We start from the raw sequence: 57,671 nt of genomic DNA on the forward strand, positions 1-57,671 counted from the left end.
TTGCCAAAATAAGAAGCCATTTAAGAAGGGCTTACGGGGAATATGCACCGAAACAAGAAGAGCGTACCGTACGGGCAGGACGACTTGTCTTATATATGGAGCGGCTTGAATTGCATTGCCGGGAAACGGAAATTCCGCTCCAGAAAAAAGAAAGTACGATTTTGGAATTATTAATGGCCGCTTACCCAAAAGTGGTCACTCGCGAGCAATTGCTCGAAGAATTATGGGATGACCAGGCCTTTGTCGATGAGAACACCTTAAATGTCAATATGGCCCGTGTGCGCAAAAAATTGATAGATTATGGCATCCAAAGCTTTGTTGAAACGGTCCGTGGCGCTGGCTACCGGTTAATCCTTGGCAGGGAGGAGCAATGATGCTGCGTTTGTTTCTGCGTGAACATGCCGCTTTTATCGTCTTTCAACTGCTGCTTGTCGGATTCATTCTCATGCTCTACTGGCTCGACGGCTTCCGCAATACGGATACTGCCGTCTATTCATTCATCATCAGTTTATTGCTGCTCGCGAGCTTTCTCGGTGTGCGCTTTGCGATGCGCTACCGTTATTACGAACGTTTGCTCAGCGACCCACCGAATATGGAGCATGCCCTGCAGCGTGAAGGCCGCTCTGCTGAAACCGTGCAGTCGGAATTGTACATGCAAAAATTGTATCGTCTTTACCAATACGAAGTGCAGTCGCTTTATGCGGGACAAGCGCGCCACCTGCAGTTCATCAATCAATGGGTGCATCAGATGAAGACGCCACTGTCGGTCATGCACTTATTATTGCAAGAGCCCGAAGAATTGGATAAGGCCAGCATCCGCGAAGAAGTGGACCGTTTGCGCGCAGGGCTCGATACGGTTTTGATGAACGCGCGTCTTGACACATTTGAACAGGACATGCAAATCGAACAAGCATCGCTGCGCGGCATGGTGTCAGAAATGGTGACAGAAAACAAGCGCTTGTTTATTTCGCGACGCGTTTATCCTGATATTGACATCGACGAACGCTTTCAAGTAGCGACTGACCGTAAATGGATGAAATTCATCATCGGGCAATTGCTGACAAATGCGGTGAAATATACATTTGAAGAAAACAAGAAGCTGTATATCCAGGCCAGTTGCTCGGAAGGCACCATTACGCTGTCGGTCCGTGATGAAGGCATCGGGATTCCGCCATCGGATTTGCCGCGAGTCACCAAAGCTTTTTTCACCGGGGAGAACGGGCGCCTGAGCGGCGAATCGACGGGAATGGGGCTGTATTTGGCTCAGGAAGTGTGCAACCGGCTCGGCCATGAATTGGAAATTACTTCATCGAAAGGCCAAGGGACAACCGTCTCAATCGTCTTTCCTTATCAGGAACAGAATGTAGGGGGATCAACATGACAGTAGTGAAAATCGATGAAGTGACCAAAGTCTATGAAGGAAAAGTGACGCATCGCGCGCTGAACCAATTGAGTTTCGAAGTAGAAAAAGGAGAATTTCTTGCCGTGATGGGTCCTTCCGGAAGCGGCAAGACAACGCTTTTGAACTTGATTTCAACAATCGATTCTTTGACTTCCGGCAGGGTCCTCATTAATGGCATCAATCCGCATTCTTTGGATAAAGACGAGCTGCCCTTATTCCGGCGTCGCCAACTCGGCTTTGTGTTCCAGGATTTCAATTTGCTGCAAATGCTGACGGTGGAGGAGAATTTGGTGCTGCCATTGACACTCGACGGCATGCCGATCAAAGAAATGGAGAAGCGCGTCCAGGAATTGGCAGGCAGGCTTCATTTACAGCCGTTTCTCCATAAGAAGCCAAATGAAATTTCCGGAGGGGAAGCGCAGCGTACGGCAATCGGCCGCGCGCTCATCCACCGCCCGACGCTCATTCTCGCAGATGAGCCGACTGGCAACCTCGATTCAAAAACTTCTAAAGATGTGCTCGAACTATTGAGCGGTTTGAGCCGCGAGGAAGGGACAACCATCATCATGGTGACGCATGACCCGATTGCTGCAAGTTATTGCGACCGTGTGCTGTTCATTAAAGACGGCGAATTCTTTAACGAAATTTACGGAGATGACCGCCGACAAACTTTCTATCAAAAAATTCTCAACGTGTTATCTCTATTGGGAGGCTCCGTCAATGACCTTTCGCCAACTCGCCTTCCGTAATGTTTTCAGGAATTTGAGAAGCTATGCGGCCTTCTTATTGGCTAGCGTGTTTTCGGTTATGGTGTTTTTCATTTACTCGATGTTCATCTTCCATCCGTTATTCGAAGAAGAAGGATTCCGCGTATTGGCTGTTCGCGGCATGTTCATCGCGGAAATCGTGCTGTATATTTTTACGCTGTTTTTCCTATTCTATTCGTTGAGCGCATTTTTACAGGCACGAACCAAAGAATTCGGCGTCTTGATGCATCTCGGGATGAGTAAGAAGCAGCTCAATAAATTGGTGTTTTTCGAGACGATGATCCTTGGCGGCTTGTCGACCGCTGCCGGGATTGTCTTTGGCTTTGCGTTTACGAAATTCTTTTTCATGATCGGCCGCGAAATCATGCAATTGGAACAATTGCCGCTGTATTTCTCCTGGAAGCCGTTCGTGTTAACCATTGGCGCTTTCGCCAGTTTATTCATCATCATTTCAATCATCAGTGTGTCTTTTATCCGCACAAAACGTGTCGTCGATTTGTTGGTGGGCTTTTGGAAAACGGAAGAGGAAGCGGCGTATTCACCAGCTTTATCGGCATTCGGGCTCGTGCTGCTCGGAGTTGCCTATTTTCTCGCGGCGACTGTGTCTGATCGCACCGTCTACATCATGGTCTTTATCGTTCCTCCGCTTGCAACGATCGGCACGTATTTGTTTTTCACCCATTCGATTCATACGTTTCTTCAATTGTATAAAAAGCGCCGCAGTATTTATTGGCATAAAACACGTCTCGTATCGCTAGCGGAAGCGGCAGTCAAATTAAAAGACAGTGCGCAAATGTTCTTTATCGTGACCATCGTCTCGACCGTAGCCTTCCTGACAGTCGGCACGCTTGCTTCGTTCACGTCCTATACCGCAGAATTTCGCCAAAGCAACCCGCTTGGCTTAATCTATGTGTCATTCGAGGGCAATACACTCGAACAGCAGCAAGTAAATCAATTAAAGCGTGAGCTCGAACAACAGCAGCTGGCTTATACCTTGGTGCCTTTGGAAGTAAAGCGGCAGACGTCGAGCGCAAGCGGCAATGACGTCGACATCATGTCTTTGTCAGAGTTCAACCGCCTTGCCATGGCACTAGGCTATGAAGCGGCAGATCTCCAGGACGGGGAAGCGATGTTCGTGCCGTTTTCACAAGAATCGCTCCGTGAATTGCAAAAAAGCTATGCAGAGACGGAATTGCTCGAAAGTGGGGTGGAGTTGAAGATCGACCGGACTTACCCGCAAGTGCTGTTTCCGGCGCATACTTTGAATGCCAATACGATTATCCTGAACAACGAAGATTTTAGTGAAATTGATGAACCGTTAATGGGCTATCCACAAGATGCATCAGATTTCCGCTATTATGCTTTCCATGTCCCGAAGTGGACGGAGACCGTATCAATCGGCGAAAATGTCCGCTTTCCGATCAGTGAAGCGATGGTCAGCGGCAATTTTGCCGGCATTAATTATTATTTTGAGAATCCGGGATACGAATACCGTTGGTTCAAATCATCTTTCGCGCTATTGTTATTCATCGGTTTAATGGTGGCGGCAGTGTTCTTGCTCGCGGCAGGGAGCTTTATTTACTTCAAATTGTATACAGGGCTCGACCGCGACCGCAGGCAATATCAATTGATGGTGCGTCTTGGCATGACGGAACGGGAACTTGGCAAAATCGTCAACCGCCAGCTTGTTCCGCTATTTTTCCTGCCATGGGCGCTTGCACTGATTCACAGTGCGTTTGCGTTTATCTCGCTTCAGGTTGTCTGGGATGAGTTTGCTGAGCTGTCGATATTATCGGAGATGGCAATCGTTCTCGGTGGTTTCACGCTTATGCAGATCCTTTATTTCTTCTTGATCCGTTGGCGTTATGTTGCTCATTTAAAAGCTTCTTGATCTTTAAAGCCGCCAGGGGAGAATCTGGCGGCTTTTTACTGGGGATTTTTGGTGGGCAGTTGTATTGTCTGAAGATTTATTTTATAATGAAAAAAGTAAATATGAATGAGTATTCATTCAACAGAAAGAGGGATATTCAATGAATTTGGGAGAACGTGTTCACGAAATTGCACAACAGGAAGCTGGCCGAATTGCTTATACGTTCATGGGCAAAGATACAAGTTACGGCGAATTTGACCAATCGGTATCGAAATTCGCCGGGGCCTTGCAGGAACTCGGCGTGGAAAAAGGGGACCACGTCGCATTTCTTTTAAGCAATACCCCACATTTTCTCATTTCTCTATACGCCACTTTGCGTCTCGGGGCGACAGCTGTTCCGGTTAATCCAATCTATACTCCGGATGAAATCGCTTACATCATCAACAATAGTGATGCCAAAGTGGTCGTAGCACTCGATGCCCTATTACCGCTAGTGCAAAAAGCGCATCAGGCCTTGCCAGCAGTGGAAACGTACGTTATTTGCGAGACCGACCCATCGACTGTCGAAAAAATGGCGCAATTGCCTGAAGCAGTCAAAGGAAAAGTCTGTTCATTTACACAGCTCCTGGCAACTTCCAATGCATTCAATAAAACCGCTGAAATTGTCGAGGATGATAATGCGGTCATTCTCTATACATCCGGGACAACCGGCAAACCGAAGGGCGCGATGCTAACCCATGGCAATCTTTACTCTAATGCGCGAGACGTCGCGGAGTATCTCCAAATCACACCGGATGACCGTGTCGTGGCGACGCTGCCGGTGTTTCACGTATTTGCCTTGACGGTCGTCGTTAATGCACCACTTATGCAGGGTGCCACGATTGTTCTCGTGCCACGCTTTACGCCGCAAGAAGTATTCGCCGCGACAAAAGCATCCCAAGCGACCGTTTTTGCGGGAGTTCCGACGATGTTCAATTTTATGTACCAATTGCCGGATGTCGACCCGGCGGACTTTGCTTCTGTTCGCTTGGCCATTTCCGGCGGTTCCGCGATGCCTGTCGCTTTGCTGCATAATTTCGAAGACAAATTCAATGTCCGCATTTCCGAAGGCTACGGTTTATCAGAAGCTTCGCCCGTTACTTGCTTTAATCCGATCGACCGTGAGCGAAAAGCGGGATCGATTGGCACCTCGATTATCAACGTTGAGAACAAGGTCGTTAATGAACTTGGCGATGAAGTACCTGTCGGGGAAGTGGGCGAGCTGATTGTGAGAGGCCCGAACGTCATGAAAGGCTATTACAAAATGCCAGAAGAGACGCAAGCCGCGATCAAAGACGGCTGGCTGTATACAGGGGATTTGGCAAAAATCGACGAAGAAGGCTATTTCTTTATTGTCGATCGTAAAAAAGACATGATCATTGTCGGCGGCTATAATGTCTACCCGCGCGAAGTGGAAGAAGTGCTATTCGCTCACCCGTCAATTGTTGAGGCAGCGGTCGTTGGCTTGCCGGATGCGGACTTTGGCGAGTCGGTCAATGCCTATGTGGTGTTGAAAGATGATGCCGTATCCATCGAAGAGCTGCAGAAATATTGCGCGGAGCATTTAGCGAAATACAAAGTGCCGCGCCATATCGAAGTTCTCGACGAATTGCCGAAAAACACAACTGGCAAGATCTTGCGTCGTTCGCTGAAAGACCAAGCTGTGAAAAAATAATTTTACACCGCTTTCCATTTTTCGGAAAGCGGTTTTTGTATGCAGAAATTTGGCATCCATGTTTTAGGAGAATTTTAATTGAAAAGACAGACAATTATCGATATAGTGAAAAGGCAACTGTTCCGATAATCGAAATAGATATCCAGGAGGCTGAGCATGTGTCAAAACAAGCTGTGAAAATAGAAGATTTACTCGAACTCGTATCCGTGACAGATCCAAAGATTTCACCGGACGGAAAACGGGCTGTATTTGTTCAGACAAAGATGGATGAAAAAGACAATACATACTATTCGCATGTCCACCATATTTCGCTAGAAACCGGAGAGACCACTCCATGGACTTACGGAACAAGCCGTAATAGTCAACCCGCCTGGTCAGCAGATGGCCGTCATATCGCCTTTTTATCTGACCGCAGTGGCAAGAATCAATTGCATGTCTTGCCAGCAAGTGGCGGGGAAGCACGCGCTTTGACGGATTTTGAAAAAAGCGTGAGCAGTTTCCGTTGGTCGCCTTGCAATAAGAAAATCTGGGTCAATGCGCTTGTGCAGGATGGCAAAACATTGATGGATGCAGAATCAAAGGACGAAGGTGAAGAGAAAAAGCCTGAACCGTATCGCACGACGCTCATGAAATACAAAATGGACGGCAATGGATTAGTCAAGCAGGACTATCACCGCCAAATCGGCTCTGTGGATTTGGAAACCGAGAAAGTAGAGCAACTAACGGAAGGCTCTTATCATTTTGGCTTGGAAGCCATTTCCCATGACGGAACGAAATTGGTCTATGGGTCGGCTAAAGAAGAAAACCAAGATTGCGTTTTCCGCCAGTCGCTTTATATGCGCCATTTGGAAACGGGGGAAGACACGGCCATCATCGAACAAGACGGTTATTACGGGGACGCCATATTCTCTTTCGATGATGCACACTTGGCATTTGTCGGCCACTCACGCACTTACGAAAATGCCACGCACACGGAATTGTATGTCTACGAGGCAGCAACTCAAACGACGCAATGCCTGACAGAAGGCATCGATGCCCCGATCGGTGATTATGTGGTGGCGGACCATCAACAAGGCGCGCAGGCGCCCGGCGTCGTCTGGACGCAAGATGACCATTTATATTTCCAGGTGTCGACGGAAGGCGATGTACGCCTGTATTTCGCCTCGCTTGATGGCGCGGTATATCCGGCTTCTCCTGAAGATGAGCATGTCTACGGCTATGATATCGCTAGAGACGGCAGTTTCGCGCTGGCCGCGATCAGTGACCCGGTGTCTCCTGGAGAACTTTACAAACTCGCCATCTCGACAGGAGAGCGCAAAGCACTGACTGCCTGCAATGCAAATTATCTCGAGCAAACGGAAATGATTGCACCGTCTTCCGTCTCGCATACAACGGAAGACGGCTTTAGTGTACATGGCTGGCTCATGAAGCCACGCGGATTCGAAGCAGATAAAAAATATCCGCTCGTCGTCAATATCCACGGCGGGCCGCACGCGATGTATGCAAATACGTTCGTCCATGAAATGCAGCTGCTTGCTGCAAGCGGCTATGGTGTCCTATATGTCAATCCGCGCGGCAGCCACGGCTATGGCCAAAGCTTTGTCGACGCGGTACGCGGCGATTACGGCGGCGGAGATTACCGGGATATCTTGGGGGCGCTTGATAGCGTTATCGAAGGCAATGACTGGGTGGATACAGAGCGGCTCGGCGTAACCGGCGGCAGCTACGGCGGTTTCATGACCAACTGGATCGTCTCGCATACCGACCGTTTTAAAGCGGCTGTCACGCAGCGTTCGATCTGTAACTGGATTTCCTTTTTCGGGGTTTCGGACATCGGCTATTATTTCAGCGAATGGCAGCACGGCGCTGCCATGGACAATGTAGACAAATTGTGGGAGCATTCCCCGCTGAAATATGCGAAAGATATCCAAACGCCACTGCTTATTTTGCATTCGGAAAACGACCACCGCTGCCCGATCGAGCAAGCGGAGCAACTGTTCATCACCTTGAAGAGCATGCATAAGGAAACCGAATTCGTCCGTTTCCCGGAAGCCGACCATAATCTGTCGCGCACCGGCAAACCGAATTTGCGTTTTGCACGCTTGCAGGAAATTACCGGCTGGATGGAGCGGCTCTAATTATAGAAGAAAAGCCAGGCAGAGAGTTTTCTCCGCCTGGCCTTTTTGGGTTAGCGCCCCTTGAATTCCGGTTTGCGTTTCTCGCCGAATGCGAGTAACGCCTCGACACGGTCTTCTGTCGGGATCGTGATTTCGTATGCTTTGCGTTCGATTTGAAGCCCTGTCTGCATATCGGCATTCATGCCGTTTTTGATGGCAAATTTGGCCTGTTGCAATGCAATCGGCCCGTTGGCAAGGATCGAATCCGCAAATTCACCCGTCACTTGCGCCAAGTCCTCACTTTTTGCCATGCGGGTGATGAGCCCATAGTCGAGCGCTTCTGCAGACTTCAAGCGGCGTGCCGTCAAGATTAGCTCCATTGCTTTCGCTTCCCCGATCAATCTTGGCAAACGTTGCGTGCCGCCGGCGCCTGGAATGATTGCAAGACTCGTTTCGGTCAAGCCAAGAAGTGTATCGTCTGTGGCAATGCGGAAATCACAGGCCAAGGCGAGTTCCATCCCACCGCCAAAGGCATAGCCATTGATCATAGCGATGGTCGGCTGCGGCAAGTTCTCGATGGTCGTGAACACTTCGCCAATTTTGTAAATATTACGCTTGACCTGGTCTTGCGTTAAGGTCTTGCGTTCTTTCAAATCAGCCCCGACACTGAACGCCTTGCGGCCAGCGCCAGTGAAGACGACGACACGGATATCCGGATTGATGCGGATTGCTTCTGCCACTTGCCCAAGTTCCGCAAGCATATCGTAATTGAATGCATTCATTGCATCGGGCCGGTTCAACGTAATGAAGGCCAAATTTCCTTTTTGTTCATAATGAATCGTTTCCATATCCATCCCCCTTTGATAATCCATCCGTTAAAAACATACCACTTTTTGGACTAATCTGTCACCAAACTCTATAATGGGAACAACAGGGGGGAGCTCATTCATGAACCAGGTTACATATCTGCGTATTTACCGCATCGTTTCCATGGCGATCCAATTTTATTTGCAAGTGGACTCCAGTTGTCGAACAGCGCTGGAATGAGCTCGTCACCCGCCAGGCCAAACAATACAAGGAATTAGCGCTCAAGCTGGGCGGCTTAATGATTAAATTGGGTCAATTCCTGTCGACCCGGGCAGATATCATGCCGCCGAGCTTTTTGGCGGAGCTCGAGGGATTGACGGACCGTGTGCCATCCGTGCCACGAAAAGATATTATCGACGTGCTCGAGCAGGAATGGAATGTCGAGCATGGTAACTACTTGGACGAATTATCGGACCAGGCCATCGCTTCTGCCTCCATCGGCGAAGTGTTCAAAGGGCGCTTGAAAAATGGGACCGAAGTTGCTGTCAAAGTCCAGCGCCCGGGAACGGATCGCATTATCCGTGCGGATTTCCAAGCGATGCGCATTGTCATCTGGCTCGCCAAGAAATTCACTCCGTTCACGAAGCAAGTTGATTTTGATCAATTATATGTCGAGATGACGGAAACGATTGGCGCTGAATTGAACTTTGTCCGGGAGCTGCAGAATGGTCGCGCTTTTGCCGACCGCTTTGCGGAAATGTCCGGCGTCCACATCCCAGTGTATTACGATGAATACACGACGCGCCGCGTGCTGGTGATGGAATGGATTGAAGGGGCAAGAATTACCGATGTCAGTTTTATCGAAGAGCATGGCCTTGACCGCCATGAAATTTCGGAACGGCTGTTTATCCTGTTTTTAGAGCAAGTGCTTTATGGCGGACAGTTCCATGCCGACCCACACGGCGGCAATATTCTATTGAAGCCAGATGGCACCATCGTGTTGATTGATTTTGGCATGATCGGCACGATCTCTGAGCGCGATTCACAGGCGATTCTGCTGATTGCGGAAGGCATCCTGTTCAAAAACTATGAACAAGTGCTCGATGGTTTGGAAGACTTGCGCTTCCTGCTGCCGAATGCAGACCGCGACTTACTGGCAGATGCGGTCGAGCGGCTAGTCGCTGCATACGAATCAAACGAATTAATGCAGATGGACAGCTTTGTTGTTGAGCGCTTATTGCAAGACATGCAGGATATTGTTCGTACACAGCCAGTGCAACTGCCGGCGGAATTTGCCTTTTTTGGCCGGGCAACCTCGATTTTCGTGGGTGTCTTGCATGTGCTGGATCCTAAAGTTGACCTCTTCGCACTTGCGCGTCCGCGTGTATTGGAGTGGGCGTCGACCAAGAGGGAAGGAAAAGGGATTTTCGGCAAGGAAGACGTCTTTCGCTGGATCCTCAATTCGACAGGGCCAGCACGGGCATTCCCAAAAAAACTCATCAACTTTCTTGATGAGCCGGAACGCATCCGTCATTACTTAGAAAATAAGGAAGGCAGAGAACGGGAACATCAGCGAAATTTACAAAGTCGGATGTTCGCCGGCATCTTCTCGCTGCTATCATTTTCCGGCATTTCACTATCCGTATGGTTCTGGCACGAACCGTTCCTATGGGTTTCGTCAGTCTTTTTCGTCGGGTCGCTATGGGCGTTCCGCGCTATCAGATAAAAAACGCCTTATCGGCATGCAGGTTTCGAACCCGTATGCCGAAAAGGCGTTTTTTAATATGGACATAACAGGCGGCCGGTCCTTCTGACATAGCAAAAAAGCAAATAAAATCGTTCTTTTTTAACTAGCGCCTCTTGCAATTTGAAGATTCCCGAGTAAAATGAAAATAAGAACACTTGTTCCTAATGGTTAGGGGGGTGAGGATATGCCCCTGATTTCAAGGGCGGAAATAGCCGTTTTTGAGAAGCGGGTGCAATTGCCGATGGTACTCCTCATTTTAGAGCGGGATCGCGAATGGGTAAAAAAAAGTCCGTTCAAACTGAAAGCCCCCTATGTGGAATTGCTGGACCGGGCGATCGAGCAGGTTAGGGGGGATCTGGCTGAGATCATCGAATTGATGAGGGCCAATGGCATGAAGGTTAGGCGGGGAAGTAAAGACGACAATTTCTCGGAATATGTGTTTTGCCACGGCGGTTATGAAGACCATCGACGCTATTTAAATATCCGTTTGAAAAATGCCGTTGAAGATCAATTGAGGCTTTATCTGACAACAGCCGCTCAAGCATTTTAATCGAGTGGCTGTTGGCTGCGAGGTGGAAATGCCCGTTTTGTCACATAGTTCATTCGGTGGTTGTGGACGCGCTGTGCTTTTTTGAAATAGCGGCGCAAAGAGCCGGTAAATGAATGCTGGTTTCGAAGCGCAATGGGAGAGATATCAGCAGGAACGACGACGCCATTGCTAAGCGATACCAAACTGCCCCGACCGCTGTCATCCGCGGCAATCAAATCGATGGCATCGAAATTGAACCAGATGGAATCCTTGTTTTTCGGAGAGTGAGTAGGAAAGAAAATCAGCGGGTTGCCGTAATACTCGCCAACGATGATCGGCGGTTTGTGTTTCACGCCAATGGCTTTTTGTGCGTAGAGTGTAGCGCTAGCGAGAGAGCCTCGATAGAAAGAGCATGACTTTGCCACGATTTTATAGACCGATTCCTCCACCAGAAATTCACTGCGGTCTTCAATGACTCGAGTTAAGAGCCGCTGGCCATCCATATACGGGAGCAGCGCATATGTGTTGCTGCAAATTGTATAAGAGATAGGATATTGATTCTTCTTACCCATGAATATTTACCCCCTAAATTTACTTTACATAAATCATTATAATAAAAAATGGAAAATACACAATAAATATTTTTAAAAATAATTATTTTTTCAATCTCGTTGTAATTTTCAAAAAACTCTTGCTTCTTTCTTGTTTCTTCGTGTATACTAATGAAAAGCATTCGGGGTGAAGAAGAATGGAAAACTATTATTCTTATGCTGACTTCATGAAAGCGATGGCTCAAACAAAAAAGATCACGGAAGCGGAAAAGCTATTGAATGAGATTTATTTGGATCTGTTCTTGAAGCATGTACACCGCGAACAACAGGAAACGCAATTGCTTGCACTTATCGATGAAGCCCTGGATCATAATGACCGCAAATCTTTCGACACATATACTGCTCAGCTGCAAGAGCTGAAGCGGGAAGAAGAATAACAAAACCGCCCGGAGATGATTCCGGGCGGTTTTTCTATGCCTTCATCAAGTAAATGGCTACTTGAAAGAACGGAAAATCCGCCAATTCAGCAGGAACCAAACCGAAAATCCTTAGAAAAAACATACGTTCGCTTTTTGTTAGGGGAATTTTAGGGCATATGTTAAAGTAGAAGTAGCGAAAAACACAGGAGGACCTATCCATGAAAAAGGAATTTAACCTGCAAGCTCCTTATGAACCGGCTGGCGACCAACCGGAAGCCATCTCCCAATTGACTCAAGGCATTATTGATGGCAAACGGTTTCAGACTCTCCTTGGTGCGACCGGTACAGGGAAAACGTATACGATGTCGAATGTCATCCAAGAAGTGAAAAAACCGACCTTGGTCATGGCACACAACAAGACCTTGGCTGGACAGCTTTATAGCGAATTCAAGGAATTTTTCCCCGATAATGCTGTGGAATACTTTGTCAGTTATTACGACTATTATCAACCTGAGGCTTATGTGCCGCAGTCGGATACTTTTATAGAAAAAGATGCCAGCATTAATGACGAAATCGACAAATTGCGCCACTCGGCGACCAGTTCTTTATTTGAGCGAGACGATGTCATCGTTATTGCCTCAGTGTCTTGCATTTACGGTCTAGGCTCTCCAAAAGAATACCGGGAACTGGTCGTTTCACTGCGCAAGGGGATGGAAATCGAGCGCAATCAATTGCTGAGAAAATTAGTCGATGTGCAGTATGAACGCAACGACATCAACTTTATCCGCGGAACATTCCGCGTACGTGGCGATGTGGTCGAAATATTCCCGGCTTCACGCGATGAGCGCTGTTTGCGTGTGGAATTTTTCGGTGACGAAATCGACCGCATACGGGAAGTCGATGCTTTGACTGGGGAAATCATTGGCGACCGCGAACACGTTGCGATTTTCCCGGCTTCTCACTTTGTGACGCGGGAAGACAAGATGGTCAGAGCAATCGAAAATATCGAAGCAGAGCTCGAAGAACGCCTGAAAGAAATGAGAGCGGAAGATAAATTACTCGAAGCGCAGCGCCTCGAACAGCGCACGCGTTATGATTTGGAAATGATGCGTGAGATGGGCTTCTGCTCCGGTATCGAAAATTACTCACGCCATTTGACCTTGCGTCCAGCAGGCGCCCAACCCTACACCTTGATTGACTATTTCCCGGATGATTTCTTGTTAGTGGTCGATGAAAGCCATGTTACGTTACCGCAAGTCCGCGGCATGTTCAATGGTGACCAAGCGCGTAAAAAAGTGCTAGTCGACCATGGTTTCCGCCTGCCGTCGGCTATGGATAATCGTCCATTGACATTCGATGAATTCGAGGAACATATTGACCAGGCGGTATTCGTTTCTGCAACGCCCGGCCCTTATGAACTCGAACATACTCCGGAAATGGTAGAGCAGATCATCCGGCCGACAGGCTTGCTGGACCCAGAAATCGAAATTCGACCTATTGAAGGACAAATTGATGATCTCATGGATGAAATTCAGCAGCGCAAAGAACGTGGTGAACGCGTCTTGGTCACGACTTTGACGAAAAAAATGTCGGAAGACTTAACGAATTACCTGAAGGAAGCAGGCGTCAAAGTCAATTACCTGCATTCGGAGATCAAGACACTCGAGCGGATTGAAATCATTCGCGAATTGCGGATGGGTGTCTACGATGTGCTGGTCGGCATTAACTTGCTTCGTGAAGGGCTTGATATTCCTGAAGTGTCATTGGTGACTATACTCGATGCAGATAAAGAAGGATTCCTGCGTTCAGAACGTTCCTTGATTCAAACGATGGGGCGCGCTGCCAGGAACGAAAACGGCCATGTCATCATGTATGCGGACCGCGTGACGGATTCCATGCAAAAAGCAATGGATGAGACGACACGCCGCCGGACCATCCAAGCAGCCTATAATGAAGAACATGGCATCACGCCAGTAACGATAAAGAAAAAAATCCGCGACGTCATTCGTGCAACAGAAGCAGCGGAAGAAGCGGAAGAGTACGTCAGCAAAGCGGTCGAAGGAAAGAAACTCAAAAAAGAAGATCGCGTGAAGCTCATCACTTTGCTCGAGAAAGAGATGAAAGAAGCGGCAAAAGCGCTCGATTTCGAACGGGCTGCAGAGCTTCGTGATACAGTGTTGGAATTGAAAGCGGAAGGATGATAGGACTTGAAAAACCAAGAGATACGCATACAAGGCGCGCGTGCCCATAATTTAAAAAACATCGACGTGAAGATTCCCCGTGACAAACTCGTCGTCATGACCGGTTTATCCGGTTCCGGAAAATCATCACTGGCGTTTGATACGATCTATGCAGAAGGCCAGCGCCGCTACGTCGAGTCCTTGTCGTCTTATGCACGGCAATTTCTCGGTCAAATGGACAAACCGGACGTCGATTTGATTGAAGGTTTGTCTCCAGCGATTTCGATCGACCAGAAGACGACCAGCAAAAACCCGCGGTCAACCGTAGCGACGGTTACAGAAATTTACGATTATATCCGGCTTATGTATGCGCGGATTGGCAAGCCAATCTGTCCAAACCACGGCATTGAAATTTCGTCGCAAACAGTCGAGCAAATGGTCGACCGTTTAGTCGAATACCCGGAGCGGACACGTATGCAAGTGCTGGCACCACTCGTATCAGGGCGCAAGGGCACACATGTGAAACTGCTAGAAGACATCAAAAAGCAAGGCTATGTAAGGGTTCGTGTCAATGGCGAACTGATCGATTTAGATGACAACATATCGCTTGATAAAAATAAAAAACATTCCATTGAAGTGGTCATTGACCGCGTCATCATGAAAGAGGGAATCGCCCCGCGCTTGAGCGATTCGTTAGAGTCAGCCTTGCGCCTCGGTGAAGGACGCGTACTAGTAGATGTCATGGATGAAGAAGAGTTGCTGTTTAGCGAACATCATGCTTGCCCCATTTGCGGATTTTCCATCGGTGAATTAGAGCCGCGCATGTTTTCTTTCAACTCGCCATTTGGGGCTTGTCCGGAATGTGACGGGCTCGGGATGAAACTGGAAGTTGATCCGGAACTGGTCATTCCCGATTGGGACGTTAGCCTCGCGGATCATGCCATCGCTCCGTGGCGCCCGACCAGTTCCCAATACTACCCTCAACTGCTTCAAGCGGTATGCAGCCATTTCGGAATTGAAATGGACGTGCCGATGAAAGAATTGCCCGAAGACCAGGTCAACATCATTTTGCACGGGTCCGATCGTGAAAAAATCCGCTTCCGTTATGAAAACGACTACGGCAAAATCCGCGACAGCCATATTTTCTTTGAAGGCGTGCTCGCGAATGTCGACCGCCGCTACCGGGAAACCAGTTCAGATTATATCCGTGACATGATGGAGAAATTTATGGGCCAGCAGCCGTGTCCGACATGCTCAGGTTACCGGTTGAAGCCAGAGTCGCTTGCCGTTAAAGTGAATGACCTGCACATCGGTCAAGTGGTGGAGTATTCGATCACGGAAGCGCAAGCGTTTTTCGATAGCTTGACCTTATCCGAAAAAGACCGCCAAATCGCTAATATGATCCTCCGGGAAATTCAAGAACGTGTCGGTTTCCTCATCAATGTGGGGCTCGATTACCTGACACTGAACCGCGCATCCGGTACTTTGTCAGGTGGGGAAGCCCAGCGGATCCGTCTTGCTACGCAAATCGGATCACGGCTGACAGGCGTCCTCTATATTCTTGACGAACCTTCCATTGGCCTTCATCAGCGTGATAATGACCGATTGATTAACACATTGAAAAACATGCGTGATATCGGCAATACGCTAATTGTCGTAGAACACGATGAAGACACCATGATGGCAGCGGATTATTTGATCGACGTTGGGCCTGGAGCGGGCGTGCACGGAGGCGAAATCATCGCTGCCGGAACTCCGGAAAAAGTGATGAAAAACAAGAAGTCGTTAACCGGACAGTATTTGAGCGGCAAGAAATTCATTCCGTTGCCAGTCGAACGCAGACAGCCGAACGACCGCAAGATTTCCATCCGGGGAGCATCCGAAAACAATTTGAAAAATGTCGATGTCGATATTCCAATCGGTTTGTTTACAGCGGTCACAGGAGTCTCCGGTTCTGGAAAAAGTACATTGATCAATGAGATCCTTTACAAATCGTTAGCTCATAAATTGAACCGTGCACGCGCCAAACCGGGCCGTCATAAATCGGTAGAAGGCATTGGCGAATTGGAAAAAGTCATTGATATTGACCAGTCACCGATTGGGCGCACGCCTCGTTCCAACCCCGCCACCTACACAGGCGTGTTCGATGATATCCGCGATGTTTACGCGACAACCAACGAAGCGAAAGTGCGTGGCTATAAAAAAGGGCGCTTTAGTTTCAACGTGAAAGGCGGTCGCTGTGAAGCCTGCCGCGGCGATGGCATCATCAAAATCGAAATGCATTTCTTGCCGGATGTTTACGTGCCGTGTGAAATTTGCCACGGCAAACGCTATAACCGGGAGACATTGGAAGTGAAATATAAAGATAAAAACATTGCAGACGTATTGGAAATGACGGTGGAAGACGCTTATGGATTCTTCGAGAATATTCCAAAGATCAACCGCAAACTGAAAACCATTGTCGATGTCGGACTTGGTTATGTGACGCTCGGACAACCGGCGACCACGTTATCGGGCGGTGAAGCACAGCGTGTTAAACTGGCTTCGGAGCTTCATAAACGTTCTAATGGGAAATCGTTTTATATTCTGGACGAACCGACGACAGGTCTTCATGCCGATGATATTTCACGTTTGTTGAAAGTGCTTCAACGGCTAGTGGACAATGGCGATACGGTATTGACGATTGAGCACAATCTCGATGTCATCAAAACGGCCGATTACTTAATTGATCTTGGTCCAGAGGGCGGAGACAAAGGCGGTACAATCTTAGCGACTGGTACACCTGAAGACATCGCCAAAGTTGAGGGATCTTATACAGGGATGTACTTGAAGCCGATTCTCGAGCGAGACCGCGCACGCATGGAAGAATTGGTCGGAAAGGCAAGCGCCAAGAAAAGAAAGGCAAAGTGAAACTTTCCGCATGGCCAAACGTATCATTAAAGTAGACAGGAATTTCTGCTGAGGCAGGAATCCGAAGAGGAGGCCAAACGATATGCAAAGTGAAAAAGAACGCATTTTGGACATGGTTGAAAATGGCACGATCTCGGCACGTGAAGCAGTTGAGTTATTGAAAGCGGTCGACAGCGGGGAATCAGCCAATACATCGAAAGATTACAGTCGCGAAACCTACCGCAATCCGCGTGGCAAACGTGGATTCTTCCGTCCTGAGGACATGTTCAAGAAGTTTTCCAAAGACTTTTCAAAGGATTTCTCCAAGAACTTTTCCAAAAACATGTCCAAGGATTTCAACGAACTTGGCGACCGAATGATGCATTTCATGCAGACGTCCGCTGATAAGCTGAAAACGATGGAATTTGATTCGCCATTCGGTGAAGCAAGCCGTTTTGAACATACCTTTACGGAAGAAAGTGCAGATTTGCATACCATTATTGCGGATATTGCGAATGGGCAACTAGAAGTATTTCCTTCACAGGACGGGTCAATCCGTGCAGAATGCAGCATTAAGGCATTCCGTTCAGAATCACCAGAGCAAGCTAAACAGGACTTTCTGGAGAAATTCGTTTTCATTGCCGATGAACGCAAATTGCGCATCATCAGCGATATGAAAACAACGCAAGTAAATATTGTCTTGTACGTACCAGCAGCGACATTCGAGCAAATTGTCGTTCGTTTATTCAATGGTGGTTTCACTATGAAACGCATCGACTCCGCATTGATCAAAGTCAAAACCGCCAATGGGAAAATTGACTTGAAAACGATGCAATTTGAAGAAGCTGAGCTTGAAACGGCCAATGGCCCGATTCAGATGATGGAAGTGAAGGGCCGTGAAGTTGAAGCGGAAACTTTGAATGGACGCATTTATATCGATGGAGACATCGAAGACATTGACGCGAAGTCCTTAAACGGCAATGTTGTCGCGACGACGCGCAGCAAAGAAGCGAAGAAACTCGAAGCGAAGACTTTGGCCGGCAATGTGGAAATCTACATTCCGCAGCATTTGGCACTGAGAGGGGAAGTCTCTTCTAATCTTGGTCGTATGGACGTTATGCTGTCGGACATCAATAGCAGCCATGAACAAGGCCAGTTTATGCAGAAAAAAATGCATTTCACGAAAAACGGGGATGTTGAGTCTGCTGCCGGGCCATTGCTCGTTTACGGTGAAACGAAAACCGGATCGATTCTGGTACGTTATTTGACGATCGACTAAACAAAGAAAAAAGCCCAGTGGAGAATTTTCTCCACTGGGCTTTTTAGCGTTCTAGTTCCATGCAAGTGATTGCAAAACTGATGGCGCGTGCACAACGCATGCGGTAATCGGCAGATTGCAGTAGAGCTGCTTCATGACGGTGGGTCATAAACCCGCACTCGACTAAAACAGCCGGCATAACAGTATCTCGCAGCATGGCGAAATCTGCAGTTTTCAGTCCGCGGTCTTTCCGTTGCGTCGAAGCAATTAGCGAGTTTTGGAGTAGCCGACCGAACTTCTGCGTGCGCTGTGGTGCAGTCGGATAAATGAAAGTTTCAATGCCTTGCGCTGGACTATAGTTATTTCCTGAGGCATTTGCATGAATCGATACTAACAGCTCTGCGCCAGAGCTGTTAGCAAAGCGGGTCCGTTCTTTTAACGGGACATCGCGGTCTAATTGGTGGCTAAATAACACGATGTATCCTTCTGCTATCAGCCGCTTTTTGACTTCTTCCGCAACCGCGCTGTTAAAATGAAACTCACGCATCCTGCCATCTGGTGTCCGTTTGCCGAATGTCCCTGGCCCGTGTCCTGCATCAATGATAATCTTCATCACATATCTCCCCTTTCATTCTTTATATAGAAGGAAAGGGTGAGAAAGGGGACGAAATTCTTCAATTTCTTTTTTTCCATGTTAAAATGAAAACAAACCGACCGCAAAACAGAAGGGCTAATTGGAAGACCGAATTTTGCGCAGCAGGGGGAATGAGGGAAAACTATGGGACAAGTAACAGTGAAACAAGTGATGGAGATGTTCGGCTTGAAACTCATCAGCGGCGAAGAAGGTATTGGGCGGCATATTGCCATCAGCGATATTTCGAGACCGGGATTAGAGATGGCAGGCTATTTTACTCATTATCCAGCAAATCGTATGCAATTGCTTGGGAAAACAGAACTATCATTTTTTGCGATGCTCAAACCTGAGGAACGTCTTGACCGGATGATGAAATTGTGTGCAGAAGATACACCTGCTATCATCGTATCCCACGGCGTCGACGTGCCGGAAGAGTTGGTCATTGCCTCTTCTGAAAAACATGTGCCGGTACTCGGGACGAACATGACCACTACCCGCTTTTCCAGCTTATTAACAAACTTCCTGGAAAGCCAGCTCGCTCCGACGACAGCTGTGCACGGGGTATTGGTCGATATTTACGGAATCGGTGTGCTCATTACCGGAAAAAGTGGCGTCGGTAAGAGTGAAACGGCTTTGGAACTAGTTAAGAAAGGCCATCGCCTTGTAGCGGATGATTGTGTGGAAATTCGTCAAGAGGGCGAAAGCACGCTCGTTGGGCATCCACCAAAGCTAATTGAATATCTGCTGGAGATCCGCGGTGTCGGCATCATTGACATCATGACTTTATTTGGAGCGAGTGCCGTACGTAACTTCAAGCGTATTTCACTTGTCATTGATCTCGAGATTTGGGATCAAGACAAAACTTACGATCGTCTCGGCCTTGAGGAAGAGACCATGAAAATTATTGATACGGATGTGACGAAGTTGACGATTCCTGTACGTCCAGGACGTAACCTTTCTGTCATTATCGAAGTAGCGGCGATGAACTACCGCCTGAAACGGATGGGGGTCAACGCTGCGGAGGAATTCTCCAAGCGACTTGATGATGTCATCTCGCAAGATACAAATTAAGCGAATGGGAAGGTGCACTATATGTATTCAGTTTTAGCAGCGATCGATCCGACTGCATTTTCACTCGGGCCGATCGATGTCCGTTGGTATGGCGTCATTATTGCCACGGGCATCGTCATTGCCTTTCTTGTCGGGCAAAAAGAAATGGTCAAACGTGGGCTTCACCCAGATTACCTCACCGACTTATTGATTTGGGCGGTACCGCTCGCTATTGTCGGCGCCCGTATTTATTATGTTCTGTTCGAATGGGAGAATTACCGGGATCAGCCCGCTCAAATCATCGCCATTTGGAACGGCGGAATCGCGATACACGGCGCGTTGATTGCTTCGGTCATTGTCGCATATGTGTTCACAAAACGACGCAATACGCCATTTTTAAAAGTAGCTGATATACTCGCACCGAGTATTTTAATCGGTCAGGCGATCGGGCGTTGGGGCAATTTTATCAACCAGGAAGCACACGGCGGGGAAGTGTCGCGCCAATTCCTGGAGAATTTATTCCTTCCTGACTGGATCATCAATCATATGTACATAGATGGCGCTTATTACCATCCGACCTTCCTTTATGAATCATTATGGAGCTTGGTTGGAATCATTATTTTGCTGCTGCTGCGAAAAGTCAATTTGGTGCGTGGGGAAATGTTCTTCTTCTATATGATTTGGTATTCGGTTGGGCGTTTCTTCATCGAAGGCATGCGTACCGATAGCTTATACGTCATCGGCGAATTGCGCGCTGCACAGCTTGTGTCGGTCATGGCAATCGTCATCGGGCTCGCGTTCATCATTTACCGGCGAGTGGCCATCAAAAACCCGCCGCGCTATTTGGATAAATAACGAGGAAAGAAGAGATCGAATGTCGACAATGAAAAATGGCTTGAAAGCCGGATTAAAGACTACGTGGTCACTCGGGAAAATCATTTTTCCGATCACTTTGCTTGTCACCATGCTGCAATTCACGCCAGTGCTGCCGTTTATCATCGACTTGGTGGCGCCGGTCATGGGGATTTTTGGACTCAGTGGCGAGGCGGCTGTACCGCTTGTGCTCGGCAATGCACTCAATCTGTATGCAGGAATTGCCGGGATTCTATCGCTCGAACTGACCGTCAAAGAAGTATTCATCCTGGCGGTTATGTTATCGTTCTCGCATAACATCTTTATCGAAACCGGCGTTGCCTTGAAAGTTGGTGTCCGGTTATGGATTGTTCTGGTGGTTCGTTTTGGTTTGGCTGCTTTGTCCGCCTTCTTGATCAATTTATTCTGGTCCGGTGGCGGGGAAGTTGCGCAATACGGATTTACGCCTGAAGCCGCTGCCGCTCCCGAAACCTGGCTAGGTATTTTCTTGCTTGGCTTGGAAAAAGCGAGTTTTGGCGTGCTTCAACTGGCGATGATCGTCATCCCGCTTATGCTGATGATTCAAATACTAAAAGATCGCCAGTATTTACAGAAAATCTCGAATATGATGGGGCCGCTCACCCGGCTGATTGGCGTCGAGAAGAATACTTCTTTGACGCTCGCTTCCGGATTGATTTTCGGTTTAGCGATGGGAGCCGGGGTCATGATCCAGGCGGTCCAGGAAGATGGCGTCAGCCGCAAAGACGCGACGCTCGCTTTTATTTTCCTGGTGGCGTGCCATGCAGTAGTTGAAGATACATTGATCTTCATCCCGCTCGGCATCCCGATCTGGCCATTATTATTAATTCGGGTCATTACCGCTCTCGCCTTAACGATATTCATTTCTTATTTATGGCGGCGGGCTGAAGACAATCGGAAGGAAGTGCTCTCTACATGAACAAAGAAATAAACACATTATTATTTGATTTTGACGGAACGTTGCTGGATACGAATGAATTAATCGTCCAGACCTTCCTAACGGTGCTCGGCGAACATTTTCCTGGTGAATATGGCCGGGAGGATGTTTTGCATTTTATCGGGCCATCACTCGAACAAACTTTTACAAATATTGCCCCGGACAAGGTCAGTGAACTGAGCGATCAATACCGCCGGTTGAACCGGACACTCCATGACGATCTGGTGTCGGAGTATGACGGGGTCACAGAAACTTTGCGTATGCTGAAGTCGAGAGGCTTGAAGATGGCGATCGTTTCCACCAAGCGGGAAGAAACCATTTTACATGGCTTGCGTTTGATGGGCGTTGATGATGTGTTTGATGTGTTGGTAGCATTAGATCATGTGCAAAATCCGAAACCGCATCCAGAACCGCTTGAGTTGGCCTTACGCTTACTGGAAGCGGATCGAGAGGATGCTTTAATGATCGGTGACAATTCACATGATATCGAAGGTGGGAAAAATGCCGGAGTTCGTACAGCTGGCGTTTCTTGGACTGCCAAAGGAGAAGAGTTTTTAGCGAGCTTTGAACCGGACTTCATGCTGCAACATATTTCCGATTTATTGGAACTGACAAAAGAAGGCGTTAAATGAGACGCACCGAGCGTTATCCGGTCGAAGGAGCGAATTCGCTTTGGCACATCTATAAAACAGTGCCGTTCTGGAAAGTAGCAAAGAACTTCCTAGTCATCCAGACCGCTCGCTACACGCCATTTTTGCCATTGAAAAACTGGCTGTATCGGAAGTTTCTTGGCATGACGGTCGGCAAAGAAACTTCGTTTGCGCTCATGGTCATGCCGGATTTGATGTTTCCGGAACGCATACAAGTCGGCGCTAATACCGTAATCGGCTATAATACGACTATACTCGCACATGAATACTTGATCGAAGAATATCGGCTCGGCGACGTCTTGATCGGCGACCGTGTCATGATCGGAGCAAACAGTACGATTTTGCCCGGCATCAAGATTGGAGACGGTGCTATTGTCTCCGCTGCCACGCTCGTCCATAAAGATGTACCGGCTGGAGCTTTTGTCGGCGGCAATCCGATGAAAATCATCTATACAGCCGAAGAAATGGCCGATCGATAAGCAAAATCCTGAAAGCTCAGCGCTTTCAGGATTTTTTCTGTTCTCCTTGCTTGACGGGCCAAAGCGGCTTGCGCTAAAATAAGAATCACTTTAACGATTCATCACTCTAGCGAACTAAAGTGAAATAACCGATAATAGGAAGTGTTCAACGATGACCATCGAAATGTTTGAGAAACCATTAGGTATGCGTGACGATTTTCCTGTAATTGCAAAACAAAAAGCGAATCTGAGAAAACAAGGCACTGAGCTGATTGAGCAAGCAGGCTATGAATTATTGCAGACACCAACTTTGGAATATTACGAAACAATTGGAAGAATTTCTGCTATCTCAGACGATGCTTTGTTCAAACTGCTCGATAGCCAAGGAAAAACGCTCGTCTTGCGACCAGATATGACGTCCCCGATCGCGCGAGTTGCAGCGTCGAAACTATTGCGCGAGAAAATGCCGATTCGTCTCGGCTACTATTCTAATGTATTCCGGGCTCAAAAACGCGAAGGCGGCCGCCCTGCGGAATTCGAGCAAATGGGTGTCGAGTTGATTGGCGACGATTCCTTATACGCGGATGCGGAAGTGATCAGTTTGGCTTGGGATATTCTGAAGCAAGTAGGTGTTGGTTCCGCCCGCATTGTCGTCGGTCACACGAGACTACTTGAACTGATCTTGGCTGATTTCGGGCTGGACAGTGAACAAAGCAGCAAAGTGCGCGAACTTTTTGTCGCCAAAAACGGGGTAGGGGTGGAACAACTTTCGAGAGAACTGCCCATTTCCTCAAACAAATTAGCATCGTTCTTGGCATTGATGCAGGCGACAACAGTAGCCGATTGGAAACAATGGATCAACAATGGAAACGAAGAGCAAATTAAGCTCTATCACGATATGGAGCGTCTCGAAGAGTTATTCAAGCGCAATGGGCTCGGGGATGCAATCACTTTTGATATCTCCTTCAGCAGCCATATGACGTATTATACAGGCTTAGTATTTGAATGTTACGGAGCAGGCAGCGGCTTTCCGCTCGGCAGTGGCGGGCGTTACGACGGCTTGATGGAGCAATTTGGTTTGCAGGTCGGTGCGACCGGGTTTGGTTTGCGGGTTGACCGTCTGCTCGAATCGGTATCACCTGAAAAAATCGAAGAACCACAAACGCTGATTTTATTCGACGAACAAAGCGAGCAGCGTGCATTTGAGAAAGCTCAGCAAATGAGGGCATCAGGAAAACGAGTGACTTTGCAGTATGCACCAGCAGTACAAGCACTCGAGCCGTTTACGGACTTGTTCACCGAAGTCATCAGAGGGGAGGCGCTGGATAATGGATGAATTAACGATTGCCATGCCAAAAGGCAGAATTTTTGAGGAAGCCTATGAACTGTTGGTCGGAGCTGGTTATGATTTGCCAAAAGAGCTCGACGACTCGCGCAAACTGATTGTCGAAGCACCGAATGAGAAATTCCGCTTTATCCTCGCGAAGCCGATGGATGTGCCGACTTATGTCGAGCATGGGGTTGCGGATATCGGAATTGCAGGAAAAGACGTCTTGTTAGAGCATGACCGAGACGTCCACGAATTATTGGACCTCGGCATCAGTGCTTGTTATATCGCGACAGCCGGTTTGCCGAATACCGAAATGGATGAAGTCACGCCGCGTATTGCGACGAAATATCCAGCCGTCGCTTCCCATTATTACCGCAGCAAAGGCGAGCAAGTCGAAATCATTGAACTGAATGGCTCCATCGAATTGGCACCGCTGATCGGTTTGTCCGACCGCATCGTCGATATCGTGTCGACTGGGCGGACTTTAAAAGATAATGGCCTTGTGGAATATGAAAAAATTGCAGACATCACCTCTCGCCTTATCGCAAACCCGGTAAGCTATCGCTTGAAGCAGCAACGCATCACAGAACTAGTCGATAAATTGCGGGAGCAGGTGGAGAAATGAACATCCAAAACCTGACAGGCGAATTGTCGATCCGGCGAAAATTAGCCGACGGCACCCAGCAGCAATTGCAGGCAGTAAAAGAAATCATTGAAGCGGTACGGACCGAAGGCGATAGCGCGTTATTGCGCTTTGCAAAAAAATGGGACCAGGCAGACTTGTCTGCCTTAAAAGTGACCGAAGATGAAATCAAAGAAGCGGTTGAACGCTTCGATCCCCAATTACTTGCTGACCTGACAGAAGCTGCGGACAATATCCGCAACTACCACCTCGGGCAAAAGCAACAGGGCTACCGGCATGACCGTGCGGATGGATCGTATGTTGCACAGCGCGTCACGGCCATCGAATCAGCTGGATTGTATGTTCCAGGGGGCACAGCGGCCTATCCATCATCTGTTTTGATGAATGTTATTCCAGCGCAAGTTGCTGGTGTGGGACGCATTGTTGTGACATCCCCCCCAAATAGCGAAGGTAAACTATCGGACGGTGTGCTCGCAGCCGCCCACATCCTCGGGATTACTGAATTGTACAAAGTCGGTGGGGCGCAGGCGATTGCCGCACTCGCTTACGGCACTGAGTCGATTCAGCCGGTCGATAAAATTACAGGTCCTGGCAATATCTTCGTAGCGCTTGCTAAACGCGAAGTAAACGGGGACGTGGCGATCGATATGATCGCAGGCCCAAGCGAAATTGCGATCATCGCCGATGATAGCGCGTATGCGGATGAAGTGGCGGCAGATCTTTTGTCTCAGGCAGAACACGATCCGTTGGCCAGTGCTGTATTATTGACAGAGAGCCGTGAGCTTGCTGAACAAGTCGCGGCGCAAGTGGCCAGCCAATTAGCCACTTTGCCGCGCGAGGCAATTGCGGTCGCGTCGATTCGTGACCACGGCGCGATTTACGTGGCAAACAACCGGACCGACCTGATCAACGCAGCCAATCAATTGGCTCCGGAACATTTGGAAATCATGACGGAAGATGCGGAAGCGATGGCACAAGAAATCGATCACGCCGGAGCAATTTTTATCGGCCGTTATTCATCGGAACCGGTCGGCGATTATTTTGCCGGCACGAATCATGTCTTGCCAACCAACAGCACAGCGCGCTTTTCCAGTGCCTTGTCTGTCTATGATTTTGTCAAACGGACAAGCATCGTACATTATAGCGAACAGGCATGGCACGAAAATCAAGAGAAAATTGCTAGGCTCGCAAGGCTAGAAGGCCTCGAAGCACATGCTCGTGCAGTCGAATCGCGCGCTTGGAAAAAGGAGAGTCAATCATGAGGAAATCGGACATTACACGTAAAACCAATGAAACGGAAATTGACGTTAGCTTTTCACTCGATGGCAAAGGGCAAGCGGATATCGATACAGGGGTACCGTTTATGGACCATATGCTGGATCTTTTCATCAAGCACGGGCAATTTGACGGGCGGATCCATGCAAATGGCGACACTCACATCGACGACCACCACACGACCGAAGATATCGGCATCGTTCTCGGGCAGGCAGTGCTCGAAGCACTTGGCGATAAAAAAGGGCTGCGCCGTTACGGCAATGCATTTGTGCCAATGGATGATGCACTCGCGCAAGTCGTCATCGATTGCTCAAATAGACCTCATCTTGAATTCCGTGGAGACATCCCGAACGCTAAGGTCGGCTCATTTGATACGGAACTGGTTCATGAATTCTTGTGGAAATTCGCATTGGAATCACGTATGAACGTTCACGTCATTGTCCACTACGGCCGCAATACGCATCACATTATCGAAGCCGTATTCAAGGCACTTGCCCGCGCACTAGACGACGCAACGATGATCGATCCGCGTGTAGAAGGCGTTCCGTCGACAAAGGGGCTGTTGACATGATTGTCGGCATCATCGATTACGGCATGGGCAATTTGTTCAGCGTGGAACAGGCATTGAAAAAACTGGAATGCACCGTCATCACTTCGGACGATGTGGAAGTTTTGGCTGAAGCGGATGCGATTTTGCTTCCAGGCGTCGGGGCATTTCCGGATGCGATGAGACGATTAGACGAAAAGGGTTTAGCCGGATTTATCCGCTCGCTCCCAGAACAAGGCATTCCGCTGCTCGGCATTTGCCTCGGCATGCAATTATTGTATGAAGACAGTGAAGAAGGACGCGCGGTTAAAGGACTTGGCTTACTGAAAGGCCATATCCGGCGTTTTCCATCCGGTACATACCGCATCCCGCATATGGGATGGAACCGGCTGAATTTCATGCAGCAGCCGTATTGGCTAGAAGATATCCATGAGGACACACATGTCTACTTTGTTCACTCATTTTTGGCGACAGAGACAACTGGCGAACAAGTGTTTGCTTCGGCTGAATATGGCGGACTTGAAGTGCCGGGCGTTGTCGGCGGAGGATCGATCACAGGAATGCAGTTCCACCCAGAAAAGTCTGGGGAGTTCGGACATTATTTATTAGCGCAATGGATTGCAAATGTCAGGGGGGATTTACATGAATGAGTTTCAAATTTATCCGGCCATCGATTTAAGAGGCGGAAAATGTGTTCGGTTGTTTCAAGGAGATTATGGCCAGGAGACTGTTTATGCGGATTCGCCTGTTGAAATGGCGAAAAGTTTTGTAGACGCTGGAGCCAAATGGATTCATATGGTCGATTTGGATGGCGCGAAAGACGGCAGCCGCATTAATGATCAAGTGGTTATTGAAGCCGCTAAACTGAATGCCAATATTCAAGTAGGCGGCGGTATCCGCAGTCGTGAAGACATCAGCCATTACTTGTCGAACGGCGTTTCGCGGGTCATTATCGGCAGCTTGGCGGTTCGGGAACCGGAACTTGTCGCGACCTTCATTGAAGAATTCGGCGCAGAACGCATCGTTATCGGCATCGATGCCAAAGATGGCATGGCCGCGACAGAAGGATGGATTGAAACTTCGCATAAGCCAGCAGCTGAAGTAGCCGCTTATTTTGCTTCAAAAGGCGCGAAACATTTCATCTATACCGATATTTCGACAGACGGCACGCTTGCCGGGCCGAATATCGACGCCAACCGGCAATTAGTGGCAGATGATGTCTCGCAAGTCATCGTCTCCGGCGGCATCGGCACACTCGATGACGTGAAGAAAGTCAAACAAGTGGCAGCCGATAGCCCGATAGCCGGATTGATCATCGGCAAAGCTCTGTATGAAAACCGCTTCACGCTCAAGGAGGCGCTATCATGCTGACGAAACGCATCATTCCTTGCCTGGACGTCAAAGAAGGCCGCGTTGTTAAAGGCGTAAGTTTTGTAGAACTTCGGGATGCAGGAGACCCTGTGGAACTGGCTAAGTTCTACGATGAACAAGGCGCGGACGAATTGGTCTTTCTGGACATTTCCGCATCACACGAAGGCAAAGAGACGATGGTGGAAGTGGTGCGCATTGTGGCGACTGAATTATCGATTCCCTTTACTGTAGGCGGAGGGATCCGCACCTTGGACGATATGAAACGCATGCTGCGTGCGGGGGCGGATAAAGTCTCTCTGAATACGGCGGCGCTTGATCGTCCGGAATTGATCAAAGAAGGTGCGGATTTCTTCGGGTCGCAGTGCATCGTCGTTGCTATCGATGCCAAAAGAAATGGCGATAGCTGGGACGTCTACACGCACGGAGGCCGCAACCAAACTGAATGGGATGCGGTCGAATGGGCGAAACATGCGGTCGCTTTAGGTGCTGGGGAATTATTATTGACCAGCATGGATAGCGATGGCCAAAAAGACGGATTTGACGTCGCGCTGACGAAAGCGGTACGTGACGCTGTAGAAGTGCCGGTCATTGCAAGTGGCGGAGCGGGGAACCGCGAACATTTCAATGAAGTATTCGAACAGGCGGATGCGGATGCGGCGCTTGCGGCATCGATTTTCCACTACAAAGAAACGAGCATCAAAGAAGTGAAACAGTATCTGCATCAAGAAGGAGTGAATGTCCGGTGACCAATGTGAAATATGATGAAAATGGATTAGTGCCTGTTATCTTGCAAGATGCATCCACTAAACAAGTATTGACTTTGGCTTATGCCAATGAGGAAGCGGTCAAGCGCACGATCGATACGAAAGAAACCTGGTTATACTCAAGAAGCCGCAAAGAATTGTGGAACAAAGGGGCAACCAGCGGCAACACGCAGCGCGTCCAATCGGTCCAAATCGATTGCGATGGCGATTCTTTAATCTATGAAGTGATTCCAAACGGTCCAGCTTGCCATACGGGAGAGACAAGTTGTTTCCATGAAACCTTGGCTGGTGAACGTTCGTCTTCTGCTTCGGATATGATTACAGAACTGAGCGCTTTGATCAAACAACGCGAAATCGATATGCCAGAAGGTGCGTATACGACGTATCTATTTGAAGAAGGCGTCGATAAAATCTGCAAGAAAGTCGGAGAAGAAGCGGCGGAAGTCATCATTGCAGCGAAAAATCGCGATGCGCGTGAACTGGCAACAGAAAGTGCAGACTTGCTATACCACTTGCTTGTTTTGTTACAAGAGCAAAAAGTGGATTTCAAAAAAGTGACCGGTGTGCTCGAAGAACGCCATGCGGCGAAAAAGGACAAGTAAATAATAGGGAAATATGCTATAATAACAGCACATTTAGGGAAAGGAGCGATTCGGGTCGCTCCTTTTCCTGTTACGGAGGCATATTTTGGAGAAAAACAAAAGAAACAATTTTGACAATGTCGTATCATTCATTCCGACTGGGGAATTTTATTATCAGAAAGCCCTTAAGGAGCTGCAGCGCGAACATTATGATAAAGCGCATAAGTATTTGCAGCGGGCAAAAGAACTAACTCCGGATGACCCGCTCATCCTGATGCATTACGGAGTGGTGCTGATGGAGCGGCAGGAGTTTGAACTGGCGATGGATGAGTTGCGTACTGCCCATGAGCTCGATCCGGAAGAACCGAATATTTTATTTTTTTTAGCGGAAGTCCATGCACATTTGGGCTCGTTTTTTGATGCCCGGAAATATGCTAAGGATTATCTCGAAAAGGATGCCAGTGGAAGCTACGCGGCAGAAGCGATGGAAATCATCGATTTTGCCGAGCAGGAGGACTGGCAGTTGTTTGACAACGATGGGGAGGCTCATAATAGCGAGCATTATTATTTGCAGGAAAAAGCGCGTCGCTTGATGGAGCAAGGGGAATTCCTGGAAGCGATCAAGTTACTAGAAGAAGTTATCGAAGAAAAGTCCGATTTTTGGGGAGCTTATAATAACCTCGCGCTGGCGTATTTCTATATTGGAGAAACGGAAATGGCGAAATCGCTGCTACACGAAGTGCTTCGTAAAAACACCGGCAACCTGCACGCCTTATGCAATTTGGCAGTGTTCCATTACTATGAGAAAAACGATGAATTGGATGACATCTTAGGTTTGCTGAAAAAGATTCAGCCTTATGTTTTCGAGCACCGTTACAAATTGGGTGCGACCTTCGCGTTGGTCGGAAAATACAAAGAAGCCTATCGCTGGCTGAAAAGCCTGCAAAAACGAGGATTTGATGGGGATCCGGCATTTTATTTCTGGTTATCGCATGCTGCGTACCATTCAGGGCATGAGGAAACAGCTAAGCATGCGTGGGAGCAATTAAAACGGATGGACCCCGCGAAAGAAGGCTATGAGCCCTGGGGAGAGCAGGCGGTGATGCCGCATGCAGATGCATTAGAACACGATCGCGATTTTCTGATCGGCAAACTCGACCATACCCATTTAAGCGAGCGGATCTATGGGTTGTTCCTGCTCGGAAAGTCTTCTCATAAACAGGAAATTATTTCGCACCCGAACTGGCTAAAATCCGAGCAGCCTTCAGTCTTGGAAACGTATATGCTTGGCTATGCGCTTGGCCATCCTTTTCGCGAATCCGTCAAAGAGGAAAAAGCCTTCTTGCGCGCGATGGAAACAGCAGAGCGCTTGTATTACCAAAAAGGAATGGTCGACCGTGAAAATGATACGGTCTTTCAATTATGGTTCCTATTGGCGGAACGAGCTTTCGACGCCGGTTATGCGTTCCGCAATCCTGCTGCGCTTGCTGCTGCCGTCAGCTATATGGTGGAATCGGCGGAAAAACAGGAAACCACCAAAAAAGCCGTTGCAGCGAAATTCGGCACGTCTGTTGCGACGATGTCCAAATATATTGACGAGTTAAGCGGATATTTGCCGAATTTTGAAGCCTAGGCATAAAAGTTGAAGCCGGCCGTTTATTGCTTTACGATTTAGCTAGTGATTAAGAGGAGGGCCTACAATGACAGAAACAACGAATATTTATGATGTGTTAATAATCGGTGCGGGGCCTGCCGGCATGACAGCCGCGGTCTATACATCGCGAGCCAATCTTTCGACGCTCATGCTCGAGCGCGGAATTCCAGGCGGCCAGATGGCCAATACCGAAGAAATTGAAAACTACCCAGGGTTCGACCATATCCTTGGTCCTGACCTATCTACAAAAATGTTTGAACATGCGAAAAAATTTGGGGCCGAATATGCTTACGGCGATGTGACTGAAATCATCGATGGCGATGAATTCAAAACCGTCAAAGCTGGCTCGAAAGAATACAAAGCCCGTGCTATTATTTTGACAACCGGAGCCGAGTACAAAAAAATGGGTATCCCGGGTGAAACCGAACTTGGCGGACGCGGTGTCAGCTATTGCGCAGTATGCGATGGCGCATTTTTCAAAGGCAAAGAATTGGTCGTCGTTGGCGGCGGGGATTCGGCAGTTGAAGAAGGGGTTTACTTGACTCGTTTCGCGGATAAAGTAACCATCGTTCACCGCAGAGACGAATTGCGTGCACAGAAAATCCTTCAAGACCGCGCCTTCGCAAATGACAAGATCGACTTTATTTGGAGCCATACTGTAAAAGAAATTCACGATAAAGAAGGCAAAGTCGGAAGCGTTACTTTGGTATCGACCAAAGACGATTCAGAACGGGAATTCGAAGCAGACGGCGTGTTTATTTATATTGGCATGCTGCCACTAACGAAACCATTTGAATCACTGGGCATCTTGAATGACCTTGGTTATATTGAAACGAATGAAGAAATGCAAACGGCAGTGCCGGGAATCTTCGCAGCTGGGGATGTACGGGACAAAACTTTGCGCCAAGTCGTCACGGCGACTGGCGACGGCAGCATCGCCGCGCAAAGCGTCCAGCATTATGTAGAAGAACTGGCAGAAAAAATTGCTTCCAAAGCGCAAGCTTAACGCGTTCTTAATCGCTTTGTAACAGCATTGTCATGCAAAAGAGGTATAGTAAGTAATGTATAACAACCCCCTTTTTATATAGTTATTTTTGACAGGCTGCTTTCCGGATTGTCCGGGGAGTGGCCTCTTTTTTTGTATTTTTTTGCATGACACGCCAGGATAGATGTATAATGAACATAGTTTATATTAGATGCGGAGTGGCAAATGTGCAGCGAATCGCGAATTTATTGCTAGTAGAAAATGGCAAAGTACTATTGATGAAAAAGCCGCGCAGGGATTGGTATGTGGCTCCCGGCGGAAAAATGGAAAGCGGCGAGTCAATTTATGACGCGGCTATCCGAGAGTTCATAGAAGAAACAGGTGCAGAGCCATTCGGCGTTCACTTGAAAGGCGTTTACACCATGATGATTCAGGAAAACAAGGAGACGGTAGATGAATGGATGCTATTTACGTTCCGGGCTACACAGCTCCGGGGAGTGCCTTTTGAAGATACGCGCGAAGGCATTTTGGAGTGGCATCCTGTGGAAAGTTTACGTACCTTGCCAATGGCAGAAGGAGACCGGACAAACTTATTGTTTGCGGCCTATCAGGAAGGCGTTCAATACGGGACCTTTTACTATACGCCGGAATTCGAATTGCTAGAAGAGAACATCCAATCATCGACCGAAGAGGTGAATCGCCAACATGGATAAGCATACAGAAGAAACCGAATTAATCATCATCACCGGCATGTCCGGTGCTGGGAAAACAGTGGCCATCCAAAGCTTTGAAGACCTCGGTTTTTTCACCATCGACAATCTTCCGCCGGCGCTGCTTCCAACATTTATCAAATTGATGAGGGATTCTGGCAAATCAATGAAGCGTGTTGCAGCGGTCATGGACCTTCGTGGAGGCGATTTTTTCGACAGCCTCGTTGATGCCATTGACGATTTATCGAAAGAGCCAGAAGTGGCGATCACCATTCTGTTTCTCGATGCAGAGAACCAAACGCTCGTGAGCCGTTACAAAGAAACTCGCCGTTCGCATCCTTTGTCTCCAGGCGGGCTAGTACTTGGCGGGATTAAAAAAGAACGGGACATGCTGAAAGACTTGCAAGGGCGTGCGCATTATATGTACAATACCTCGGAAATGAGCCCACGCCAGTTAAAGGAGAAAATCACCTCGGATTTTGCTTCAAAAACGAGCAATGTCTTCACGGTCAATTTGATGTCATTCGGCTTTAAGCACGGCATGCCGATTGATGCTGACCTTGTGTTCGATGTTCGCTTTTTGCCGAACCCTTATTATATAGAAGAATTGAACCCACAATCAGGCTTAGACCAGCCGGTGTCCGATTACGTATTAAAATGGCAGGAAACGCAGACACTGGTGCAAAAACTGGAGGAATTATTCGATTTCATGATTCCCCAGTACAAGCAAGAAGGCAAAGCGCAATTGGTCATCGCTTTTGGCTGCACAGGCGGCCAGCATCGATCCGTGACGCTTGCTGAGTATTTCGGGAAATACCTCTCCAAAAACAATAAAGTCAGCATTACACATAGAGATGTAAAAATCAGAAAGGGTTGAGCATATGGAAAAAAGTCTCCAGCAAAAACGAGTCGTAATCATCGGGGGCGGGACCGGTCTGTCCACTTTGCTGAGGGGCTTAAAAACTTTTCCGCTCGATTTGACGGCGATTGTCACGGTAGCAGACGACGGCGGAAGCTCGGGGCGTTTGCGCGATGATTTGGATATTCCGCCGCCTGGTGACATTCGCAACGTCATGGCCGCATTGTCGGATGCCGAACCATTAGTAGCTGAAATGTTCCAATACCGCTTTAAGCATTCGCTTGATTTGGAAGGGCATTCATTGGGGAACTTGATGCTTGCAGCGTTGACCGATTTAACGGGTGATTTCTCGCACGCTGTTCGGGAGATGAGCCGCGTCTTGAACGTCAATGGCACCGTGTTGCCCGCTGCCAATCAATTGGTGACCTTGAATGCCGAACTAGAAGACGGTACCATCATCAAGGGCGAATCCAAGATCCCTGCCTATATGCAGCCTATCAAGCGCGTATTTTTGGAGCCGGCTGGTGTCAAGACATTGCCGGATACGATACAAGCCATCCAATCAGCCGATGTCATCGTAATCGGGCCGGGTTCTTTGTATACAAGCATCTTGCCGAATTTGCTCGTGAAAGATATTAAGAAAGCGCTGCTTGAAGCGAAGGCAAGAAAAATTTATATTTGTAATTTGATGACCCAGGCGGGCGAAACATACGGCTATACCGCCTCGGATCACGTGAAAGCTCTTTACGACCACGTAGGCGTGAACTTCCTCGATGCCATTTTGATCGATAAAGTCCAAATGCCGCAAGGAGTGGCAGAACGTTACAAGAAAGAAAAAGCATGGCCGGTGGAATACGATGAAGAACGCCTGAAGAAAATGGGGCTCGAAGTATACCGCCACGACATCGCGAACATTTTCGGGGAGGCCGTCCGGCACGAACCAATGAAAGTGGCGAATTGGCTTTTTGAATACACCAGCAGCGAAGTGGAAACATCGCAACGCCGGTATTCCTGAAGCTTGAAAGGGGGGGCGTAATTGTCTTTTGCATCAGAAACAAAAAAAGAAATGACACAAATCGAAGTGGATGATTGTTGCGGAAAAGCAGAGCTGTCGGCGATGATTCGCATGAACGGTACTTTGTCCTTTTCGAACCGCCAGCTGAGCCTGGATATCCAAACAGAAAACGCAGCCATTGCGAGAAGAATCTATACATTGCTGAAACGCTTTTACAAAGCGTACCCGGTGGAATTATTGGTCCGCAAAAAGATGAGGCTGAAAAAGAATAATGTTTATATTTGCCGCTTGCGTGATGGCGCGAAACTAGTACTCGAGGATTTACTGATCTTGTCAGAAGGTTTTCAGTTTCAACAAGACATATCTCCCGAACTGATTTCCACTACTTGCTGCAAGCGCTCTTATTTGCGCGGTGCCTTTTTGGCTGGAGGATCGGTAAACAATCCCGAAACCTCCTCTTACCATTTGGAGGTTTACTCTTCCTACAAAGACCATGCGGAAGCGTTGGTCATCCTGATGAACCATTTCCAATTGAACGGAAAAATGATCGAACGGAAAAAAGGCTTTGTTACGTATCTAAAAGAAGCGGAGAAAATTTCCGATTTCCTTAGCCTGACAGGTGCCCACTCAGCATTGTTGAAATTCGAAGATGTCCGGATCCTTCGTGATATGCGCAATAGCGTCAATCGTTTGGTCAATTGCGAAACGGCTAATTTGAATAAAACAATTGATGCAGCTCTTCGGCAAATCGAAAATATCCGTTTTATCGATCAAGTGATCGGAATCGACCAATTGCCCGACCGCCTGAAAGAAATCGCCCGCTTGCGGGTAGAATATCAGGACGTCACATTGAAAGAGCTGGGTGAGATGGTATCGACAGGAAAAGTCAGTAAGTCAGGTGTCAACCACAGGCTCCGGAAAATCGATGAGATTGCCGAGTCATTGAGAAAAGGCGAAACGATCAGCCGGTAACAAGGTTGCTCTTTCCTATAGATTGCGTGAGAGTCGAGTTTTCGGAGGAGGATATACATGGTAGAAAAACAAGTAGAAGTGCAATTGAAATCAGGATTGCAAGCGAGGCAGGCGGCATTATTCGTACAAGAAGCCAACCGCTACAGTTCGGATGTTTATTTGGAAAAAGGCAATAAGAAAGTAAACGCTAAAAGCATCATGGGAATCATGAGTCTCGCTGTCAGCAAAGGCACGAACGTCACGATTTCAGCCGATGGTGCAGACGAAGAGGCAGCAGTTGGCGCGCTGGCCCAATTGATCGATACAGAAGCTTAAAGAATGTAAAAAAAGCTGACCTCCGTGCACATGCGCGGAGGTCAGCTTTTTTGAGCTTATTGTTCTTTTTCGTGATTTTCAGGCAATTTATTGCGTGAGATGATTTGGTCGACTAGGCCGTATTCGAGTGCACGTTCAGCCGTCATGAAATTATCGCGGTCTGTGTCACGTGAAATGACTTCAAGCGGCTGGCCAGTCCGGTCAGATAGAATCTGGTTGAGTTTTTCGCGCAAGAACAAGATGCGTTTTGCGGCGATTTCAATTTCCGTTGCTTGCCCTTGTGCTCCGCCAAGTGGCTGGTGGATCATGACTTCAGCATTTGGCAATGCGTAGCGTTTGCCTTTTGTACCAGCTGCCAAGAGGAATGCTCCCATGGATGCAGCCATGCCGATGCACACGGTTTGGACATCAGGTTTGATGAATTGCATCACATCATAAATCGCCATACCGGCCGTGATGCTTCCGCCTGGGCTGTTGATGTAGATGGAAATATCCTTTTCTGGATCTTCAGCTTCAAGGAATAGCAATTGTGCGACGATGGAGTTGGCGACATTGTCGTCGATTCCGCTGCCGAGCATGATGACACGGTCTTTCAAAAGACGAGAATAGATATCGTATGCGCGTTCGCCTCTGCTTGTTTGTTCGATTACTGTAGGGATTAAATTCATGGATCATTTCCTCCTTCAGGTAAATGTAAGTGTTGCTGAACACTGTTCAGCCGTACATTCATCATACACATCTTGGTCAATGAAGGTCAAATCTAACGAATTGAAAATCGGCGCTTGAAATAACAGGAAAGCTTTTGTATAATAGAAAAGTCGTCAACAATATTTGCCCTCGTAGTGTAAAGGATAACACGTAAGATTCCGGTTCTTGAGATGGGGGTTCGATTCCCTCCGAGGGTGTAAAAATGATAAAACCGCACAGTCTAACAAAGACTGTGCGGTTTTTTTGTTGAATCTTTTCGGCATTTGAAACGTAGAATCCGGTAGAGCGGGTTTCAAGACAAGCTTGGTCAGGGAAGACAGGAAATATTATTGTAAAAGAAAAGGGGAGTGAAAAATGAAAAAAATACTTATACCGTTGCTATTGGTGGTAGGGCTTATTGTCATTGCTGCAGTCGTATTCGGTTCTAGCTACAATAATTTCGTTCAATTGGAAGAGGATGTCAATGAATCTTACGCGCAACTAGATAGCCAGCTTCAGCGCAGGTTAGACTTGATTCCAAACTTAGTCGAGACCGTAAAAGGTTTTGCCGATCAAGAACAAGAAGTTATCGATAGTGTAACAGAAGCCCGCTCAAGCATGGCGGGTGCTGGGTCGGTTGAAGAACAGGCAGCAGCTGACGCTGAATTGAGCGGAGCACTCAGCCGCTTGCTCGTCGTCGTTGAGAACTATCCGGAAGTTCGATCGAGCGAAAATTTCCAGCAATTGTCCGATGAACTGGCTGGAACCGAAAATCGCATCGCCGTCGCCCGCCAGGATTACAATGGCGCGGTAACTGAATTCAATCGCAAAGTCCGTAGTTTTCCTGGCAATATGACAGCGGGCATGTTCGGCTTTGATGAGAAAGAGTATTTCGAAGCAGACGCTGGAGCGGAAGATGCACCGGATGTGGACTTTGGGACTGACGAAGAATGACCCGCAAAATTTTTACTCTGTTAATACTGCTATTGCTGATTCCCGCTATGGTACAAGCGGCGGAATTTCCGGAGTTGGCGGATGATATTTATATCCAGGATATCGCCGGCATTCTGAGCGAGGAACAAGAAACTGAGATCAAGAATCTTGGAGCCGGTTTGGAGGATGCTACTACCGCTCAGATTGCCGTTATGGTGATCGATTCCTTGGATGGTGAGCCGATTGAAAGCTATGCCAATGAAGCGTTGCGTCATTACGGCGTGGGTTCAGCGGAAGAGAATAACGGCGTTTTGGTTGTCTTGTCCATGACGGACCGCGAGATATACATTGAAATCGGCTACGGCCTTGAAGGGGCGCTTCCGGACGGCAAAGTCGGACGCATCCTTGATGATTATGCCGTCCCGTATTTGAGTGAAGACCAACCCGACCAGGCGATCCTCAATACGTATCAAGCACTTTATAACGAGGTCGCTGCGGAATACGATTGGGATGGTGAAGCGGTCAGTCCGCAGCCGCTTAATAAGGTGAACGCTGGCGACGAGGGCGAAGGCGGCATCATGCAGCCGATCGTAACTTTTCTAATTGTTCTGGCTGTCTTGTTCTTCTTTACAGGAGGAGGCGGCGGACGTGGACGTCGCGGTCGCGGGAATACCATGAGGCGCGGCGGGTTTTTCGGCCCGGGTAGTTTTGGCGGCGGCTTCGGGGGCAGTTCCGGAGGAGGCGGTTTCCGCGGAGGCGGAGGCGGTTCTTCAGGAGGCGGCGGAGCAGGAAGAGGCTTCTGATAAGGAGGAATGGCATGTATACACTTTATACAAGGCCCAATTGCGGCCTTTGCGAAGAAGCGAAGGCTGCACTGCGGCTGATGCAGGAAGATTACCCGATACACTTTCGAGAAGTTAATATTGAGGAAGATGAACAATTGCACGAACAATATATGCTGATGATCCCTGTGCTCGCACAACAACAAGATGTGCTGCTCTACGGAAAGTTCGGCTATGGGGAACTACTGGAAGCGTTAATTCTTTAACGCTTCTTTTTATTTGCATAAATCTAATAGCTCGGCTACAATGAATCTAGTGGGACGTAATTATATGTAGTGGGACAAAAAACGTCCAACAAAGGGGTGGGGCGATGGATCCAGTTCTGCAAGCGCAAGTGCATTTATTGCCTGAACTGCCAAGCTTGCTGAAAAAGCGCTATAGTATCCTCGAGCTGATTCAAACCGAACAGCCCGTAGGAAGGCGCACGCTCAGCGAGATGACAGGCGCAGCTGAAAGGGAAATCCGCAAAGAAACCGACTTATTGAGAGACCAAGCATTGATCGAGATAAGCAAGAGCGGCATGAGCCTGACGACACTCGGGAACGATGTCCTCGACCAACTCCGTGATTTGGTGAAGGAACTATCAGGAACAGCTGAACTTGAAGCCGGGCTGAAAGCTAAACTCGGCATCAAGCAAGCAGTCGTCCTCCCGGGTGACAGTGACAGGCTATCATCGGCCAAAGCTGCTATCGGCAGGCAAGCCGCTCGCATCGCGGAAGAAATGTTCGAAAACTGCCGAACGATCGCTGTTACTGGCGGCAGTACGATGGCCGCTGTGGCAGCAGAGATTCGGACGGCGAGAAAAAATCAAGCCATGCAGTTTATCGCTGCACGCGGCGGGCTTGGTGAAGAAATGCTTCACCAGGCGAACACCATCGCTTCATCCTTTGCCGAAAAAACAGGCGGAGCTGTCCGCACGCTTTATCTGCCTGAGCATTTGAGTGCGGAAGCGCTGGAAATGATGATGAGAGAACCCGTCATCAAAGAAATGATGGAGCTGTATGACAGGACGGATTTAGTCATCCATGGAATCGGCGATGCAGAAGAGATGGCCATCAGGCGCCGCTCTTCTGTGAGGGAAGTCGAACAGATCAAAACAGGCGGAGCTATTAGTGAAGCCTTCGGTTATTATTTCGATAAAACCGGAAAAATAGTTTATCGTATCCCAACAGCGGGCATTCAATTAGAGCAGGTCCAAAAAGCACCGCGCATCATGGCGGTTGCTGGAGGACGTACGAAAGCGCGTGCCATTGAATCTTATTTCCAGGCCGCGCCTGAACGCACCATCCTCGTTACAGATGAAGGTGCAGCCAGAGCAATTCTAAAACCAACAACAAAATTGGAGGAATTATAAATGACAATCAAATTAGCAATCAATGGTTTTGGCCGTATCGGCCGTGTAGTTTTCCGCCAAGCACTTTTAAACGACGAAGTGGAAGTAGTAGCAGTTAACGACCTAACGGATGCATCTATGCTTGCGCATCTATTGAAATACGATTCTGTGCACGGCACTTTGGATGCAGACGTTTCAGCTAAAGACGGTTCAATCTTTGTCGATGGCAAAGAAGTAAAAGTATTTGCTGAAAAAGATCCTGCTCAATTGCCATGGAAAGAAAACAACATCGATATCGTAATCGAATCAACAGGAATCTTCACTACAGAAGAAGCTGCTTCAAAACATATCGAAGCTGGCGCTAAAAAAGTCATCGTTTCTGCACCTGGCAAAAGCGGCATGAAGATGCTTGTTATGGGCGTAAACGAAGAAACGTATAACCCTGAAGAGCACCACGTCGTTTCGAACGCATCTTGCACAACAAACGGCTTGGCTGGAATTTCTAAAGTGTTGAACGAAAAATTCGGCATTAAGAAAGCTATGATGACAACGATCCACTCTTACACGAACGACCAAGCTTTGCTTGATGCACCGCACTCTGACTACCGCCGTGCACGTTCAGCAGCAGAGTCAATGATCCCGACAACAACTGGCGCAGCGAAATCCGTATCACAAGTATTGCCTGAACTTGAAGGCAAAATCGATGGGATGGCTATCCGCGTTCCAACGCCAAACGTTTCTTTGATCGACCTTGTCGCTGAACTTGATACAGATGCATCTGTTGAAGAAGTAAACCAAGCGCTTAAAGAAGCGAGCGAAAACGAATTGAAAGGTTACTTGCAATACAGCGAGTTGCCACTCGTATCACGCGACTATAACGGCAACACTGCTTCTGCTACTGTGGATGCACAATCCACAATGGCTCTAGCTGGCAACATGGTAAAAGTTCTTGCTTGGTACGATAACGAATCCGGCTACTCAGGACGTTGCATTGACTTGGCTGTACACATGTCTAAAAAAGGCTTGTAAGCTGAAAATCATAGCTTAATTACCAATGAACCTCTATAATAAAGAGGGTAAAAGGGGTGGGGAATTTACCCCACCCCTTATTTTTTTGAATATAAATAGGAGGTATTTTCATGCTGCAGAAGATGACCATGAAAGACTTGGATTTGAAAGGAAAACGCGTATTTTGCCGTGTAGATTTCAACGTACCGATGGAAGACGGAAAAGTAACCGATGACACGCGCATCCGTGCGGCAATACCGACAATTGAGTATTTGGTCGAACAAGGCGCAAAAGTGATCTTGGCAAGCCATCTCGGGCGTCCAAAAGGCCAAGTTAACGAAGACATGAGACTTGCTGCTGCAGGTGCACGCTTGTCCGAATTACTCGGCAGTGACGTGAAATGCCTAGAGGAATCTGTAGGGGAAACGGTAGAGCAAGAAATCGCTTCTCTGGACCCAGGCAGCATTCTATTGCTAGAAAATGTCCGTTTCCACGCAGGCGAAGAACAGAACGACCCAGAACTTGCCAAACAATTTGCGGCGCTTGCGGATGTGTTCGTCAATGATGCCTTTGGCGCAGCACACAGAGCCCACGCTTCAACGGCCGGAATTGCCGAACACCTTCCTGCAGTCTCAGGCCTATTGCTCGAAAAAGAGCTGGATGTGCTTGGCAAAGCCTTGTCAGAGCCGGACCGCCCGTTTACTGCTATCATCGGCGGCGCGAAAGTGAAAGACAAAATCGGCGTCATCGACCATTTGCTCGATGTGGTTGATAACTTGATCATTGGCGGCGGATTGTCGTATACCTTCCTCAAAGCGCTTGGCCACGAAATTGGCAATTCGCTCGTTGAAGAAGACAAGCTGGATCTTGCCAAATCGTTCATCGACAAAGCGAAAGAAAAAGGCGTGAAGTTTTATTTGCCTATCGATGTGACAATTGCCAACGAGTTTTCGAAAGACGCCGAGACCAATACGGCGAAAGTTGAAGAAATTCCGTCTGATTGGATGGGGCTCGACATCGGGCCAGAAACAGTGAAGCTGTATGCCGATGTTATTAACGAGTCGAAGCTGATTATCTGGAACGGGCCAATGGGTGTATTTGAAATGGAAGCATTCGCAAACGGCACGAAATCGGTTGCCCAAGCAATGGCAGAAACAGCTGGCTACACGGTCATCGGTGGCGGCGATTCCGCAGCGGCTGTTGAGAAATTCCATGTGGCAGATAAGATGGACCATATTTCAACAGGCGGTGGAGCGTCGTTGGAATTCATGGAAGGCAAAGAGTTGCCAGGCGTTACCGCTTTAAGTAATAAATAAAGGGAGTGTTTTTGTGAGAAAACCGATCATTGCAGGAAACTGGAAAATGTATAAAACAGCATCACAAGCAAAAGAATTTGTGGAACAAGTAAACGGCTTGGTCCCAGATGCAGACAAGCTGGATTCTGTTATTTGTGCTCCAGCGCTATACTTGACTCAATTAATCGAAGCTGCTGAAAACAGCGCATTGAAAATTGGTGCACAGACGATGCACGAAAAAGGCGAAGGTGCCTTTACTGGTGAAATCAGCCCTGTGCAGTTAGCTGATATCGGCGCAGATTACGTCATTATCGGACATTCCGAGCGTCGCCAGTATTTCAATGAAACCGATGAAACGGTCAATGCCAAAGTGAAATCAGCATTCTCACATCAATTGACACCAATTCTTTGTGTCGGTGAAACCGACGAACAGCGTGAAGCGGGCCAAATGGAAAGCATCGTGGAAGCGCAAGTCGAAAAAGCGGTAGAAGGCTTGACGGATGCACAAATCGCAGAACTGGTCGTTGCCTATGAGCCAATCTGGGCAATCGGAACTGGCAAAACAGCAACAGCTGAAGATGCCAACGAAGCTTGCGGCATTGTCCGCAAGAAAATCGCTTCTCTTTACAGCGAAGACACGGCTGAAAAAGTGCGCGTCCAGTACGGCGGAAGCGTAAAGCCTGCCAATATCCAGGAATTGCTTTCCATGGAGCATATCGACGGCGCGTTAGTCGGCGGCGCAAGCTTGGAAACGGAATCGTTCGTCAAGCTGTTGGAGGCGGGTTCACATGCGTAAAACGGCCAATCCGGCTGCCTTGATCATCCTTGATGGTTTTGGCTGCCGCGAAGAAACCGCTGGAAATGCAGTTGCCCAAGCAAATAAACCGAATTTCGACAGACTTTGGAACGACTATCCGCATGAATTATTGACGGCTTCAGGCGAAGCGGTCGGTTTACCAGACGGGCAAATGGGCAATTCCGAAGTCGGTCATTTGAACATCGGTGCAGGACGTATCGTTTACCAAAACTTGACGCGTATCCATAAGTCGATTAAAGACGGCGATTTCTTTGAAAATGCCGCGTTTTTGGATGCAGTTATGAACGTGAAAGACAATGGCAAAGCTTTGCATGTTATGGGCTTGTTAAGCGACGGAGGCGTTCATAGTCATTATGAGCACCTCTTCGCGTTACTGCGCCTTGCGAAACAGCAAGGATTGAGCGAAGTGTATGTACACGGATTTTTGGACGGCCGCGATGTGGGTCCGAAAACCGCACTTCGTTATATAGAAGAAACGGAAAAGCATATGCAAGAAATCGGCATCGGGCGTTTTGCTTCGATCAGCGGTCGCTATTATGCGATGGACCGCGATAAGCGCTGGGAACGCGTAGAGCTCGCTTACCGTGCGATGGTTGATGGAACTGGGCCAAGTGCCCGTTCAGCCGCAGCTGGCGTAGAGGCATCGTATGCAGAAGATGTTGTGGATGAATTTGTCGTGCCATTTACGGTGACAAAAGAAGGGGAAGCGCCTGCTGTCATTGAGTCAGGTGACTCTGTCATCTTCTTCAACTTCCGTCCGGACCGTGCCATCCAATTGACTAGCGTATTGACAGGTTCTGATTTCGATCAGTTCCAGCCGAGTTCGAAGCATCCGACAGACTTAGTGTTTATCAGCTTCACGACGTACAGTGAAGAACTAGAGACCCGTATTGCTTATGGCAACGTCAATCTAGTCAATACTATCGGCGAAGTATTATCGGCGAATGGCCTTACGCAATTGCGCATTGCCGAAACCGAAAAATACCCGCATGTGACCTTCTTCATGAGCGGGGGCCGAGAAGAAGTGTTCCCAGGAGAAGACCGTATTCTCGTGTCATCACCAAAAGTCGCGACTTATGATTTGCAGCCTGAAATGAGCGCTTATGAAGTGACGGACCGCCTCGTTGAACAAATCGACGCAGGCGCACACGATGCGATCATTCTAAACTTCGCCAATCCGGATATGGTCGGCCATAGTGGCATGCTGGAGCCGACGATCAAAGCCGTCGAAGTCGTCGACGAATGTCTCGGGCGCATTGTGGAAGCTTTGCACCGTCAAGGCGGTTCGGCGCTGATTACAGCCGACCACGGCAATGCAGACGAAGTGTTGACAGAGGACGGTTCACCAATGACGGCACATACGACCAATCGTGTGCCGGTCATCTTGACGAAACAAGGCGAAACCTTGCGAAGCGGCGGAATTCTAGCGGACCTCGCACCGACCATCCTCAAGTTGCTAGATGTCGAGCAGCCGGAAGAGATGACTGGAAAGCCGTTGTATTAAAAAGTATAAATAGTTAAAGAATGTTTGTAAAAGAGAGTGATGAACTCGTTTCAGGCGGACGCTTTCCGCGGGCACGGCCTCAGCCGCTTCCCTCGCTTACGCTCAGTCCAGGGTCTTCAGCTCGTGCTGTTCCCGCAGGAAACGAATCGTGCCAAGCACGATTCGTTTGCGACGCAGAAGCGCAGCGATGCAGGAGCATATCCTTGCCCTTTGCCGCCTTACACTCTTTCATCTGTCCTATTCAATACAACTGTTTTGTGGAATATCATTTGCATTGAAATAATATGGATAAAACTTTTCATTAACTCATAAAGTTTAAAATCTGCACATTTCGAATAACTTATAAACGAAATTGAACAAACCATTTGAAAAGGGAGCTGTTGACATTGCCAATTATTACACACATCCAAGCACGCGAAGTACTCGATTCCAGAGGGAACCCAACTGTAGAAGTTGAGGTATTCACGGAAAGCGGCGCATTCGGCCGTGCCATCGTGCCATCTGGCGCATCTACTGGCGAACACGAAGCGGTTGAACTTCGCGATGGCGATAAGAGCCGTTACCTTGGGAAAGGCGTCTTAAAAGCGGTTGATCACGTCAACAATGAAATCGCTGACGAGTTGGAAGAAAACTATTCAGTACTTGACCAAGTATCTATCGACCAAGCGTTGATCGAGCTTGACGGAACTGAAAACAAAGGCCGCCTCGGCGCTAACGCGATTCTGGGTGTTTCTATGGCAGTTGCCCATGCAGCCGCAAACTATTTGGACTTGCCATTGTACCAATACCTTGGTGGATTCAATGCCAAGCAATTGCCAGTGCCGATGATGAACATCCTAAATGGCGGTGAGCATGCAGATAACAATGTCGACATTCAGGAATTCATGGTTATGCCAGTCGGCGCTGAGTCGTTCCGTCATGCGCTTCGCATGGGAGCAGAAATCTTCCATAACTTGAAGTCTGTACTGAAAGACAAAGGCTATAACACTTCTGTCGGCGACGAAGGCGGATTTGCACCGAACCTTGGTTCAAACGAAGAAGCACTTGAAACAATCATGATCGCTATTGAAAAAGCCGGCTTCAAGCCAGGCGAAGATGTCTTGTTGGCGATGGACGTTGCCGCATCTGAAATCTACGACAAAGAAAAAGGCGTCTACACATTGGCTGGCGACAACACAGTGAAAACTTCAGCTGAAATGGTTGACTGGTACGAAGAGTTGGCGAACAAATATCCAATCGTCTCTATTGAAGACGGATTGGACGAGAACGACTGGGATGGCTTTAAGCTATTGACAGACCGCATCGGCGAAAAAGTACAATTGGTCGGCGATGACTTGTTCGTTACCAACACGAAGAAATTGGCACAAGGCATTGAGCAAGGAATCGGCAACTCGATCCTGATCAAAGTGAACCAAATCGGTACATTGACTGAAACATTCGATGCAATCGAAATGGCAAAACGTGCAGGCTACACAGCCGTCATCTCCCACCGTTCAGGCGAGTCGGAAGATGTCACAATCGCAGACATCGCAGTCGCGACAAATGCTGGACAAATCAAAACAGGCGCACCGTCACGTACGGACCGCGTAGCGAAATACAACCAACTGCTTCGCATCGAAGATCAATTGCACGATACAGCGAAATACTTGGGCGTTAAAACGTTCTATAACTTGAAGAAATAATAGCGAATAGGTGAGGGGAAGCTGCTGGAGATTTTTTCCGGCAGCTTTTCTGTTAGAATGTGTGAGGAAGAAGAGCTTGCTTGGTGTAAGTTGTCTGAAGCTGATTTATGAATCATTGTAAAAAGCTTACGCTTCAGGGGCATGCTTGGGGCTCGCAGGATGAGAGTCATGCAGCTGAAGCAACAGGACATCGTGTTATCAGCTGCCCGATAGCCGGGGCGGGCGTCGAGCCCTTACGGCTGCGCCATATAAGGTCTCGCCTGTCCCGCGCAATCCCTCCGGCGTCAGCTCTTGCGCTTCAGCTTGGAGAAATTTTTATAAAAACTGAGCTTTGCTCATAGACTTTCTAATAAATATAGTGTGTTAATCAGAACGGAGCAAAATAGCGCAGAACCCCTCACTGCTCCTGCAGCGCTTCGCACTGCATCGCAAAGAATTAGCCTCGTTCACGTCGGCTAGTTCTTGCCTGCGGGAAAGCGAGACAGATGAGACCCTGGACTGAGCGAAGCGAGGGAAGCGGCTCAGCGCTCGCCCGCGGCAAGCGCAGCTATTTTGCGGAGTGAAGTTTAAATGGAATCTTACTTTCCGCTCTACTAGATAAAGCGAATGCTCCTCATCAACCGTTTCCAAAAAGAATGAACAGAAAAAGATGAAATGGTCTAAACTATTTGTATTTTTTAGGGGCTCTATTGCTTGAGGTTTCAATTTTTGGTAAACTAGAGTTTGTTGTGAAGGTTCTTTTCAGGAGGTGGTATTTATGCATACATTGTTAATGACATTACTTCTTATCGTTTCGATCGCTTTGATTGTTGTCGTTCTATTGCAATCAGGGAAAAGTGCAGGCCTTTCAGGAGCCATCTCCGGTGGAGCAGAGCAACTTTTCGGCAAGCAAAAAGCCCGTGGGTTGGATCTTGTCCTTCATCGGGTGACGATCGTTCTTGCTGCCTTATTCTTTATTCTGGCTATCGCCGTAACGAAAGTATAATGTAGAGTACACCGCCTGACCATTTAGTGGTTGGGCGTTTTCTTTTAGGGAAAAATGGGCACAAGCCTATATAATAGTAAGCAAATGTAGTTGGAGGGAAAGTTTATGCGTATTTCACAACCAAAACCATTCTTCTTTGAGCAAGGGCCGCGTGCCGTTCTGCTATTGCACGGCTTTACCGGCAATTCTGCAGACGTCCGGATGCTGGGACGCTTCTTGGAAACGAAAGGTTATACGAGCATCGCGCCTCATTATGCAGGGCATGGCGTGGCGCCTGAGGAATTAGTGGGCACGGGCCCTGAGGATTGGTGGCAAGACGTCGAAGAGGCGTATCAAACATTGATCGATAAGGGCTACCAGGAGATTGCCGTGGCCGGTTTGTCACTGGGCGGCGTATTCAGCTTGAAACTGGGGTATACAAAGCCTATAAAGGGTATCGTGACGATGTGTGCGCCGATGCACATGAAATCGACGGACCTAATGTATCAAGGGGTTTTGGACTATGCCCGGGAATACAAGAAATATGAAGGAAAAGATGATAAGCTTATCGAAGAAGAGATGAAGAAGTTCCAGGAAAAGCCGATGGAAACACTTGCTGCACTGCGTGAATTAATCGGTGAAGTACGGAATAATGTCGATCATGTCTATTCGCCACTTTTCGTCGTCCAAGGCTCACTTGACAAAGTCATTAACCCTGAGTCTGCCAACATCATTCACGACGAAGCGGAATCGACTGATAAGCGCATCAAATGGTACGAAAAATCGGGCCATGTTATTACGCTGGATCAGGAGAAAAAGCAATTGCATGAAGATATATACGAGTTTCTCGAATCGCTCGACTGGAGCGTGTGAGACGGTCTCAAAAGGAGGAGTTAGGATTGGGCAAGAATGAACAGTCATTGGATCAGCGTTTATTGGCCTTTATGCGCGAAGATGCATACAAGCCGTTAACCGTTACAGAAATAGAAGAACAGTTCGGCTTTGAAGACGCCGATGAATTTAAAGAATTGGTAAAAACGCTCGTCAAACTTGAAGAAAAAGGCGAATTGGTGCGTTCACGCTCGAATCGCTACGGTGTGCCGGATCGCATGAACTTGATGCGCGGCAAATTTATCGGCCACGCCAAAGGCTTCGGCTTTTTTGCGCCTGAAGAAGCAGGGCTCGACGATGTCTTTATCCCGCCAAATGAAGTGAACAGTGCGGTAAACGGCGATACGGTCATGATCCGTGTTTCTGAAGGATCATCAGGCGATCGCCGTGAAGGTTCCGTTATCCGCATCCTAGAACGCGGCACAACGAAAGTGGTCGGCACGTTCCAGGCGAATAAAGGCTTCGGCTTTGTCGTCACAGATGATAAAAAAATGAATATGGATATCTTTATCGCAAAAGACGACACACTCGGTGCAGTAGACGGCCATAAAGTCGTCGTCGAAATCACCGGCTGGCCGGAAGGGCGTTTGTCCGCAACGGGCATGGTCACGCAAGTGCTCGGGCATAAAAACGATCCGGGCGTCGATATCTTGTCGATTATCCATAAATACGGCATCGAAGTGGAATTCCCGCAAGATGTGCTGGACCAGGCAAATGCAGTGCCGGATCAAATCGATCCTGAAGATTTGAACGACCGCCGCGATTTGCGCGATGAGCAGATTGTGACGATCGACGGGGCGGATGCGAAAGATTTGGATGATGCCATACAAGTCAAGAAGTTTGAAGATGGCACATATAAACTCGGGGTCCATATTGCAGACGTTAGCCATTATGTGACGGAAGGTTCTGCTATCGACCGTGAGGCTTACGACCGAGCGACTAGTATTTACTTGACGGACCGCGTCATTCCGATGATTCCGCACCGCTTGTCAAACGGCATCTGCTCACTCAATCCGCAAGTCGATCGCTTGACCTTGTCCTGTGAAATGATTTTCAACGACAAAGGGGAAGTGCTGTCGCACGATATTTTCCAGAGTGTCATCAATACGTCGGCACGCATGACCTATACCGACGTCTATGAAATTCTTGAAAAAGACAATCAGGAACTAAAAGAACAATACGCTGAACTGGTTCCGATGTTCGAATTGATGAAAGAACTGTCAGCTGTTTTGCATCAGCGCCGCATGACACGCGGAGCGATCGATTTTGACTTTAAAGAGTCCAAAGTAATCGTCGATGACGAAGGGTACCCGATTGATATCGTGGTTCGTGAGCGCACAGTTGCTGAGCGTTTGATCGAAGAATTTATGCTTGCAGCGAACGAAACCGTCGCGGAACATTTCCATCGCATGGATGTACCGGCCCTATACCGTATTCACGAAGAGCCGAAAGCGGAAAAATTGCAGCGCTTTTTTGAATTCATTACGAATTTTGGTATTACCGTAAAAGGTTCTGGAGATGAAGTTTCTCCGAAAGCTTTGCAGGAAATCATCGAATCCATCGCAGGCAAGCCTGAAGAGCCGGTTGTGTCGACGATGATGTTGCGCTCGATGCAACAGGCGAAATACTCTTCGAATAGCCTTGGCCATTTTGGCTTGTCGACGGAATTCTATACGCATTTCACGTCACCGATCCGCCGCTATCCGGATTTGATCATCCATCGTCTGATTCGCACATATTTGATCGAAAAAGACTTGTCGAAAAAGACCATTCGCCATTGGGAAGCGGAAATGGATGATATCGCCACTCACACATCTGACCGGGAAAGACGGGCAGTGGAAGCGGAGCGCGATACGGATGCACTGAAGAAAACACAGTATATGGCAGATAAAGTCGGGGAAGAATTCGACGGCATCGTGTCATCTGTCACGAACTTCGGCATGTTTATCGAACTGCCGAATACCATCGAAGGATTGGTCCACGTGTCCAATTTAACAGATGATTATTATCAGTTTGATGACCGTCAGATGATCATGATGGGCGAACGTACGAAGCGCCAATTCCGCATCGGCGATGAAGTCAAAGTGCGCGTCATTGGTGTTAAACCGGAAGAATCGTCAATCGATTTCGAAATCGTCGGCATGACCCAAAATACGCGACGCAGCTCGCGCAAGGAAACTCCGAAAGTGATTCGCAGCGGCCGTGGCGGCGACAAGCCGAAAGACGGCAAGAAGCGCGGGCAGGGCAGCGACAAACGCAAGCCGAAGAATGACAAGAAAAAGTTTTATGAAGGGGCTGCAAAGCAACAGCAGCGCCGCAAGAAGAAATAAAAAAAGCGGCCCCGTGCCGCTTTTTCCAACAGTTTGAGGTGAATTAGATATGGCCAAAGGAGAAGGCAAAGTAATTGCCCAGAATAAAAAAGCAGGATTTGATTTCGCGATCGAAGAAACGATCGAAGCGGGGATTGTGCTACTTGGCACAGAGATTAAATCCGCCCGTAACGGCAAAGTGCAGATCAAAGATGCATTTGTCCGCATCAGAGGCGGGGAAGCGTGGATTTCCAATATGCACATTTCGCCGTACGAGCAAGGCAACCAGTTTAACCACGAGCCGCTGCGCTCGCGCAAGCTTTTGCTCCACAAAAAGCAGATCAACGAACTGGTCGGCAAATCGAAAGTCGAAGGCGCGGCGATCGTCCCGCTCAAGATGTACTTGAAGGACGGTTACGCCAAAGTGCTGCTCGGCGTCGGTAAAGGGAAGAAAAAATACGACAAGCGCGAAGACTTGAAGAAGAAAGATGCGAAGCGGGCAATCGACCGGGCGCTTAAAGAGAGAAGCCGTTAAGCTTGAACTCTGACCTGTTTTGTCCTATACTGGTAACAGTACACTGAAGCTCAACCACTTCCGTGTTCTCTTTTAATGAGGGGACGTTACGGATTCGACAGGGATGGTTCGAGCTTGGGTTGCGCGTCGGAGGATCGGCTCCGTCATCAACGTATCTTATAACAACTGGCAAAACTAACAACAACCTAGCATTCGCAGCGTAAGCTCGGATCTGCTTTATGTAACCATCGCCCATGTGGCTGCATAGAGCTCACTATTAGTGGGATACGGCAGTCAGTGCCGTTTGAGCTGACTGCAAGAGATTCTCGAACTAGCCCTCATGACGCCTGCTTGTCGGCAGATTGAGCGGCGAAAATCCAATAGATAAGCTACACGCGTAGATGCTCAAGTAACGGAGTCTCTGGACGCGGGTTCGACTCCCGCCGTCTCCATAGAATTTTATGGAGTTGAAGAAACGCCAAAATCCTTTGATAAGGGTTTTGGCGTTTTTTGTTGTCTTTAAAACGCTGAGTTCCGTTTCGGCGGACGCTTTCCGCGGGCACGGCCTCAGTCGCTTTGTCGCTGCACTCTTGAAGGATCTTCGGCTCATGTCGCTCCGTCACTGATCTCGTATGAGTCGCTGCCTACACTTCACGCAGCTGTTATTGGAAGAGCACAATCTGTATTAAGATTTTCTATCCCCATCTAAAAAAAACCGGCAGCCCCCATTACAGGAGCTGCCGGTTTCGCATATTATTTCTTCGTGTTATCCACAAATGCCCCGTACTGTCTACGCTGATGTTGCACGGACAGCCATTTCAAGGTCGTGAATTCCTCGAGCACCCATTCGCCGTTAAAGCGGCCGAGGCCGGAGTCTTTTTCGCCGCCAAATGGCATATGCGCTTCGTCGTTGACCGATTGGTCGTTGACATGGATCATGCCGGTCTCGATTTGGTGGGCGATGTTCGTGCCGTGTTCGATATTCTCTGAATGCACAGCACCGCTCAAACCGAACGGGTATTTATTGGCCTGTTCGATAACTTCCTCGTCGCTTTCGAACGGAATGAGAATCGCGACAGGTCCGAAGATCTCGTTTTCTGCAAGCGGCATGTCGTTTGTAACGCCGGTCAAGACGGTCGGCTGGAGGACATTGCCGTCTGCTTTGCCGCCGAGGCGGATTTTCGCACCTTGCTCGACGGTCGCATCGATGTCTTTTAGGATGCGGTCGACTTGGTCACGGTTGATGAGCGGCCCGACTTGCGTATCGTCTTCCGCAGGATTACCGTATTTCAAGTTGCCAGCGCGTTCAATGAACTGCTCGGCAAATTCGTCGTAAATATCTTTATGGACAAAGATGCGGTTGATCGACATGCAAATCTGTCCTTGATGATAGAATTTGCCGAATAGGGCAGAGTCGACGGCCTGGTCGATGTCGGCATCTTCAAGGACGATGAAATTATTATTGCCCCCAAGTTCCAAAGCGGTTTTCTTCAATGCGCCACCAGCGAGTTCGCCGATGTGTTTGCCGACAGGCGTCGAGCCTGTGAACGAAATCAAACGCGGTGTTGGATGAGTGACGATGTCATCACCGATTTCAGAACCGCGGCCGACGACAACATTGAGCAATCCTTTAGGCAGACCAGCTGCTTCGAATAGGCTCGCGAACAGGAGCCCGCCAGTGACAGGCGTATCGGTTGCCGGCTTGATGACGACAGCATTGCCAGTGGCAAGTGCCGGTGCAATCGAGCGGATCGCCAGATGGAACGGGAAGTTCCACGGGCTGATGATGCCGATGACGCCAAGCGGGTTGCGGTAGACGCGGTTTTCTTTACCCGGTTGCTGAGAAGGCATGATTTTGCCTTCCATGCGGAATGGGAAAGTTGCCGCTTCTTTCAAGATGTTCGTGGAAGCGCCGAATTCGACGGTCGCTTTGATCTTCGTGCTGCCGGCTTCTTTGATAAGCCATTCGATGATCAATTCTTTGTTTTCTTTCATCACTTCGATGGCTTTTTCCATGACCGCTTGTTTTGCTTGCGGCAATTCCTTCGCCCATTCGAGTTGTGCGGTTTCTGCTGCTTTGTAAGCAGCATCCAAATCGTTCTTATCGGCAGCTTGGGTCGTAACCAGTTCTTCACCGGTGAACGGGTTGGTATTTTTCATTTGGCTGTCGCTGGACCCCGTTGTCCATTCGCCGTCTATATAAATCTTAGAAAAATCGGTGTTCATTTAAATCGTCTCCATTCTTTTTAAGGCTGTTGTCTTGGGCGGATCAGGATTTCGTTGACATCAACATGTGACGGCTGTTCTACAGCATAGCCGATAGCATTTGCGATATCTTCTGCTTGCAGTGGCTCCATGGAATCGGACATGCTCTTGAAGCTGTCGAGTACGTCATCATCCGTGATGGTATTCGTCAATTCGGTTGCGACCGCACCCGGCGATACGATGGTCACGCGGATTTCATGTGATGGGTCGATCTCCTGGCGCAATCCATCTGAGATGGCACGGACTGCGTATTTCGTTCCGCTGTATACTGCGCTGCCTTTCATGACTTGATGGCCTGCAACAGAAGAAACGTTCAGGATATGCCCTGATTTTTGTTCTTCCATGATTGGGAGGACGGCGGCGATTCCGTAAAGAACGCCTTTGATGTTGACGTCGACCATTTGGTCCCATTCATCGAGTTTCAATTTATTCATATACGATAAAGGCATCAATCCGGCATTGTTGACGAGGATGTCAATCTTCCCAGTCTGCTCAATCGCGGCTTGGGCCAAAGCTTTCATTTCTTCCGCTGAAGTCACGTCGGTTACCCGGTAATCCGCTTTCCCGCCTTCAGCTTCTATTTCTTTCTTCAGTTCTACTAGGCGTTCTTCGCGCCGAGCAGCGAGCAGGACGGGGTAGCCTTTTGCTGCCAGTTCCTTTGCAGTAGCCTGACCGATACCACTGCTTGCTCCGGTAATAATTGCGGTATTCTTCTGTGTCATATCTATTCAGCTCCAGTTCTGATTTAGTGTTGGCTAAAATGTCCTGAAATAAAGACATCTTGTTTCTTTACCCCCATTGAGGGGTCATTTAAACAACTGAGAATCATTTAACGAAAAAAGAATGTCACGCAATATGGTGAATAGGGTAGGCACAGTCATCAGAAAATGACAATAAATTGTTTTCAAAAAGCCTAGTAAACTTTTTTTGCTGAAAATCAGCTAGTTTTGTTTGGGCAATTGGTCTTAATTTCCATTGTTTCAGAGCATACATTAGCGGGTATTTGATATTGAACCTAAGCGCTTGATTTGATACATAATTCAGACAGTTGACAAGCGCACCAATGTTCCGTAGCGTTATATCTTGTGAACAAATTAAAAGGAGGAGACTATATGAAGAAAGTAACAAACGTGTTTTGGATCGCGATTGTGCTAATTGCCTTGGCAGTCGGTTACGGTGCGCTTGCTCCAGAACATTTCGCGGAAGTTACCGGCAATATGGAATCATTCCTGACGACTTCGTTCGGTTGGTATTACTTATTAATCGTCTCAGTAATGGTTATCTTTTGCTTGTATTTCCTTGTCAGTCCAATGGGACAAATTAAATTAGGGAAAGACACAGACAAGCCGGAATACTCATTTGCAACATGGATTGCGATGCTGTTCTCAGCGGGCATGGGTATCGGGCTCGTATTCTGGGGTGCGGCAGAGCCGCTATCGCATTTCGCGATCGACCCGGCGACAGCTGAGCCGGGATCTCAGGAAGCGTTCCGGGAATCCATGCGGTTTACATTTTTCCACTGGGGCATCCATGCCTGGTCGATTTATGCAGTAGTTGCGTTATCACTGGCATATTTCCAATTCCGCAAAGGAGAACCTGGACTTATTTCTTCTACACTTCGCCCATTGTTTGGCGATCGCATGAGAGGCCCATGGGGTGTTCTCGTCGACGTTATTGCCGTGTTCGCGACAGCAGTCGGTGTAGCAACAACGCTTGGCTTCGGTGCCATCCAAATTAATGGCGGACTCGCTTATTTGTTTGATGGCATTCCAGGAGACAGCTTGATCACGCAAATTATCATCATCGCGGTCGTTACCGTACTGTTTATGATTTCGTCTTGGTCAGGCATTAGTAAAGGGATCAAATACCTGTCGAATACAAACATGATATTGGCGGTCGCGTTATTGATCTTGGTCATTATTCTTGGACCGACTTTATTGATCTTCAACATGTTTACCGATTCACTCGGAAGCTATTTCCAAAACTTGATCAACATGAGCTTCCGTGCCGCTCCGATCAATGGAGAAAACCGGTCATGGATTGATGGCTGGACCATTTTCTATTGGGCTTGGTGGATTTCATGGTCACCGTTTGTTGGTATTTTCATCGCCCGTGTATCCAAAGGCCGCACAATCCGTGAATTCCTGTTTGGCGTCTTGCTCATCCCGACGTTCATCAGCTTTATCTGGTTCGCAGCCTTTGGTACAACAGCGATCGATGTCCAAAGCAGCGGCGTCGATTTAACTGGATTGTTAACAGAAGAAACCTTGTTTGCTGTATTCAATGAATTGCCGCTTGGCATGTTGTTGTCGATTGTCGCAGTGTTACTCATCTCGACTTTCTTTATCACTTCTGCCGACTCGGCAACATTCGTTCTTGGTATGCAAACGTCCAACGGCTCGCTAGACCCAGCGAACGCTGTCAAGTTGACATGGGGGATTGCGCAATCGACCATTGCAGTCATCTTGCTCTTCGCAGGCGGGCTCGGGTCCTTGCAGACGGCATTAATCATCGCCGCCTTCCCGTTCTCGTTCATCATGCTATTGATGATGGCGTCGTTCTACAAAGCCTTGACTCTTGAATACAAAGCGATCAAACGCAAACGATAAGCAATCTAAAAGGGTGCCGGAAATCCGGCACCCTTTTTCTATGGCGAGTCGCGTATAATGAAGAATGGAAATCGTGTTGAATGGGGGAGTACTTTTTGGAAAAACCACATATTATGCTAATCGACGGAATGGCCGTGTTGTTCCGTTCCTATTTTGCCACAGCAGGTGTCGGGCAATTTTTCCGCACGGAGAGCGGGCTTGCAACAAATGGGGTACAAGGCTTTGCGCGTCACGTGTTGACTGCTAAATCTTTAATGAAACCGACACATATCGCCGTGTGCTGGGATATGGGTGCACATACGTTCCGAACAGAAATGTTCGACGGCTACAAGGCAAACCGGCCCGCGCCGCCTGAAGATATGCTGCATCAATTCGACCAGGCACGCGAAGTATCCGAGTTGCTTGGCTGGAAAAACTACGGTGAAAAAGGCATCGAAGCGGATGATTTTATCGGTTCGTTTACAAAAAAATGGCCGGATGAGGTAGATTATACCATCATTACCGGAGATAAGGACATGCTTCAACTACTGAATCCATCGGTCAAGATCGCCTTCATGAAAAAAGGCTTCCATATCTACGATCTCTATACCGATGCGCGATTCGGCGAAGAATACGGCATCTCACCAGAGCAGTTCGCCGATGTGAAAGCATTTATGGGCGACCCAAGCGATGGATACCCAGGAGTCAAAGGCATCGGGCCGAAGACGGCACTTCAATTGATCCAGCAATACGGCTCGGTTGAGGGTGTGTTGGCTCATCTCGAAGAATTAAAACCAGCACAGAAAAAGAAAATCGAAGAACATCAGGATATGCTCGCATTATCAAAAAAACTGGCGGTCATCAAAGATGACCTCCAGCTAGATGTGGCACTCGAGGAAATTGCAGTGCCGGAATACTCTTCTGATTTGGTGAGGATTTGCGACGAGCGGGAATTCCGCTTGCTCGCAAGGCTCCTGGAAAAATCATTCATTTGATCGTTGCACCGGAGAAATCCGAATAAAACTCAAAACACTTCGGTTCTTCCGGAACGACACCGCCCGTAAATTGCTCGGGCGGTTTTTTTGTCCATTGTCGTGGACATACAGCAGCAAATCGTCCTCGGTTTCTTCATAGCCAATCAACGGCACCCAGTGATAGGCGAAAGTCGTTTGTTGTCGCCAGCGCAATGAGAAATAACGATCGAATTTCACTGCGAGCGGATTGCCGGCATCAAGCTCTTGCTTGACTTGTCCGATGGAGCGCACCCGTTTGATTTCATACCGCGGGCCTAGCCATTTTTTCAGCCGCCGAATAAAGCAAAATGCACTCAAGCCAAGCGAAGTCGTCCCGAGAAATCGATAAAGCTGTCCGATTCCTGGTGTAAGCTCTTTGTGATAGCGGAGGATGGAAGCTGCAGTGATCGGCCCGCAAGCAGAAGCGCGGTAAGAAGCCGGTACCTGGTCAGCATATTGGTTCATGGCTTGAAAAGGAAGCAGCACTTTCATCATCCATCCTCCTTTAACTTATATTAGCGCAGTTTGGCTTCGCGTTCATCGAGCAAAGCTTGCAAGGCGCTGCGGAATGTCGTATACACTTCCAAGTCGACTTGGATGCCAGCATGGACGATTTCACGGACGAAGCGGGGATTGAAGCCCACGTAAATGCCACGCAGCCCCATCAATTTCAATGCGCTATTCAATTGCGTCAATTCCAAAGCGAGCTCATTGAAATCAAACGATTGCACATCTTGCATCGTAACGCCGGTGAAATCGAAAATGACTTGCTCGGTGTCGCGGTTATCTGCTGCGTATTCAAGCACTTTGGTCCGGATTGTTTCGAAACGGTCACGGAAAATATAGCCGGCAATCGGCGCAAGAATAGTATTCGGTACAATCGATGGAATGATTGGTGCTGACATATTGTGAATGACATCTTGGTAATGCGCGACAAGCTCTTTCAATTCTTTGATTTCCTGTTGTGGATCCATTTGTGCACCTCTACTTCATTTACTAGACATAATTTGGGTGGTGGTATTAGGCTTTTTGTTCTTCAAGGAAGTGGATGACAGAAGCCGGAGTTTTGGCGTTGGCGCTATGCAGATGCGCTTGTTTTTCGCCATTTTTGAAAATTAGCAAGCTCGGGATGCCC

Annotated in this window: 56 protein-coding genes, 1 tRNA gene and 1 other RNA gene (2 of these 58 cut by a window edge); 49 read left to right on the forward strand and 9 right to left on the reverse strand. The window is 48.3% G+C overall.

Annotated elements, in window-relative coordinates:
- From AY633_RS14095 to AY633_RS14120, 6 genes are all read left to right on the forward strand, one after another.
- Positions 1-374, forward strand: partial view of a response regulator transcription factor gene (locus AY633_RS14095; protein ID WP_068488893.1) — the 3' portion only. Its footprint begins 331 nt before the window's first position; 374 of the gene's 705 nt are visible here — the last part of the coding sequence; its start codon lies beyond the left edge, outside the window; it ends in the stop codon at positions 372-374.
- The gene (locus AY633_RS14100; RefSeq protein ID WP_068488894.1) at positions 374-1,381 is read left to right on the forward strand and encodes a sensor histidine kinase; all 1,008 of its coding nucleotides are present in this window, start codon (positions 374-376) and stop codon (positions 1,379-1,381) included. The genes AY633_RS14095 and AY633_RS14100 overlap by 1 nt, the downstream gene beginning before the upstream one ends.
- Positions 1,378-2,151: an ABC transporter ATP-binding protein gene (locus tag AY633_RS14105; RefSeq protein ID WP_068488895.1), complete on the forward strand. Its 774-nt coding sequence runs from the start codon at positions 1,378-1,380 to the stop codon at positions 2,149-2,151. Before AY633_RS14100 ends, AY633_RS14105 begins: the two co-directional genes overlap by 4 nt.
- Entirely contained in the window at positions 2,123-4,060 is a 1,938-nt protein-coding gene (locus AY633_RS14110; protein ID WP_068488896.1) for an FtsX-like permease family protein, read from the forward strand. Before AY633_RS14105 ends, AY633_RS14110 begins: the two co-directional genes overlap by 29 nt.
- Positions 4,061-4,199: 139 nt before the next feature.
- Complete coding sequence (locus AY633_RS14115; RefSeq protein WP_068488897.1) at positions 4,200-5,753, forward strand: fatty acid--CoA ligase family protein; 1,554 nt, start codon at positions 4,200-4,202, stop codon at positions 5,751-5,753.
- A gap of 158 nt (positions 5,754-5,911) precedes the next feature.
- Complete coding sequence (locus AY633_RS14120) at positions 5,912-7,891, forward strand: S9 family peptidase (RefSeq protein ID WP_068488898.1); 1,980 nt, start codon at positions 5,912-5,914, stop codon at positions 7,889-7,891.
- Positions 7,892-7,941: 50 nt separating this feature from the next.
- Here AY633_RS14120 and AY633_RS14125 read toward each other — a convergent pair whose 3' ends face one another.
- On the reverse strand, positions 7,942-8,718 hold the full coding sequence (locus AY633_RS14125) for an enoyl-CoA hydratase-related protein (RefSeq protein WP_068488899.1): 777 nt from the start codon (positions 8,716-8,718) through the stop codon (positions 7,942-7,944).
- 257 nt (positions 8,719-8,975) lie between these two features.
- Between AY633_RS14125 and AY633_RS14130 the strand changes: the two genes are divergently transcribed.
- The gene (locus AY633_RS14130) at positions 8,976-10,403 is read left to right on the forward strand and encodes an ABC1 kinase family protein (RefSeq protein WP_260804584.1); all 1,428 of its coding nucleotides are present in this window, start codon (positions 8,976-8,978) and stop codon (positions 10,401-10,403) included.
- 205 nt (positions 10,404-10,608) lie between these two features.
- Positions 10,609-10,974, forward strand: a complete 366-nt coding sequence (locus AY633_RS14135; RefSeq protein WP_068488900.1) for a hypothetical protein — start codon at positions 10,609-10,611, stop codon at positions 10,972-10,974.
- On the opposite strand, the gene AY633_RS14140 is transcribed toward AY633_RS14135, so the two are convergent.
- Positions 10,971-11,525, reverse strand: a complete 555-nt coding sequence (locus AY633_RS14140) for a competence protein ComK (protein ID WP_068461306.1) — start codon at positions 11,523-11,525, stop codon at positions 10,971-10,973. The genes AY633_RS14135 and AY633_RS14140 overlap by 4 nt on opposite strands.
- A 176-nt stretch (positions 11,526-11,701) precedes the next feature.
- Between AY633_RS14140 and AY633_RS14145 the strand changes: the two genes are divergently transcribed.
- From AY633_RS14145 to AY633_RS14160, 4 genes are all read left to right on the forward strand, one after another.
- A complete protein-coding gene (locus AY633_RS14145; RefSeq protein WP_058381274.1) occupies positions 11,702-11,941 on the forward strand; it encodes an IDEAL domain-containing protein in 240 nt (79 codons plus the stop codon).
- Between the two features lie 200 nt (positions 11,942-12,141).
- Complete coding sequence (gene uvrB / locus AY633_RS14150; RefSeq protein WP_068488901.1) at positions 12,142-14,124, forward strand: excinuclease ABC subunit UvrB; 1,983 nt, start codon at positions 12,142-12,144, stop codon at positions 14,122-14,124.
- Between the two features lie 6 nt (positions 14,125-14,130).
- On the forward strand, positions 14,131-17,013 hold the full coding sequence (uvrA, locus tag AY633_RS14155) for an excinuclease ABC subunit UvrA (protein ID WP_068461311.1): 2,883 nt from the start codon (positions 14,131-14,133) through the stop codon (positions 17,011-17,013).
- An 82-nt stretch (positions 17,014-17,095) separates the two neighbouring features.
- Positions 17,096-18,271, forward strand: coding sequence for a DUF4097 family beta strand repeat-containing protein (locus AY633_RS14160; protein WP_068488902.1), 1,176 nt, complete (start codon positions 17,096-17,098; stop codon positions 18,269-18,271).
- Positions 18,272-18,314: 43 nt separating this feature from the next.
- Here AY633_RS14160 and AY633_RS14165 read toward each other — a convergent pair whose 3' ends face one another.
- Positions 18,315-18,863 (reverse strand): N-acetylmuramoyl-L-alanine amidase family protein, encoded by a 549-nt coding sequence (locus AY633_RS14165; protein ID WP_068488903.1) that lies wholly within the window; start codon positions 18,861-18,863, stop codon positions 18,315-18,317.
- Positions 18,864-19,028: 165 nt separating this feature from the next.
- On the opposite strand from AY633_RS14165, the gene hprK reads away from it, so the two are divergent.
- From hprK to AY633_RS14265, 20 genes are all read left to right on the forward strand, one after another.
- Positions 19,029-19,955: an HPr(Ser) kinase/phosphatase gene (gene hprK, locus AY633_RS14170; RefSeq protein ID WP_068461317.1), complete on the forward strand. Its 927-nt coding sequence runs from the start codon at positions 19,029-19,031 to the stop codon at positions 19,953-19,955.
- A 21-nt stretch (positions 19,956-19,976) separates the two neighbouring features.
- A complete protein-coding gene (gene lgt, locus AY633_RS14175; protein ID WP_068488904.1) occupies positions 19,977-20,789 on the forward strand; it encodes a prolipoprotein diacylglyceryl transferase in 813 nt (270 codons plus the stop codon).
- A gap of 19 nt (positions 20,790-20,808) precedes the next feature.
- Positions 20,809-21,744 (forward strand): nucleoside recognition domain-containing protein, encoded by a 936-nt coding sequence (locus AY633_RS14180; protein ID WP_068488905.1) that lies wholly within the window; start codon positions 20,809-20,811, stop codon positions 21,742-21,744.
- The gene (gene ppaX / locus AY633_RS14185) at positions 21,741-22,394 is read left to right on the forward strand and encodes a pyrophosphatase PpaX (RefSeq protein ID WP_068488906.1); all 654 of its coding nucleotides are present in this window, start codon (positions 21,741-21,743) and stop codon (positions 22,392-22,394) included. The genes AY633_RS14180 and ppaX overlap by 4 nt, the downstream gene beginning before the upstream one ends.
- Complete coding sequence (locus AY633_RS14190) at positions 22,391-22,891, forward strand: acyltransferase (RefSeq protein ID WP_068488907.1); 501 nt, start codon at positions 22,391-22,393, stop codon at positions 22,889-22,891. Before ppaX ends, AY633_RS14190 begins: the two co-directional genes overlap by 4 nt.
- A gap of 151 nt (positions 22,892-23,042) precedes the next feature.
- Positions 23,043-24,206: an ATP phosphoribosyltransferase regulatory subunit gene (locus AY633_RS14195; RefSeq protein ID WP_068488908.1), complete on the forward strand. Its 1,164-nt coding sequence runs from the start codon at positions 23,043-23,045 to the stop codon at positions 24,204-24,206.
- Positions 24,199-24,825, forward strand: a complete 627-nt coding sequence (gene hisG / locus AY633_RS14200; RefSeq protein ID WP_068461330.1) for an ATP phosphoribosyltransferase — start codon at positions 24,199-24,201, stop codon at positions 24,823-24,825. The genes AY633_RS14195 and hisG overlap by 8 nt, the downstream gene beginning before the upstream one ends.
- A complete protein-coding gene (hisD, locus tag AY633_RS14205) occupies positions 24,822-26,105 on the forward strand; it encodes a histidinol dehydrogenase (protein ID WP_068488909.1) in 1,284 nt (427 codons plus the stop codon). The genes hisG and hisD overlap by 4 nt, the downstream gene beginning before the upstream one ends.
- Positions 26,102-26,689 carry an imidazoleglycerol-phosphate dehydratase HisB gene (hisB, locus tag AY633_RS14210; RefSeq protein WP_390176121.1) on the forward strand — a complete coding sequence of 196 codons (588 nt, stop codon included), beginning with the start codon at positions 26,102-26,104 and terminating at the stop codon, positions 26,687-26,689. The genes hisD and hisB overlap by 4 nt, the downstream gene beginning before the upstream one ends.
- Positions 26,686-27,315 (forward strand): imidazole glycerol phosphate synthase subunit HisH, encoded by a 630-nt coding sequence (gene hisH, locus AY633_RS14215; RefSeq protein ID WP_068488910.1) that lies wholly within the window; start codon positions 26,686-26,688, stop codon positions 27,313-27,315. Before hisB ends, hisH begins: the two co-directional genes overlap by 4 nt.
- Positions 27,308-28,036, forward strand: coding sequence for a 1-(5-phosphoribosyl)-5-[(5-phosphoribosylamino)methylideneamino]imidazole-4-carboxamide isomerase (gene hisA / locus AY633_RS14220; protein WP_068488911.1), 729 nt, complete (start codon positions 27,308-27,310; stop codon positions 28,034-28,036). The genes hisH and hisA overlap by 8 nt, the downstream gene beginning before the upstream one ends.
- Positions 28,030-28,782: an imidazole glycerol phosphate synthase subunit HisF gene (gene hisF / locus AY633_RS14225; protein WP_068461338.1), complete on the forward strand. Its 753-nt coding sequence runs from the start codon at positions 28,030-28,032 to the stop codon at positions 28,780-28,782. Before hisA ends, hisF begins: the two co-directional genes overlap by 7 nt.
- On the forward strand, positions 28,779-29,402 hold the full coding sequence (hisIE, locus tag AY633_RS14230; RefSeq protein WP_068488912.1) for a bifunctional phosphoribosyl-AMP cyclohydrolase/phosphoribosyl-ATP diphosphatase HisIE: 624 nt from the start codon (positions 28,779-28,781) through the stop codon (positions 29,400-29,402). The genes hisF and hisIE overlap by 4 nt, the downstream gene beginning before the upstream one ends.
- Positions 29,403-29,487: 85 nt before the next feature.
- On the forward strand, positions 29,488-31,014 hold the full coding sequence (locus tag AY633_RS14235; protein ID WP_068488913.1) for a tetratricopeptide repeat protein: 1,527 nt from the start codon (positions 29,488-29,490) through the stop codon (positions 31,012-31,014).
- 67 nt (positions 31,015-31,081) lie between these two features.
- Complete coding sequence (trxB, locus tag AY633_RS14240) at positions 31,082-32,041, forward strand: thioredoxin-disulfide reductase (protein ID WP_068488914.1); 960 nt, start codon at positions 31,082-31,084, stop codon at positions 32,039-32,041.
- A 206-nt stretch (positions 32,042-32,247) separates the two neighbouring features.
- Entirely contained in the window at positions 32,248-32,733 is a 486-nt protein-coding gene (locus AY633_RS14245) for an NUDIX domain-containing protein (RefSeq protein ID WP_068461347.1), read from the forward strand.
- The gene (gene rapZ, locus AY633_RS14250) at positions 32,726-33,607 is read left to right on the forward strand and encodes an RNase adapter RapZ (RefSeq protein WP_068488915.1); all 882 of its coding nucleotides are present in this window, start codon (positions 32,726-32,728) and stop codon (positions 33,605-33,607) included. The genes AY633_RS14245 and rapZ overlap by 8 nt, the downstream gene beginning before the upstream one ends.
- Before the next feature lie 4 nt (positions 33,608-33,611).
- Positions 33,612-34,604 carry a gluconeogenesis factor YvcK family protein gene (locus AY633_RS14255; protein ID WP_068488916.1) on the forward strand — a complete coding sequence of 331 codons (993 nt, stop codon included), beginning with the start codon at positions 33,612-33,614 and terminating at the stop codon, positions 34,602-34,604.
- Between the two features lie 21 nt (positions 34,605-34,625).
- Positions 34,626-35,576, forward strand: a complete 951-nt coding sequence (gene whiA / locus AY633_RS14260) for a DNA-binding protein WhiA (RefSeq protein ID WP_068461353.1) — start codon at positions 34,626-34,628, stop codon at positions 35,574-35,576.
- 57 nt (positions 35,577-35,633) lie between these two features.
- Positions 35,634-35,891, forward strand: a complete 258-nt coding sequence (locus AY633_RS14265; protein ID WP_068461355.1) for an HPr family phosphocarrier protein — start codon at positions 35,634-35,636, stop codon at positions 35,889-35,891.
- Positions 35,892-35,947: 56 nt separating this feature from the next.
- Here AY633_RS14265 and clpP read toward each other — a convergent pair whose 3' ends face one another.
- Positions 35,948-36,559 carry an ATP-dependent Clp endopeptidase proteolytic subunit ClpP gene (gene clpP / locus AY633_RS14270; RefSeq protein WP_068488917.1) on the reverse strand — a complete coding sequence of 204 codons (612 nt, stop codon included), beginning with the start codon at positions 36,557-36,559 and terminating at the stop codon, positions 35,948-35,950.
- Positions 36,560-36,724: 165 nt separating this feature from the next.
- On the opposite strand from clpP, the gene AY633_RS14275 reads away from it, so the two are divergent.
- From AY633_RS14275 to ssrA, 15 genes are all read left to right on the forward strand, one after another.
- Positions 36,725-36,796: transfer RNA gene (locus AY633_RS14275), tRNA-Arg, on the forward strand.
- Between the two features lie 157 nt (positions 36,797-36,953).
- Positions 36,954-37,532, forward strand: a complete 579-nt coding sequence (locus AY633_RS14280; RefSeq protein ID WP_068488918.1) for a LemA family protein — start codon at positions 36,954-36,956, stop codon at positions 37,530-37,532.
- Positions 37,533-37,579: 47 nt separating this feature from the next.
- Entirely contained in the window at positions 37,580-38,314 is a 735-nt protein-coding gene (locus AY633_RS14285; RefSeq protein ID WP_186008780.1) for a TPM domain-containing protein, read from the forward strand.
- A gap of 14 nt (positions 38,315-38,328) precedes the next feature.
- A complete protein-coding gene (locus AY633_RS14290) occupies positions 38,329-38,559 on the forward strand; it encodes a glutaredoxin family protein (protein ID WP_068488920.1) in 231 nt (76 codons plus the stop codon).
- A 104-nt stretch (positions 38,560-38,663) separates the two neighbouring features.
- Positions 38,664-39,707, forward strand: coding sequence for a sugar-binding transcriptional regulator (locus tag AY633_RS14295; RefSeq protein ID WP_068488921.1), 1,044 nt, complete (start codon positions 38,664-38,666; stop codon positions 39,705-39,707).
- Positions 39,708-40,715, forward strand: a complete 1,008-nt coding sequence (gene gap / locus AY633_RS14300; protein WP_068488922.1) for a type I glyceraldehyde-3-phosphate dehydrogenase — start codon at positions 39,708-39,710, stop codon at positions 40,713-40,715. It begins immediately after the preceding gene.
- Positions 40,716-40,825: 110 nt separating this feature from the next.
- Positions 40,826-42,010 carry a phosphoglycerate kinase gene (locus AY633_RS14305; RefSeq protein WP_068488923.1) on the forward strand — a complete coding sequence of 395 codons (1,185 nt, stop codon included), beginning with the start codon at positions 40,826-40,828 and terminating at the stop codon, positions 42,008-42,010.
- Between the two features lie 13 nt (positions 42,011-42,023).
- Positions 42,024-42,785, forward strand: coding sequence for a triose-phosphate isomerase (gene tpiA, locus AY633_RS14310; RefSeq protein WP_068461373.1), 762 nt, complete (start codon positions 42,024-42,026; stop codon positions 42,783-42,785).
- On the forward strand, positions 42,778-44,310 hold the full coding sequence (gene gpmI, locus AY633_RS14315; RefSeq protein WP_068488924.1) for a 2,3-bisphosphoglycerate-independent phosphoglycerate mutase: 1,533 nt from the start codon (positions 42,778-42,780) through the stop codon (positions 44,308-44,310). Before tpiA ends, gpmI begins: the two co-directional genes overlap by 8 nt.
- A gap of 386 nt (positions 44,311-44,696) precedes the next feature.
- A complete protein-coding gene (gene eno, locus AY633_RS14320) occupies positions 44,697-45,992 on the forward strand; it encodes a phosphopyruvate hydratase (protein WP_068461376.1) in 1,296 nt (431 codons plus the stop codon).
- 757 nt (positions 45,993-46,749) lie between these two features.
- Complete coding sequence (gene secG, locus AY633_RS14325; RefSeq protein ID WP_058381240.1) at positions 46,750-46,977, forward strand: preprotein translocase subunit SecG; 228 nt, start codon at positions 46,750-46,752, stop codon at positions 46,975-46,977.
- Positions 46,978-47,082: 105 nt separating this feature from the next.
- Complete coding sequence (locus AY633_RS14330; RefSeq protein WP_068488925.1) at positions 47,083-47,829, forward strand: alpha/beta hydrolase; 747 nt, start codon at positions 47,083-47,085, stop codon at positions 47,827-47,829.
- 71 nt (positions 47,830-47,900) lie between these two features.
- Entirely contained in the window at positions 47,901-50,177 is a 2,277-nt protein-coding gene (gene rnr / locus AY633_RS14335) for a ribonuclease R (RefSeq protein WP_068488975.1), read from the forward strand.
- Between the two features lie 49 nt (positions 50,178-50,226).
- On the forward strand, positions 50,227-50,691 hold the full coding sequence (smpB, locus tag AY633_RS14340; RefSeq protein WP_068488926.1) for an SsrA-binding protein SmpB: 465 nt from the start codon (positions 50,227-50,229) through the stop codon (positions 50,689-50,691).
- 79 nt (positions 50,692-50,770) lie between these two features.
- Positions 50,771-51,125, forward strand: a transfer-messenger RNA (tmRNA) gene (ssrA, locus tag AY633_RS14345).
- A gap of 298 nt (positions 51,126-51,423) precedes the next feature.
- Here ssrA and AY633_RS14350 read toward each other — a convergent pair.
- Positions 51,424-52,896 (reverse strand): aldehyde dehydrogenase family protein, encoded by a 1,473-nt coding sequence (locus AY633_RS14350; RefSeq protein ID WP_068488927.1) that lies wholly within the window; start codon positions 52,894-52,896, stop codon positions 51,424-51,426.
- Between the two features lie 20 nt (positions 52,897-52,916).
- Positions 52,917-53,657 carry an SDR family oxidoreductase gene (locus tag AY633_RS14355; protein WP_068488928.1) on the reverse strand — a complete coding sequence of 247 codons (741 nt, stop codon included), beginning with the start codon at positions 53,655-53,657 and terminating at the stop codon, positions 52,917-52,919.
- 390 nt (positions 53,658-54,047) lie between these two features.
- On the opposite strand from AY633_RS14355, the gene AY633_RS14360 reads away from it, so the two are divergent.
- Together AY633_RS14360 and AY633_RS14365 are read left to right on the forward strand one after the other, a co-directional pair.
- Positions 54,048-55,544: a glycine betaine uptake BCCT transporter gene (locus tag AY633_RS14360; RefSeq protein WP_068488929.1), complete on the forward strand. Its 1,497-nt coding sequence runs from the start codon at positions 54,048-54,050 to the stop codon at positions 55,542-55,544.
- Positions 55,545-55,639: 95 nt separating this feature from the next.
- Positions 55,640-56,518, forward strand: coding sequence for a 5'-3' exonuclease (locus AY633_RS14365; RefSeq protein WP_082799254.1), 879 nt, complete (start codon positions 55,640-55,642; stop codon positions 56,516-56,518).
- Here AY633_RS14365 and AY633_RS14370 read toward each other — a convergent pair.
- The 3 genes in view from AY633_RS14370 to AY633_RS14380 are tightly spaced (at most 46 nt apart) and all read right to left on the reverse strand, a layout consistent with a single transcriptional unit that may run on beyond the window.
- Positions 56,507-57,028, reverse strand: a complete 522-nt coding sequence (locus AY633_RS14370; RefSeq protein ID WP_068488931.1) for a C39 family peptidase — start codon at positions 57,026-57,028, stop codon at positions 56,507-56,509. The genes AY633_RS14365 and AY633_RS14370 overlap by 12 nt on opposite strands.
- A gap of 23 nt (positions 57,029-57,051) precedes the next feature.
- Positions 57,052-57,510, reverse strand: coding sequence for an STAS domain-containing protein (locus tag AY633_RS14375; RefSeq protein WP_068488932.1), 459 nt, complete (start codon positions 57,508-57,510; stop codon positions 57,052-57,054).
- A 46-nt stretch (positions 57,511-57,556) separates the two neighbouring features.
- A protein-coding gene (locus AY633_RS14380) for a thioredoxin family protein (protein ID WP_068488933.1) crosses the window boundary here: on the reverse strand, positions 57,557-57,671 show its end. It continues 206 nt past the right edge of the window; only the last 115 of its 321 coding nucleotides appear in the window; its start codon lies beyond the right edge, outside the window — the gene reads right to left on this strand; its stop codon occupies positions 57,557-57,559.

The organism is Planococcus maritimus (assembly GCF_001592825.1).
Lineage (GTDB): Bacteria > Bacillota > Bacilli > Bacillales_A > Planococcaceae > Planococcus > Planococcus maritimus_C.

What these genes read in the sequence shown, in the direction of transcription:
- AY633_RS14100 (WP_068488894.1), top strand. Translation starts at nt 374, where the DNA reads ATGCTGCGTTTGTTTCTGCGTGAACATGCCGCTTTTATCGTCTTTCAA.
- AY633_RS14105 (WP_068488895.1), top strand. Translation starts at nt 1,378, where the DNA reads ATGACAGTAGTGAAAATCGATGAAGTGACCAAAGTCTATGAAGGAAAA.
- AY633_RS14110 (WP_068488896.1), top strand. Translation starts at nt 2,123, where the DNA reads ATGACCTTTCGCCAACTCGCCTTCCGTAATGTTTTCAGGAATTTGAGA.
- AY633_RS14115 (WP_068488897.1), top strand. Translation starts at nt 4,200, where the DNA reads ATGAATTTGGGAGAACGTGTTCACGAAATTGCACAACAGGAAGCTGGC.
- AY633_RS14125 (WP_068488899.1), bottom strand. Translation starts at nt 8,718, where the DNA reads ATGGAAACGATTCATTATGAACAAAAAGGAAATTTGGCCTTCATTACG.
- AY633_RS14130 (WP_260804584.1), top strand. Translation starts at nt 8,976, where the DNA reads ATGATTAAATTGGGTCAATTCCTGTCGACCCGGGCAGATATCATGCCG.
- AY633_RS14135 (WP_068488900.1), top strand. Translation starts at nt 10,609, where the DNA reads ATGCCCCTGATTTCAAGGGCGGAAATAGCCGTTTTTGAGAAGCGGGTG.
- AY633_RS14140 (WP_068461306.1), bottom strand. Translation starts at nt 11,525, where the DNA reads ATGGGTAAGAAGAATCAATATCCTATCTCTTATACAATTTGCAGCAAC.
- AY633_RS14145 (WP_058381274.1), top strand. Translation starts at nt 11,702, where the DNA reads ATGGAAAACTATTATTCTTATGCTGACTTCATGAAAGCGATGGCTCAA.
- uvrB (WP_068488901.1), top strand. Translation starts at nt 12,142, where the DNA reads ATGAAAAAGGAATTTAACCTGCAAGCTCCTTATGAACCGGCTGGCGAC.
- AY633_RS14160 (WP_068488902.1), top strand. Translation starts at nt 17,096, where the DNA reads ATGCAAAGTGAAAAAGAACGCATTTTGGACATGGTTGAAAATGGCACG.
- AY633_RS14165 (WP_068488903.1), bottom strand. Translation starts at nt 18,863, where the DNA reads ATGAAGATTATCATTGATGCAGGACACGGGCCAGGGACATTCGGCAAA.
- hprK (WP_068461317.1), top strand. Translation starts at nt 19,029, where the DNA reads ATGGGACAAGTAACAGTGAAACAAGTGATGGAGATGTTCGGCTTGAAA.
- lgt (WP_068488904.1), top strand. Translation starts at nt 19,977, where the DNA reads ATGTATTCAGTTTTAGCAGCGATCGATCCGACTGCATTTTCACTCGGG.
- AY633_RS14180 (WP_068488905.1), top strand. Translation starts at nt 20,809, where the DNA reads ATGTCGACAATGAAAAATGGCTTGAAAGCCGGATTAAAGACTACGTGG.
- ppaX (WP_068488906.1), top strand. Translation starts at nt 21,741, where the DNA reads ATGAACAAAGAAATAAACACATTATTATTTGATTTTGACGGAACGTTG.
- AY633_RS14190 (WP_068488907.1), top strand. Translation starts at nt 22,391, where the DNA reads ATGAGACGCACCGAGCGTTATCCGGTCGAAGGAGCGAATTCGCTTTGG.
- AY633_RS14195 (WP_068488908.1), top strand. Translation starts at nt 23,043, where the DNA reads ATGACCATCGAAATGTTTGAGAAACCATTAGGTATGCGTGACGATTTT.
- hisG (WP_068461330.1), top strand. Translation starts at nt 24,199, where the DNA reads ATGGATGAATTAACGATTGCCATGCCAAAAGGCAGAATTTTTGAGGAA.
- hisD (WP_068488909.1), top strand. Translation starts at nt 24,822, where the DNA reads ATGAACATCCAAAACCTGACAGGCGAATTGTCGATCCGGCGAAAATTA.
- hisB (WP_390176121.1), top strand. Translation starts at nt 26,102, where the DNA reads ATGAGGAAATCGGACATTACACGTAAAACCAATGAAACGGAAATTGAC.
- hisH (WP_068488910.1), top strand. Translation starts at nt 26,686, where the DNA reads ATGATTGTCGGCATCATCGATTACGGCATGGGCAATTTGTTCAGCGTG.
- hisA (WP_068488911.1), top strand. Translation starts at nt 27,308, where the DNA reads ATGAATGAGTTTCAAATTTATCCGGCCATCGATTTAAGAGGCGGAAAA.
- hisF (WP_068461338.1), top strand. Translation starts at nt 28,030, where the DNA reads ATGCTGACGAAACGCATCATTCCTTGCCTGGACGTCAAAGAAGGCCGC.
- trxB (WP_068488914.1), top strand. Translation starts at nt 31,082, where the DNA reads ATGACAGAAACAACGAATATTTATGATGTGTTAATAATCGGTGCGGGG.
- rapZ (WP_068488915.1), top strand. Translation starts at nt 32,726, where the DNA reads ATGGATAAGCATACAGAAGAAACCGAATTAATCATCATCACCGGCATG.
- AY633_RS14255 (WP_068488916.1), top strand. Translation starts at nt 33,612, where the DNA reads ATGGAAAAAAGTCTCCAGCAAAAACGAGTCGTAATCATCGGGGGCGGG.
- AY633_RS14265 (WP_068461355.1), top strand. Translation starts at nt 35,634, where the DNA reads ATGGTAGAAAAACAAGTAGAAGTGCAATTGAAATCAGGATTGCAAGCG.
- clpP (WP_068488917.1), bottom strand. Translation starts at nt 36,559, where the DNA reads ATGAATTTAATCCCTACAGTAATCGAACAAACAAGCAGAGGCGAACGC.
- AY633_RS14280 (WP_068488918.1), top strand. Translation starts at nt 36,954, where the DNA reads ATGAAAAAAATACTTATACCGTTGCTATTGGTGGTAGGGCTTATTGTC.
- AY633_RS14285 (WP_186008780.1), top strand. Translation starts at nt 37,580, where the DNA reads ATGGTACAAGCGGCGGAATTTCCGGAGTTGGCGGATGATATTTATATC.
- AY633_RS14290 (WP_068488920.1), top strand. Translation starts at nt 38,329, where the DNA reads ATGTATACACTTTATACAAGGCCCAATTGCGGCCTTTGCGAAGAAGCG.
- AY633_RS14295 (WP_068488921.1), top strand. Translation starts at nt 38,664, where the DNA reads ATGGATCCAGTTCTGCAAGCGCAAGTGCATTTATTGCCTGAACTGCCA.
- gap (WP_068488922.1), top strand. Translation starts at nt 39,708, where the DNA reads ATGACAATCAAATTAGCAATCAATGGTTTTGGCCGTATCGGCCGTGTA.
- AY633_RS14305 (WP_068488923.1), top strand. Translation starts at nt 40,826, where the DNA reads ATGCTGCAGAAGATGACCATGAAAGACTTGGATTTGAAAGGAAAACGC.
- gpmI (WP_068488924.1), top strand. Translation starts at nt 42,778, where the DNA reads ATGCGTAAAACGGCCAATCCGGCTGCCTTGATCATCCTTGATGGTTTT.
- secG (WP_058381240.1), top strand. Translation starts at nt 46,750, where the DNA reads ATGCATACATTGTTAATGACATTACTTCTTATCGTTTCGATCGCTTTG.
- AY633_RS14330 (WP_068488925.1), top strand. Translation starts at nt 47,083, where the DNA reads ATGCGTATTTCACAACCAAAACCATTCTTCTTTGAGCAAGGGCCGCGT.
- rnr (WP_068488975.1), top strand. Translation starts at nt 47,901, where the DNA reads ATGCGCGAAGATGCATACAAGCCGTTAACCGTTACAGAAATAGAAGAA.
- smpB (WP_068488926.1), top strand. Translation starts at nt 50,227, where the DNA reads ATGGCCAAAGGAGAAGGCAAAGTAATTGCCCAGAATAAAAAAGCAGGA.
- AY633_RS14350 (WP_068488927.1), bottom strand. Translation starts at nt 52,896, where the DNA reads ATGAACACCGATTTTTCTAAGATTTATATAGACGGCGAATGGACAACG.
- AY633_RS14355 (WP_068488928.1), bottom strand. Translation starts at nt 53,657, where the DNA reads ATGACACAGAAGAATACCGCAATTATTACCGGAGCAAGCAGTGGTATC.
- AY633_RS14360 (WP_068488929.1), top strand. Translation starts at nt 54,048, where the DNA reads ATGAAGAAAGTAACAAACGTGTTTTGGATCGCGATTGTGCTAATTGCC.
- AY633_RS14370 (WP_068488931.1), bottom strand. Translation starts at nt 57,028, where the DNA reads ATGAAAGTGCTGCTTCCTTTTCAAGCCATGAACCAATATGCTGACCAG.
- AY633_RS14375 (WP_068488932.1), bottom strand. Translation starts at nt 57,510, where the DNA reads ATGGATCCACAACAGGAAATCAAAGAATTGAAAGAGCTTGTCGCGCAT.